The sequence below is a fragment of the Streptomyces sp. T028 genome (genome assembly GCF_048159505.1).
Taxonomy (GTDB): domain Bacteria; phylum Actinomycetota; class Actinomycetes; order Streptomycetales; family Streptomycetaceae; genus Streptomyces.
In genome coordinates, this window is record NZ_JBLRVZ010000006.1 from 285,233 (window position 1) to 342,903 (window position 57,671).

Consider the following 57,671-nt stretch of genomic DNA (forward strand, 5'->3'; position numbering starts at 1 on the left):
GCGCGCCGCGAGGACGTCGTCGTGCTCGATGTGCGCCGGAACGGCGAGCGGGCCGCCGCCCCCTGGATCGAGGGCAGCGTCCACATCCCGGTCCACCAGCTGCACCGGCGGCTGGAGGAGGTGCCGTCCGGCACGGTGTGGGTGCACTGCGCGGGCGGGATGCGCGCGGCGATCGCCGCGTCCCTGCTCGACGCGGCCGGCCGGGCGGTGGTGGCGGTCGACGACGGCTTCGGAGCGGCGGCCGAGGCGGGCCTGCCCCTCACGACCACCTCGGCCGGACCCGAGGCTCCCGCCGCCCCTGTCGGTTCCGCGGCTCCGGCCGCCACAGCAACCCCCGCCGCCCGTGCCTGACGGCACGCCGACCCCAGGGACACCGCGATGCCCGAATCCCGTATCACTCCCGCCCAGGCCCACCGGCTGCTCCGAGACGGTACGGTCGTGCTGGTCGACGTCCGTGCGGAGGACGAGTTCGCCGCCGGTCACGCGCCGGGGGCCGTCCACATACCGCTGTCCGCGCTGGCGGACGGCTCGGCGGGGCTCCCTGCCGGACCGGACCCGGTGCTGATCTGCCGGTCCGGCAACCGCTCCCGGCACGCCGCCGTGCTGCTCGCCGCGCGGGGTGTGCCCGTGCCGGACGTGGTCGGCGGCATGCGGGAGTGGGCCGCCCTGGGCCTGCCCGTCGAGGACACGGGCGGGGCCGCCGGGACCGTCCTGTGACCGCCTTCGTGCTGGCGCTGGTCGCCGGGGCCCTGGTCGGTCTGGCCCTGGGCGCGCTGGGGGCGGGCGGCAGCATCCTGACCGTGCCGGCACTGATCTACCTGCTGGGTTTCGACCCGGCCTCGGCGACCACCGCGAGCCTGGTCATCGTGATCGTCACCTCGGTCACCGCTCTTGTGGCCCACGCGCGCGTGGGGGCGGTGCGCTGGCGGGCGGGGCTGCTGTTCGCGGCGGCGGGTGTGCTGCCCGCCGCGACGGCCGGCGCCCTGTCCACGCGGATCCCGCAGACCGTGCTGACCCTGATGTTCGCGGCACTCGCCGCCGTGGCGGCCGTACGGATGCTGCGCCGCCGCGTCCCACGCGCGCGTGCGTCGGTCTCGGCGGCCCGCGCGGCCGGGGCCGGGGCCGGGCTCGGTGCGGTGACGGGGTTCCTCGGGGTCGGCGGCGGCTTCCTCGCCGTACCCGCGTTGGTGGGTGTGCTGGCCGTGCCCATGGGGGCCGCCGTGGGCACGAGTCTGCTGGTGATCGTCGCCAACGCACTGGTGGCCCTCGGGGCGCGCGCCTATACGGCGAGCGGCCTGGGCTGGGCCCTGATCACGCCGTTCCTGGCGACCGCGGTACTCGGGGCGTGGGACGGGCGGCGGCTCGCCGCACGCGTCTCCCCCGCCACCCTCCAGCGGATCTTCGGCGCGGTGCTGCTGACCGTCGCGGCGGGGATGGGCCTGACGGCTGTGCTGTGATCCCCGGGCGGGTTCAGGCCCGCCGCCCCCCTTCACCCCCCCTTCGCGCCCCTTCGCAACTCAGGCCAGCGACAGGAACAGCTTCTCCAGGCGGGCCCGCATCTGCGTGGAGTTCCGGACCTCCGGGTCCTCGCTGGTCATGCACTGCTCCAGACCGGTCGCGATGATCGCGAAACCGGCCCGGTCCAGGGCCCGGGAGACCGCCGCGAGCTGGGTGACCACGTCCTCGCAGTCCCGGCCCTCCTCGATCATCTGGATCACGCCCGCGAGCTGGCCCTGAGCGCGCCGCAGCCGGTTGAGCGCGGACTTCAGCTCCTCGGCCGACATGTCGAGTTGCACGATTCCTCCTCCTGTATACCCCTGCGGGTATTCTACCCGTGCGGGACAACACCCCACAGAAAGGTTCTGTTCCGTGAACGTGAACGGCCCCCGGACCGCCCCTGCCGCCCCCGCCACTCCCGCCGCTCCCGGCGCGCTCACCGTCGCCGAGGCGGCCGCCCGGCTCGACGGGTTCACCGTCGTGGACGTACGCACGCCCGGCGAGTACGCCTCGGGTCATCTGCCCGGCGCGCACAATGTGCCGCTGGACCGGCTCGACGAGGCGTCGGCCGCGCTGACGGAAGCCGCACGGCGGCGCCCCCTGTTGATCGTATGCGCCTCCGGGGTCCGGTCCGAGCGGGGCTGTGGCCGGCTCGCGGGCCTCGGGGTCCCGGCGGCCACGCTGGAGGGCGGCACCGGCGCATGGGCCGCGGCCGGGCATGCGCTGGAGCGGCCGGCCGGTGCCCGCACGCCCTGGCCGATGGACCGTCAGGTGCGGCTGGCCGCCGGGGCCCTGGTCGTCGCCGGGTTCCTGGTGGGTCTGGCATGGCCGCCGGCGCACTGGCTGTCCGGGCTGATCGGCGCCGGACTGGTGTTCTCCGGCGCGACCAACACCTGCGGCATGGCCGCCCTGCTCGCCCGGCTGCCGCACAACCGGCCGGGCCGCGACGCGGTGCCCTTCGAACAGACACTGACCCGGCTCACCACCTGACCGGGCCCGGCCCTCAGCCGGCCCGGTTCACCTCATGACCGGGCCCGGCCCCCAGCCAACCCGGATCACCACCCGCCCCGGCTCGGCCATCAGTCCGCCCGACTCACCACCTGCCCCACCCAGGCGGCCCCCGCCCCGGCCCACCGCCGGCCCATGCCTCGGCACTCGGCCAACCCGGCTCACCACCCGACCGAGCCCGGCCCCCAGCCAACCCGGATCACCACCCGCCCCGGCTCGGCCATCAGTCCGCCCGGCTCACCACCTGACCCACCCAGGCGGCCCACCCGCCCGGCTCACCGTCTGCCCAGGTCTCGGCGGTCCACCCGCCCGGCTCACCACCTGACCCGCCTCGGTGGTCAGTCGGTTCGGCCCGCCACCAGCCACTTCGACGGGAGTTCGATCAGGGTGCCGTCCGGGGTGGACTCGGTGGTGGTGAGCGGGAGTTCACCGCTTGCGAGGACGGTGAGCCCGGCCGCTTCCAGAAGGGCGGGGACGGCGGCGTCAGCGACCTCTCCGGGGGCGATGCCGTGGCGGAAGATCGGCGCGAGCTTCGGGGGCGGGCCGTCCGGGCTCTGGGCGAGGCCGCCGAGGACGGCCCCGGCGGCCTCGGCCAGTTCGACGAGGAAGACCCGGCCCCGCTCGCCGATCAGCGCGGCGATGGCGTCGGCGAGGGGCTGCCGGTCGGCGGGCTCGCACTGGTGGAGGACACCCCTCATGTAGACGTGGGTGTCGCCGAGTTCGGCGTGCAGGGCCTCGGCGGCGCCCTGCTCGGCGGCGTCCAGCAGCCGGTACGTCGCCCGGCCCACGGGGTCGGCGCGCCGGGCGTGGTCGAGGGCGGCGTTGGCCAGGTCGACGCCGACGACCCTCGGAAAACGGTCGGCGAGAAAGCGGGTCTGGGTGCCGTTGCCGCAGCCGAGGTCCACCAACGGCAGTGCGGTGTCGGCGACATGGGGCTCGAACAGGGCGAGGTGGAGGGCGGCGGTCACCTTCGGGTCCGCGTCCCAGAAAACCGCGCCGGGGTCGTCGGGGGCCTCGCGCCAGAAGCCCTCCCAGGCCTCCCGGTACCGTATCGTCACGCTCATCCCAACTCCCCAGGGTGCGACGCCGATCCGCCATGAGTGACGGGCGAGTACGGTCTATCGCTCCCGGGATGCGGCCACAAGCAGGACGCGCGGTTCCTTCACGCCTGGTGCGCGCCGCGTACGCCGTTGTGCGCCCCCTGTGTCGGAAGGGGCACGCGGAGACCAACGGCCCTGTGTTCTCCGCGCGTTGCTCAACGCCTCGGCAGGGTCAGTTCGAACCACACCGACTTGCCGGAGCCCGTGCGGCTGGTCCCCCACTCCCGGGCCAGGGTGCTCACCACACGCAGTCCCCGTCCGGTCTCGTCCTCGGGTCCGGCGCTCAGCAGGGTCGGCAGGTCGTGGTCGTCGTCGTCCACCTCGCACAGCAGCGTCTCGCCGCGCACCAGCCTGAGGGCGACGGGCCGCCGGTGGGAGTGCCGTACGGCGTTGGTGACCAGCTCGCTCACCATCAGCTCGGCGTGGTACGCCAGTTTCGCGAGCCCCCAGTCGTGGAGCTGCTCGCGGACGACCGCGCGGGCCCGGGGCACCTCGGCCGCGTCGAGGGGGAAGCGCCATTCGGCGACGTCGTCGGGTTCGACGCCGTTGAGGCGGGCCATCAGCAGGGCCACATCGTCCTTGCGGCCGCCGCGCGTGTTGAGGGCGCGGATGATGGTGTCGCAGGCGTCGTCCATGGAGGCGGCCGGGTGTGCGGCGGACTCGCACAGCGTCGCGAGGCCCACGCCGATGTCCTCGCCACGCACCTCCACCAGGCCGTCGGTGCACATCACGAGCCGGTCGCCGGGCTCCACGCGCACGCGTACCGACTCGAAGGGCACTCCGCCGACGCCGATCGGGGCGCCGGTGGGCAGGTCGAGGAGCTCGCTGCGGCCGTCCACGGCGCGCACCAGCACCGGCGGGATGTGGCCGGCGTTGGCGAGGTGGAGTTCGCCCTCGATGGGGTCGTAGACGGCGTAGAGGCAGGTCGCGAGGTAGGTGTCGCCCAGGCGTTGGGCCAGGTCGTCGAGGTTGCGCAGGAGTTGGGCGGGCGGCAGGTCCATGGCCGCCATGGTCTGTACGGCCGTACGCAACTGGCCCATCATGGCGGCCGAGTTGAGGCCGTGGCCCATGACGTCGCCGACGACGAGGGCGGTGCGGGCGCCGGGGAGTTTCACGGAGTCGAACCAGTCGCCGCCGACCCGGCCGAGCAGGGTGCCGGGCAGATAGCGGGTGGCGATGTCGCAGCCCGCCATGCGCGGCGGGATGTGCGGCAGCATGCTGTCCTGGAGGGTCTCGGCGACGGACTCCTGGTAGGTGTACATGCGGGCGTTGTCGAGGACGAGGCCCGCGCGGGCGGCGAGTTCGGCGCCGGTGACCCGGTCCATGTCGTTGAACTCCGCGCGCTCGGGGTGGCGCAGCAGGATCATGAAGCCGAGGACGACGGTGCGGGCCTTGAGCGGGACGACGAGCATGGAGCGGCCGGTGATGAGGGGCCGGATGTCGCGTTTGTCGAACTGCGAGGCGATGGCGTGGCCCAGCTGCTCGCTGATGCGCGGCACGAGGACGGGTTCGCCGGTGGTCATGCACTGGAAGAACGGGGTGTGGGCGGGGAAGGGCATGGCCTCGCCGACGGGGATGACGTCGTCCCAGCGGCCGGGTTCGTCGGTGTGCTCGACGGCGACCCGGTGCCACATGGTCCGGGTGTCCGGCACGCCTTCGGGGAACCCCTCTCCGGCGACGACCTGTTCACGCAGATAGGTGCCGGCGACGTCGGTGAAGCGGGGGACGACGGCCTTGCTGACCTCGATGATGGTGCGGGAGAGGTCCAGGGAGGTACCGATCCGCCCGCTGACCTCGTTGAGGAACTCCAGGCGCTCGCGCACGGCGGCGTACTCGAGATCCTCGCCCTCGTCCGACTCGTCGGCGAGGCCGTCGGGCAGGGGCAGTCCCTCGGCGGCGGCGCGGGCGGCGCGTTCGCGGCGGGCTCTGCGTTCGACGCGGCGGGCGACGCCCCAGTCGGGGGTGACCGGAACCCGGTCGTTCTGACTGAACTCCAGTACGGGGTAGCCGAGTTCGAGGACCTGGGCGACGATGCGGGCGCTCTCGCCGACGCTCATGCTGGGCAGGATGTCGGGGAGCCGGCGGGCGAGTTCCTCGGCGCCGGGGAAGTCGGTGTGCAGGGCGAAGCCGGGCGCGATGCGTTCGACGGCGAGCGGGGCGGCGGGATCCGCGGCCTGCTGTTCGTGGTGGAGCGCGGCGGCGTCGGCGGCGAGCACGAGCAGCCGTTCGTGGCCGGGGCCGACCAGTGGGTAGGCCCACCACAGGACGTCGGCGCGGTCCTGGTCCTCCTGGCCGGGCACGGTGAGTCGGGCACGTCCCGCAGCGGGGTAGCTCAGGCCCCGGTCGAGGGAGGACTGCAGGCCGGGTCCCAGGCCGTCGTAGGCGCCGTACTCGTCGTAGGCGTCCCCTGGTTCGGGGAGGGCGCCGGAGACGGGGAGCAGGTCGATGGCGGGCTCGCCGATCGCCTCCTCCTTGGCGGCGCCGAAGAGCCGGCGTGCGCCGGTGCTCCAGTGGGAGACGAGGCCGTCGCGGTCGACGACGACCACGGCCAGGGGGACTCGTCCGGGATCGGCGGTGCCGTCCGCCGCCGCGCTGTTCGCTCCGCGGCTGGGAGGTGTGTCCCTCTCGGTGCCACGGTCCATGGCCCAGGCCCTCTCTCCCCAGAGCTGTGCAAGATCTGTCCGCAGCAACAACCGTACGGCGCGCGCTGGTCGGGATGTGCGGCAATTCTGTAATTGGTTTCACCGGAGCGCGCCGGGGTACGCCGCCGGGCCCGCGGGCCGGTCAGTCCTCGTGGCCGAGCCGCAGGTCGTGCTCGGTGCGGCCGCCGCCGGCGATCCGCAGGACGGTGGCGACGGGCGGGTATCCGGTGGCGATGACGGTGTACTGGCCGGAGGACAGGTCGACGAAGCGGTACGTGCCGTCGGGGCCGGTGGTGAGGGTGTCGAGGACGTTGCCCGCGGCGTCGAGGAGGGTCACGCGCGCGTCCTCGACGGCCCGTCCGGCGGTGTCGCGGACGGTGCCGCGGACCACGGAGCCGCCGGCGAGTTCGACGTCCTGGCGGGTCTCGAGGGAGGCCCGGACGATGACGGGGAGGGCGGACGGCCGGAAGGCGGGGGCGCTCGCGGCGAGGGTGTAGGCGCCGGCGATCAGCTCGGTGACGGCGTAGTCGCCGTCGCGTCCGCCTCGGGTGCTCGCTACGACATCGCCGTGGGCGTCGGTGAGGGTGACGACGGCGTCGGGGACCGGGGTGCCGTCCGCGGTGACGACGGTGCCGGTGAGGCGTCCGGCGCCGCCGAGGAAGACGTCGAGTTCGACGGGCCGTTCGTCGACGGCGACGGTGACGGCCTGGGGGCGGTGGCCGTCGGCGGCGGCGATCAGGACGTAGGCGCCGGTGCCGGGGGTGGACAGGGCGTAGCGGCCGTCCTCGCCGCCGGCGCCCCGGCCGACCTGGGTGCCGGTCGAGTCGATGAGGGTGAGGGCGGCGCGGGGTACGGCGGTGCCGTCGTGGTGGCGGACGGTGCCGGAGACGGGGATGCCGGCGGTGTACGGCGTGCGGGCCTGCGGGATGCGGGCGGTCACGGTCACGGGCTCCGTTTCGGCGGTGGGATGGGGAGCCGTCCCGGTCGGCAGGAGGGTCTCCCTGAGGAAGCAGGCGGCGAGCAGGCCGAGCAGCAGGACCGGGACGAGGAGGAGGAAGATCCCCGGCAGGGTGTCGGCGTAGGCGCTGGTGTAGGTGTCGCGCAGGGCCGGGGGCAGGCTGTGCACGAGGTGCGGGGTGAGGGAGCGGGGGTCGGGCAGGCCGGGCGCCGGGTGCGTGGGCGGGCGGTCGGCGAGGGCGTCGGTGAGGGCGTCGGCGAGCCGGGCGGTGAGGAGGGCGCCGAAGAGTGCGGCGCCGACGGCACCGCCGAGCAGGCGGACGTACGTGTGGGCGCCGGTGGCGCGGTCGGCGGGGCGTACGGAGTTCCCCACGGCGAGGGAGTTCCGCACGGCGAGGGAGTTCCGCACGGCGAGGACGGGCAGCACCAGGCCGATGCCCGCGCCGAGGACGGCCGTCCACAGGCTGTACGTCAGCCGGGGTGTGCCGGTGTCGAGGTGGGAGAGCAGCCACGCGCCGAGGGCGGCGAGGGCGCATCCGAGGACCGGGGGGATCCTGTGGCGGCCGGTGTGGTGGACGAGCCGTCCGCACAGGACGGAGGCGCCGACGATGCCGCCGGTCAGCGGGAGCAGGAGGAGCCCGGCCTCGGTGGCGGAGGCACTCCCGGCCAGCTGGAGGTGGGCGGGCAGAGAACTCGCCGCGCCGGACAGGGCCGCGCCGGAGGCGAGGCCGACGAGTCCGGTGACGCTGAAGACGCGGTCGCGGAACAGGCGCGGCGGGATCAGGGGGTCGGTGGCGATGGCCTCGGCGAGGAGGAAGAGGACGACTGCGGCGGCCGCTCCGGAGGCGAGGCAGACGGCGACGCCGGAGTCCCAGGCGTACCGGGTGCCGCCCCAGCAGGCCAGCAGCACCAGGCAGGTGGAGGCCGCGGCGAGGAGCAGCGCGCCGAGTACGTCGAGGCGGGGCCGGGGCTGCGGCTCGGGAGGTTTCGGGGCGAGGGTGACGACGGTCAGGGCGAGCAGGCCGAGCGGGATCTCGACGTAGAAGCACCAGCGCCAGGAGAGGTGGTCGGTGAGCCGGCCGCCGAGCGGGGGTCCGGCGAGGGAGGCGAGGCCGAGGACGGCCCCGACGACGCCCGCGCCCCGGGCGCGCCGCCGGGGCGGGACGATGTCGGCGGCGATGATCTGGACACCGGCGAGGACTCCGCCGGCCCCGAGGCCCTGGAGGGTGCGGAAGGCGATCAGCTGGTCCATGCTCTGGGCTCGTCCGGCGAGCGCGGATCCGGCGACGAACACGGCGAGCGCGCACTGGAGGACGCCCTTGCGGCCGAAACGGTCGCCGAGTCCGCCGCACAGCGGGAGTCCGACGGCGGCGGCGAGGAGGGAGGCGGTGACCGGCCAGGTCATCCGGTCCAGGCCGTGCAGGTCACCGGCGATCGTCGGCAGGGCGGTGGCGACGGTCAGCTGGTCCAGGGCGGCGAGGAACAGCGCCGGAAGCAGGCCGAGGAGGATCAGGCGGGCCCGGCGGGGGCTCGGGGCGGTGCCGGCGGCGGGCGGCCGGGGCGGGAGGTCCGGCGGGTGGGGTGCCGTGACCGGCTCGTCCCGCACCAGTGTGGTCCCGCCCATGGGCCGCTCCCCTCGTCGCACCTGCCGCACGGTTCCCGCGTGAAGCGGCAACTCGGCGCAGGCGCGACGGGTTACGGCGCCGTCCCGGTCATGGGCGGAATCCACCCGAACCGGTGAGGGGCGTCGCGGGCGGTCGTCGCCCGGGGGTTGTTACTTCTCGACCTCGGCGGCGAGCTTGGCGAGGATCTCGTCGTAGATGCGGCCGAGGCCCTTGGGGGCGAACGTCTTCTCGAAGAAACCGCCGATGCCGCCGGCGCCCTTCCAGGTGGTGGTGACGACCACGAGGGCCTTGCCCTCGCCGGCCGGGGTGACGCGCCAGACGGTGACCATGGAGGAGTTGCGGTCCTTCTCGACCAGCTCGCCGTCGGTGGGCTCGGTGACCTCCAGGAGGCAGTCGCGGACGCGCTTGCTGGTGGCCTGGAGCCTCCAGTGGACGAGGGTGCCCTCGCCGTCGCCGCCCTCGCGCACCTCGTACTCGCTGAAGTGGGCGGGCAGCAGGTTCGCGCGCGCGCCGCTGTAGTCGGCGAGCGCGTCGAACACCTTGTCGGGGTCCGCCGCGACGACCCGCTCGGTGGTGGCCTCGACCTGCGCCATGAAGTTCCTCCAGGTCCGTGTTGCTCAAGGTTGCTCGGGGTTGCTCAGGGTTGCTGAGCGTTTCCGGGAAGGGCAAGCCAACCACCCCGCTCCTCGGGCGCCCAAATCGGGGTCGGGGAAACGATCACGGGGTGCGCGAAACGCCGAGGCAGACGCCCGTTCGCACGATCATGGGAACACATGTTCTATTGTGGGCCCAGGTGCATGGGCAGTGCTACAGAGGAGGCGTCATGCGCTGGGAGAACCTCGCCCTGGAGTCCCGCCACGACCGGCCGGCGGACATCGCGCTGTTCGGCGCGGACGCGGTCACGACCCGTACGTTCGACACGCCCGAGTTCGCCGGCATCACGTTCCACGAGGTCCGGGCCCGCACGGTCCTCAACCGGGTGCCGGGCGCCTCACGGATGCCGTTCGAGTGGACGGTGAACCCCTACCGTGGCTGTACGCACGCGTGCGTCTATTGCTTCGCCCGCAAGACGCACAGCTATCTGGACCTGGACACCGGGATCGGTTTCGACACCCAGATAGTCGTCAAGGTGAACGCGCCCGAGGTGCTGCGCCGCCAGCTGGCCTCGCCCCGCTGGCACGGGGAGCACGTTGCGATGGGCACGAACGTCGACTGCTACCAGCGCGCGGAGGGCCGCTACCGGCTGATGCCGGGCATCCTCGCCGCCCTGCGCGACCACGCGAACCCCTACTCGATCCTGACCAAGGGCACGCTGATCCTGCGCGACCTGGACCTGCTGAAGCAGTCCGCCGCGGTGACCGACGTCGGCCTGTCCGTCTCGGTCGGCTTCACCGACACCGAGCTGTGGCGCACCGTCGAGCCGGGCACACCGGCCCCGGAGCGGCGGCTGGACGTCGTACGGACCTTCACCGAACACGGTCTGGGCGTCGGGGTGCTGATGGCGCCGGTGATCCCGTTCCTCTCGGACGAGCCGGCTCAGCTGCGGGCCACCGTACGGGCGATCGCGGCGGCGGGCGCCACCTCCGTCACCCCGCTGGTGCTGCATCTGCGCCCCGGGGCGCGCGAGTGGTTCATGGCCTGGCTCGGACAGCACCACCCGCACCTGGTGCGCCGCTACGAGCGGCTGTACGCGGACGGCGCCTACGCCCCGAAGTGGTACCAGCGCCGGATCACCCGTCAGGTGCACGAACTGGCCCAGGAGTACGGCATCGGGCCCACGCCCGCGGGGATGCCGCGCCGCATCCGGCCGCCGGAGCGGGAGACGGAGCCCACGCCGGGGTACGCGCCCGGTGCCGCGCCGGAGCACGCCTCCTCGGGACCGACCCAGCTCACTCTGATCTGAGAGCCTGTGTCACCTCCCCGGCCGGGCGCATCCCGCACCCAATCGGGTCAACTCCGCTCACATTACGTATGTCCGGACGATCTTTCCGGGACGATGCCGCGAGGGCCGTGAGCCACGCGGCCCGGCCTTCCGAGGCCACCTCCGTCCTGGGAGGACTCCTTGAACACTCGCGCAGCCGTGCTGTGCGCCACCGCCGTCGTCCTGGCCGGGACCGTCACGGCCGTGCCGGCCGGCGCGGCCCCGGTGCCCGCGGCCGCCGCGCAGGCGGCGAAGCTCACCTGGAAGAAGTGCGCCACCACCGACCAGCCGACGCTGCAGTGCGCGTCCCTGAAGGTGCCGCTCGACCACGACGACCCCGGCGGGGAGAAGATCACCCTGGCGCTCTCCCGTGTCCCGCACACCGCGAAGACGTACCAGGGGCCGCTGCTGGTCAATCCCGGCGGGCCCGGCGGGCGCGGGCTCTCCCTCGCCGGTTTCGTCGCCTCGTCGCTGCCGAAGGCGGTCGCGGCCCAGTACGACGTCATCGGCTTCGACCCGCGCGGGGTCGGCAAGAGCACACCCGCCCTCGACTGCGCCCCCGGCCACTTCCGCCCCGTGCGCCCGGACTCCGTGCCGGCCGGCGAGGCGGTCGAGGAGGCCAACCTGAAGCGGGCACGGTCCTTCGCCGAGGCGTGCGGCAGGAAGTACGCGCGCGTGCTGCCGTACATCGACACGGTCAGCGCCGTACGCGACATGGACGCGATCCGCGCCGCCACCGGCGCGCCGAAGCTGAACTACTTCGGCTACTCGTACGGCACCTACCTCGGCGCGGTCTACGCCAAGCTGTACCCGCGGCGGGTGCGGCGCCTGGTCCTCGACTCGGTCGTCGACCCCACGGGCGTCTGGTACGACGACAACCTCACGCAGGATCTCGCGTTCAACGACCGGCACCGCGCGCTGATGGCGTGGATCGCCCGCTACGACGCCACGTACCGGCTCGGCGGGGATCCCGAAAAGGTCGAGGCGAAGTGGTACGCGATGCGGGCGGCGCTGGCCCGCAAGCCCGCCGGCGGCAAGGTGGGCGCCGCCGAGCTGGAGGACACGTTCCTGCCGGGCGGCTACTACGACGGCTACTGGCCCCATCTCGCCAAGGCGTTCGCGGCGTACGTCAACGACAAGAAGGCCGATCCGCTGGTGCAGGCCTACAAGAACTTCGCCGCCGTGGACGCCTCCGGGGACAACGGGTACAGCGTCTACGCCTCGGTGCAGTGCCGGGACGCGTTCTGGCCGCGCGACTGGGACACGTGGCGCGCGGACAACTGGAGGACGTACCGGAAGGCGCCGTTCATGGCCTGGAACAACGCCTGGTACAATGCACCGTGCGCGTTCTGGCCCACCAGGTCACGGGGACCGGTGAACATCACCAACGGCGACCTGCCGCCCGTCCTCCTGTTCCAGGCGACGAACGACGCCGCCACCCCGTACGAGGGCGGCGCCACCGTCCACACCCTGCTGCACGGCTCCAGCCTCGTCGTCGAGCAGGGCGGGGGGAACCACGGCATCACGCTGAGCGGGAACAACTGCCTGGACAAGCACCTGGCGGCCTATCTGACCGACGGTACGGTCCCGCGCGGCACCGGCGCGGTCGACGCGACGTGCAAGGCCCTGCCCGATCCCAAGCCCCTGACCGGCAAGGTCGCCTCGCCGGCGGCGCACGGCTCGGTCCTGCACGGGCTGCTGGGCTTCCGCGGCTGAACGGCCCGCCCCGCGAGAAGAGTTCCGCGAGGTTTCCGCGAGGGCTCCGCGAGGTCGCCGTTGACCGCACGGAGCCGTTGCGCCGGTCCTGGAGGGCCGCTGAGGGGCCGCTGAGGGGCCGTCACCTCACCTCGGACGGGTCGCTTCGGGTTCAGGCCGGGATACCGGCCTCATGGGCGGCGTACATGCCGAACCGCAGGTACAGGCCTATGTCGGCGGGCGTCTGCGGGGAGATCGTCCGGTAGCTGCACAGTTCCTGCAGCCGGCCGGTTTCCTCCGGGTCGCCCGCCCTCAACTCCCGCAGAATCCCGGCCAGCGGACGGGGGTCGATTCCCTCGAGGTCCATGAGCCGGGCGATGCGGGCGGCCGCCTCCGCGTCATCGCGGGTGTTGTCCGGCAGGCGCAGATAGAGGTTGGCCTCCTCGGGGCCGGGTGTGCCCTCGCGGAACGCCAGGCAGGTCATCGGCTCGTTGGTCACGGTGCCGCTGTCCCGCCCGTAGATGACGGAACGCGCGCGGGCCGCCCGGGCCGGCTCGTAGCGGTGCGCCAGGGCCGCCACGGTGTCCAGTTCCTCCATCTCCATGGGAAGGTGCCGGTAGTAGACCTTGACCCGGGAGGTGTTCCCGGCGTCCAGGTCGAGGGCCATGAGCTCCAGCTCGTGCCCCTGCTTCACGAGTTCCCTTCCGCGGTCCGCCACCGGTCGCCAGGCCTCCGCAAGGCCCAGCCGGTGCATGGCCTCCGCCATGACCTCGTACGCCCGGTCAAGCCCGTTGACCTGCGGGTTGAGGTAGACCTTGTAGTGGGGCCGGTGCCCCGGTCTCCAGGCCAGGGAATGCCAGAGGGTGGCCCGGTAGCGCTCGGGGTCCGACGTGAGGAACAGGTCCTCGATGCTCAGGTACCGCGCGACGTCCGTCCCGGGACTCCCGGCGAGCCGGCGCGTCAGCGCCCGCCCGGCCTCCTGGCAGCCGAGCGGGGTGCCGTCGGAGCCGAGCGATTCGAACAGTATGCGGACCTCGGGCCGGCCGGCCTTCCAACTGACGGACAGTTCGGCGGGGAAGCCGTCGGCCGAGACGAACGAGGGGGGTTCGCACCGCGTTCCCACGGGCCGCGCGCCCCATGGGTGGAGCACCTCTCGCAGATCCTCGAGGACGGTCTCCGTCTCCCAGGGATCCATCCCCAGACCACGGCAGACCGCTGCCCATTTCTCCTCGAGGAACTGCCCGAAGGTTTTTACCGGGTCTTGACGTAGGGCCAGGTCGGATATCTCGTCCATCTCGTCCGGGAGTTGCGCACTGGTCACTGTCTCTCACCCTCCGTAGCCGGAATGGTCCGGCCTTGTCCGCGGTCACGTCGGCAGCAGCCCTGTGGGCATGCCGAGCCGGATTTCGGCGGAAGGCGATCTTCCCCTCGAACGGGTATTCAAATCTCGAACTAATTGGCGATAAAAGGCTGTTGACGGTAAGTCAGTGCTACCGGGGAAGCCGCGCCAGTGCGCGTACAGCGGCCTCCGCGAGCGCCGGATGGGCGAGGGCGTCGTCCAGAACGGGCCGGGCGCGGTCATCGCCGAGCACGCCGAGGCCCTCCACACACGCGAGGGCCACGCGCCGGTAGGGGTCGTGCGGGGTCAGCCGGCGCCGGAGAGTGACGATCAGGGCGGGCACCGACTCCGGCGCGCGCAGTTCCACCAGGAGGCGGACGGGGTGCAGGGCGTAGGCGACGCGCAGTTCGTTGGTGGCGAGGGCGGCCGCCGCGCGGGCGGTGCGGGGATCGCCGAGACGAGCCAGGGCATAGGCGGCTGAGGCACAGCGTGGCGGGTCGCGGTGGTTGAGCAGCAGGACCAGTGCCTCGAAGGCGCGCCGGTCCCCGGCGAGCCCCAGCCGGAAGGCGGCGACCTCCCGGGCCCACAGCGGCCGCCCCGGTTCGGTGAGCACGGCCGCCAGTTCGCCCGGATCCGCCTCCGCCGCCAGCCGCTCGTAGAGTGCCGCGCCGCCCGACTCCCGCCGTAAGCGCTCCGTGAGCGCCCGCAACTCCTCGTCCATGGCCCGAGCCTAGGACAGCCGCCCCTGGCACGGCGTGCCCCGGCGTACGCCACCGCGCGGGGGCCGGAGAGAAACAGGTCACAGTGCCGGGGGCTGGCGCGCTCGTTACTCCCCGGTTAAGCTCATACGAGCGAGTCACCCACTCGCATCACTCCTCGCGGCGGCCTGGTGACGCAGCCTCCGCGAGAGAAGTCGGTTCGGTACCACGTACCGCTGCACGACCCGGCCACGGGACAGGGCCGGTCGGATCTCCCGTTCGTCCGAAGGGCGTTGTGCGCGCCCCCGGCGACCGGCACCGGGCGTGTGCGCTCGTAGCCCGGCACCACCCGCATCCCTTTTCCGCACCCGGTGCGCCCAGGCCTCGCAGAGGTTCTCCCGGCGCACCCGGGGGCGTTTCCCAGTCGTCACCCTCTTCTCCTGGAGTCCCACGATGGCCACTCCCCTCTCCGACACCTCTCTGTCCCCGCTCCGTACGATCGCCGTCGTCGGCCTCGGCACCATGGGCACCGGCATCGCCGAGGTCCTGGCCAAGGCCGGCCGCGAGGTGATCGGCATCGACATCAGCGAGGCACAGGCGGCCCGTGCGCTCACCGTCCTGGAGGCCTCCACCGCCCATGCCGTGCGGCGCGGGCGGCTCACCGAGCAGGAGCGCGCCGAAGCCCTGGCCCGGGTCCGCACCGCAACCGGCCTGCGCGCGGCGGCCGACGCCGACCTGGTGATCGAGGTCGCGCCGGAGTCGTACGAGGTCAAGCAGCAGATCTTCCGTGAGCTGGACGCGATCGTGCGCCCGGAGACGGTCCTCGCGACCGGCACCAACGCCCTGTCCGTGACCCGGCTCGCCGCCGAGTCGGCGCGCCCGGAGCGCGTCCTCGGCCTGCATTTCTTCAATCCGGCGCCCGCGATGAAGCTGGTCGAGGTGGTCTCCTCGGTGCTGACCGCGCCGGCCGCCGTCACCGCCGTCACCCACCTCGCCCTGGACCTCGGCAAGGAGCCGGTCGCGGTCGGTGACCGCCCCGGATTCGTCGCGGACGGGCTGCTGTTCGGCTACCTCAACCAGGCCGCCGCGATGTACGAGGCCCGCTACGCCTCCCGCGAGGACATCGACGCGGCGATGCGGCTCGGCTGCGGACTGCCGATGGGCCCGCTGGCGCTGCTCGACCTGATCGGCGTCGACACGGCCCGTACCGTCCTGGAGGCGATGTACGCCGAGTCGCGCGACCGGCTGCACGCGCCCGCCCCGATCCTCAAGCAGCTCAGCGAGGCCGGTCTGACGGGCCGTAAGGCGGGCCGTGGCTTCTACACCTACGAGGCACCCGGCGGCGCGACGGTCGTCGCGGACGCGCTGACGCCCGCAGCCGGTGGCTCCGGCACGCCCGGCCGCGAGGTCCGCAGCGTCGGTGTCGCCGGTTCCGGCACGATGGCGTCCGGTATCGCCGAGGTGTTCGCCAAGGCGGGCTACGACGTCGTCCTGGCCGCCCGCAGCGAGGAGAAGGCGCAGACGGCGAAGGCCCGCATCGGCAAGAACCTCGCACGCTCGGTCGACAAGGGCCGGATGACCGCCGAGGCCGCCGCGCAGACCCTGGAGCGGATCACCCCGGCCGGGTCCTACGACGCCTTCGCCGACGTCGACCTGGCCGTCGAGGCGGTCGCCGAGGACCTGGAGATCAAGCGTCAGCTGTTCGCGACGTTCGACAAGGTCTGCAAGCCGGGTGCCGTGCTGGCCACCACCACCTCGTCGCTGCCGGTCGTCGCCTGCGCCCGCGCCACCTCGCGTCCGCAGGACGTCATCGGGATGCACTTCTTCAACCCGGCGCCGGCCATGAAGCTGGTCGAGGTCGTCCGTACGGTGTTGACGGCCGAGGACGTCCACTCAACAGTTCACGAGGTGTGTGGACGGATCAAGAAGCATGCCGTCGACTGTGGAGACCGTGCGGGATTCATCGTGAACGCCCTGCTGTTCCCGTACCTCAACAACGCGATCAAGATGGTGCAGGAGCACTACGCGTCTCTTGACGACATTGACGCCGCGATGAAGCTGGGCGGCGGCTACCCGATGGGTCCCTTCGAGCTGCTGGACGTCGTCGGGCTGGACGTCTCCCTCGCGATCGAGAAGGTCCTGCACCGCGAGTTCCGCGACCCGGGCCTCGCCCCCGCCCCTCTGCTGGAACACCTGGTGGCCGCGGGCTGCCTCGGCCGCAAGACGGGCCGGGGTTTCCGCGAGTATGCCCGCCGCTGACGGCGTCGGCGACTGGTTCGACGGCTCCGCCGATGGTGGGGCCTGGGGCGGACTGCTCGACCCCGGCGGGCCCCTCGCGCCCGCCGGGCCCGGTTCTCCCCCGCCCGGCCGGGGCGGGGGAAACCCCGGGCCTGCGCACCGAGCTGCGCACATGCAGTACGTTCGGGGCATGTCCCAGCCCGCCAGGTCCCCACGTACACCAGCCACGCCCGACGCTCCGGAGAGTGCCGCGGGCAGCCGCGCGGCCGCCCAGCGGCTCAAGATGCGCCGCGAACTGGCGGCCGCGGCCATGGAGCTGTTCGCCACGAAGGGGTACGAGGCGACCACCGTCGACGAGATCGCTGCCGCGGCCGGTGTCGCCCGCCGCACGTTCTTCCGCCACTTCCGCTCCAAGGAAGAGGCGATCTTCCCCGACCACGACGACACCCTGATCCGCGCCGAGGCGGTCCTCAACGCGGCCCCGGCGCACGAGCACCCCCTCGACACCGTGTGCCGCGGCATCAAGGAGGTCATGAGGATGTACGCGGCGCGGCCGGAGATCTCGGTCGCCCGCTACAAGCTGACCCGCGAGGTGCCCACCCTGCGGGAGGCGGAGATCGCCTCGGTGGCCCGCTACGAGCGGCTGTTCACCCGCTACCTCCTCGGCCACTTCGACGAGCACGCGCACGACGACGACGCCAACGACGACCCGCTGCTCGCCGAGGTCGCCGCCTCCGCCGTGGTCACCGCCCACAACCATGTGCTGCGGCGCTGGCTGAGGGCCGGCGGGCAGGGCGACGTCGAGGCCCAGCTCGACCACGCCTTCGCGATCGTCCGCCGGACCTTCGGGACCGGCATCGGCGCGGGACGCAACGGCGGCGCGCCCGGCCGGCAGGCCCCCGCGGCGGTCTCCGCGCAGGGCGAGGTGCTGGTGACGGTCGCCCGCACCGACGCCCCGCTCCACGAGGTCATGCGCGCCATCGAACAGGCCCTCAAGGAGCGCTGACCACACCTTCGCCCTGTGATGACGGCCACCCGCCCCGGGTGGCCGTTTTGGCATGTCAGGGCATCTTTTCAGGCGTATTTCAGACCCCGTTCGATCGATCATCGCTCATTTGTTACGTAAAGATTTCATCTGAGGCGAAGTTCTGGCACTCAGTGCCTTGCGGGGTGACACGCGGTGTCATACGTTGAAAGGGTCCGGGCGGCCGGCGTGCAGAGACCTTTCGTACGCCGGCTGTCCCCGCAGACCGACGGTCCGCGCGCCCGGACGCCTGCGTCACAGGCAACCTCCCGCGCCACAAAGCGCTGCCGAACAGCACCCCCGCCGAACCGACGGCACTTCCCCGAACCCCTCAGCAGCACCGACGTAACCCTCAGCGCCCCTCCCTCAGGGCGCTCACCGCCGGAGGCAACACCGTGACCACTCAGGACATCCTGGACGCGATCCAGTCACCGGAAGCGACGCCGGCCGACTTCGCGGCCCTGCCGCTTCCCGAGTCGTACCGCGCGATCACCGTCCACAAGGACGAGACGGACATGTTCGCCGGGCTCGAGACCCGCGACAAGGACCCGCGCAAGTCGATCCACCTCGACGAGGTTCCCCTGCCCGAGCTCGGCCCGGGCGAGGCCCTGGTGGCCGTCATGGCCTCCTCGGTCAACTACAACTCGGTGTGGACCTCGATCTTCGAGCCGCTGCCGACCTTCGGCTTCCTGGAGCGCTACGGCAAGCTCTCCGAGCTCACCAAGCGCCACGACCTGCCGTACCACGTCATCGGCTCCGACCTCGCGGGCGTCGTCCTGCGCACCGGCCCCGGCGTCAACGCCTGGAAGCCGGGCGACGAGGTCGTCGCGCACTGCCTCAGCGTCGAGCTGGAGTCGTCCGACGGCCACAACGACACGATGCTCGACCCGGAGCAGCGCATCTGGGGCTTCGAGACCAACTTCGGCGGCCTCGCCGAGATCGCGCTGGTCAAGTCCAACCAGCTGATGCCCAAGCCGGGTCATCTGTCGTGGGAGGAGGCCGCCGCCCCGGGTCTGGTCAACTCCACCGCCTACCGGCAGCTGGTCTCGCGCAACGGCGCCGGCATGAAGCAGGGCGACAACGTCCTGATCTGGGGCGCGAGCGGCGGACTCGGCTCGTACGCCACGCAGTTCGCGCTCGCGGGCGGCGCCAACCCCATCTGTGTGGTGAGCAGCCCCCAGAAGGCGGACATCTGCCGCGCGATGGGCGCCGAGGCGATCATCGACCGCAACGCCGAGGGCTACAGGTTCTGGAAGGACGAGCACGAGCAGGACCCGCGCGAGTGGAAGCGCTTCGGCAAGCGCATCCGCGAGCTCACCGGCGGCGAGGACGTCGACATCGTCTTCGAGCACCCCGGCCGCGAGACCTTCGGTGCCTCCGTCTACGTCACCCGCAAGGGCGGCACGATCGTCACCTGCGCCTCGACCTCGGGGTACACCCACGAGTACGACAACCGCTACCTGTGGATGTCCCTGAAGCGGATCATCGGCTCGCACTTCGCCAACTACCGCGAGGCCTGGGAGGCCAACCGGCTGGTCGCGAAGGGGAAGATCCACCCGACGCTGTCGAAGGTCTACTCCCTCCAGGAGACCGGCCAGGCCGCCTACGACGTGCACCGCAACCTCCACCAGGGCAAGGTCGGCGTCCTGTGCCTGGCCCCGGAGGACGGCCTCGGCGTGCGCGACGAGGAGATGCGCGCGAAGCACCTCGACGCCATCAACCGCTTCCGCAACATCTGATCCGCACCATCTGAGACACCCGAGGTCATAGATGACTGAGCGTCAGCCCGCCGAAGGCACGCGGGAGAAGGACCGGCCGTGGCTCATGCGCACGTACGCCGGCCACTCCACCGCCGAGGCATCCAACGAGCTGTACCGGCGCAACCTCGCCAAGGGCCAGACGGGCCTGTCGGTGGCGTTCGACCTGCCGACGCAGACCGGCTACGACTCCGACCACGTCCTCGCCCGCGGCGAGGTCGGCCGGGTCGGCGTGCCGGTGGCCCATCTCGGTGACATGCGCCGGCTGTTCCAGGACATCCCCCTGGAGCAGATGAACACCTCGATGACCATCAACGCCACCGCCATGTGGCTGCTGGCGCTCTACCAGGTCGTCGCGGAGGAGCAGGGCGCGGACATCACGCAGCTCCAGGGCACGACCCAGAACGACATCGTCAAGGAGTACCTGTCCCGGGGCACGCACGTGTTCCCGCCGGGGCCGTCCCTCCGGCTGACGACGGACATGATCGCGTACACGGTCTCCCACATCCCGAAGTGGAACCCGATCAACATCTGCAGCTACCACCTGCAGGAGGCGGGCGCCACACCGGTCCAGGAGATCGCGTACGCGATGTCCACCGCGATCGCGGTTCTCGATGCCGTACGCGACTCGGGGCAGGTCCCCGCCGAGAAGTTCGGGGACGTCGTGGCCCGTATCTCCTTCTTCGTGAACGCGGGCGTCCGCTTCATCGAGGAGATGTGCAAGATGCGGGCGTTCGGGCGGATCTGGGACCAGGTCACGCGTGAGCGGTACGGCATCGAGAACCCCAAGCAGCGCCGCTTCCGCTACGGCGTCCAGGTCAACTCGCTCGGACTGACCGAGGCACAGCCGGAGAACAACGTCCAGCGGATCGTGCTGGAGATGCTGGCCGTGACGCTGTCGAAGGACGCACGCGCGCGTGCCGTGCAGCTGCCGGCGTGGAACGAGGCCCTGGGCCTGCCCCGCCCCTGGGACCAGCAGTGGTCGCTGCGCATCCAGCAGGTCCTCGCGCACGAGAGCGACCTGCTGGAGTACGAGGACATCTTCGAGGGCTCGCACGTCATCGAGGCCAAGGTGAGCAGGCTCGTCGAGGAGTCCCTCGCGGAGATCGGGCGGATCCAGGAGATGGGAGGTGCGATGGCCGCCGTGGAGTCCGGCTACCTCAAGTCGAAGCTGGTCTCCTCGCACGCCGAGCGGCGCGCCCGTATTGAGTCCGGTCAAGAGAGGATCGTGGGCGTCAACATCTTCGAGACGACCGAGCCGAATCCATTGACGGCGGATCTCGACACAGCCATCCAGACAGTTGATCCAGCTGTCGAGGCACGCGTCATCGCCTCGCTGCAGAACTGGCGCGACACCCGCTACCAGCCGCCGTTCAACCACCCGCGCCCGTGCAAGGCTCTGGAGCGGCTGAAGGAGGCCGCCAAGGGCACCGACAACCTCATGGAGGCCACCTTGGAGTGCGTCCGCGCCGGGGTCACGACCGGTGAGTGGGCCGGGGCCCTGCGCGAGGTGTTCGGCGAGTTCCGGGCGCCGACCGGGGTCTCCTCGGCGCCGGTGGCGGTCCCCGCCGAGGAGGGCTCGGCCATGTCGGAGGTCCGCCGCAGCGTGGAGACGACCGCCAAGGAGCTCGGCGCGGGCAAGCTGCGCTTCCTGGTCGGCAAGCCGGGCCTGGACGGGCACTCCAACGGCGCCGAGCAGATCGCCGTACGCGCGCGTGACGCCGGCTTCGAGGTGGTCTACCAGGGCATCCGGCTGACGCCCGAGCAGATCGTGGACGCGGCCCTCGCCGAGGACGTGCACGCGGTGGGCCTGTCGATCCTGTCGGGCTCGCACGCGCAGCTGGTGCCGGACGTGCTGGAACGGCTCCGTGTGGCCGGTGCCACAGATATACCGGTGATCGCCGGTGGCATCATCCCGAATGGGGACGCCGAGCAGCTCAGGGCCGCCGGAGTGGCCGCCGTCTTCACCCCGAAGGACTTCGACATCACCGGAATCATCGGCCGCATCGTCGACGAGATCCGCAAAGCGAACAAGCTCGACCCCCTGGAGGTCCCCGCATGACCGTCAACCGTCTGCGTCCGCGCCGCTCGTGTCTCGCGGTCCCGGGCAGCAACCCCCGCTTCCTGGAGAAGGCGCAGGGCCTGGCGGCGGACCAGGTCTTCCTCGACCTGGAGGACGCGTGCGCCCCGCTCGCCAAGCCCGAGGCGCGGCACACCATCGTCAAGTTCCTCAATGAAGGTGACTGGACGGGCAAGACGAGGGTCGTGCGCGTCAACGACTGGACGACCGAGTGGACGTACCGTGACGTCGTGACGGTCGTCGAGGGCGCCGGCCAGAACCTCGACTGCATCATGCTGCCGAAGGTGCAGACGGCCCAGCAGGTCGTCGCCCTGGACCTGCTGCTGACCCAGATCGAGAAGACCATGGGCTTCGAGGTCGGCCGGATCGGCATCGAGGCGCAGATCGAGAACGCCCAGGGCCTCAACAACGTCAACGAGATCGCGCAGGCCTCCCCGCGCATCGAGACGATCATCTTCGGCCCTGCCGACTTCATGGCGTCGATCAACATGAAGTCGCTGGTCGTGGGCGAGCAGCCGCCCGGCTACCCGGCGGACGCCTACCACTACATCCTGATGAAGATCCTGATGGCCGCCCGCGCCAACGACCTCCAGGCGATCGACGGCCCCTACCTGCAGATCCGCAACGTCGACGGCTACCGCGAGGTCGCCCGGCGCGCCGCCGCGCTCGGCTTCGACGGCAAGTGGGTGCTGCACCCGGGCCAGGTCGAGGCGTCCAACGAGATCTTCTCGCCGTCGCAGGAGGACTACGACCACGCCGAGCTGATCCTGGACGCGTACGACTACTACACGTCCGAGGCGGGCGGCAGGAAGGGCTCCGCGATGCTCGGCGACGAGATGATCGACGAGGCCAGCCGCAAGATGGCGCTGGTCATCTCCGGCAAGGGCCGGGCCGCCGGGATGCAGCGCACGTCGAAGTTCGAGATCCCGGAGGGCTGAGCGCGATGCAGTTCGGACGCACGTACGAGGAGTTCGAGGTCGGGGCGACGTACAAGCACTGGCCGGGCAAAACGGTCACCGAGTACGACGACCACCTGTTCTGTCTCCTCACAATGAACCACCACCCGCTCCACATGGACGTCAACTACGCCGAGAACACGACGGACTTCGGCAGGAACGTGGTGGTCGGGAACTACATCTACTCCCTCCTGCTCGGCATGTCCGTGCCGGACGTCTCCGGCAAGGCGATCGCCAACCTGGAGATCGAGTCGCTGAGGCACGTGGCGCCGACCTTCCACGGCGACACGATCTACGGCGAGACGACCGTGCTGGACAAGTGGCCGTCGAAGTCGAAGAACGACCGCGGGATCGTCCACGTGGAGACCAAGGGCTACAAGCAGGACGGCACGCTCGTGTGTGTGTTCCGCCGCAAGGTGATGGTGCCGACCGAGACGTACATCAAGGAGCGCGGCGGCGAGCAGCCCGGCCGTCCCGAACTCAAGCAGCAGGAGAAGTAGGCCATGGCCCGTCTCGCGCAGACCGCCGGACTCACCGACATCCAGCGGGAGATCCTCTCCACCGTCCGCGACTTCGTGGACAAGGAGATCATCCCGGTCGCGACCGAGCTGGAGCACCGCGACGAGTACCCGCAGCAGATCGTCGACGGCCTCAAGGAGCTGGGCCTGTTCGGCCTGATGATCCCCGAGGAGTACGGCGGCCTGGGCGAGTCCCTCCTGACGTACGCGCTGTGCGTGGAGGAGATCGCCCGCGGCTGGATGTCCGTCTCCGGGATCATCAACACGCACTTCATCGTGGCGTACATGCTCAAGCAGCACGGCACGCAGGAGCAGAAGGACCACTTCCTGCCGCGGATGGCGGCCGGCGACATCCGGGGCGCGTTCTCGATGTCGGAGCCGGGCCTCGGCTCGGACGTGTCGGCGATCACGTCGAAGGCGGTCAAGGACGGCGAGGAGTACGTCCTGAACGGTCAGAAGATGTGGCTGACGAACGGCGGCACGTCGTCGCTCGTGGCCGTTCTGGTCCGAAGTGACGAAGGACACCCCGAGGGCACCGCGCCGCACAAGTCGATGACGACCTTCCTGATCGAGAAGGAGCCCGGTTTCGGTGAGGTCCGTCCCGGTCTGACCATCCCGGGCAAGATCGAGAAGATGGGCTACAAGGGCGTCGACACCACCGAGCTGATCATGGACGGCCTGCGGCTTCCCGCCGATCGCGTGCTCGGAGGGGTCACCGGCCGAGGTTTTTACCAAATGATGGACGGCGTCGAGGTGGGCCGCGTGAACGTGGCGGCGCGTGGCTGCGGTGTCGCCCAGCGCGCCTTCGAGCTGGGCGTCCAGTACGCCCAGCAGCGTCACACGTTCGGCAAGCCGATCGCCCAGCACCAGGCGATCCAGTTCAAGCTCGCCGAGATGGCTACCAAGGTCGAGGCGGCGCATGCCATGATGGTGAACGCGGCACGCAAAAAGGACTCCGGCGAACGAAACGACCTTGAGGCAGGGATGGCGAAGTACCTCGCCTCCGAGTACTGCAAGGAGGTCGTGGAGGACGCCTTCCGGATCCACGGCGGCTACGGCTTCTCCAAGGAGTACGAGATCGAGCGCCTCTACCGCGAGGCCCCGATGCTGCTGATCGGTGAAGGTACCGCCGAAATCCAGAAAATGATCATCGGGCGCCGACTGCTCGAAGAGTATCGGTTCCAGGGCTAGATGTCCGGGTTGGGGGTGTTTTCTTCGAGAAGAAGATCACACCCTGTCAACTTCCCCCGGCCGCCGACTCGGCTTCCTGGCTTACCCAGTTGCGCTCCCGAACCGCTACGATCGCCGGAAAGCCGCCGTCCCCCGTCGAAGCGCGGCATCGTCCGCTACGAAGGTCATCCATGCCCCACAGCCAAACCTCTGCACACCGCGACCGCCTGGTAGGCGCACGCCTCGCGCGCGGAGCATCGCCGTGGCTTCTGCCGACCGTCGCCACCGCAGCCGTCAGTCTGGTCCGCGCCCGCCGCTCGGGCGTCGCCAAGGCCGTCGCCGTACCCGCCACCGCTCTCGCGGCGGGCATGCTGTGGTTCTTCCGCGACCCCGAGCGCGAGATCGCCTCGGGCCGGGTCATCTCCCCCGCCGACGGAGTGGTGCAGAGCATCATGCCGTGGAAGGACGGACGCACCCGGGTCGCGATCTTCATGAGCCCGCTCAACGTCCACGTCAACCGCGCGCCCCTCTCCGGCACGGTCACGTCCGTCGAGCACATCCCCGGCGGGTTCGTTCCGGCGTTCAACAAGGAGAGCGAGAACAACGAGCGCGTCGTCTGGCACTTCGACACCGAGCTCGGTGACATCGAGATGATCCAGATCGCCGGCGCCGTCGCCCGCCGTATCGTCCCCTACCTCCCCGAGGGCACGAAGGTCGAGCAGGGCGACCGGATCGGCCTCATCCGCTTCGGCTCGCGTGTCGACATCTACCTGCCCGAGGGCGTGGAGGTCGCGGTCGAGGTCGGCCAGAAGACCGTGGCGGGGGTGACTCGCATTGACCGTGATTGACCCTGAGACCCAGGCGGGCTGGGTACCCGAGGCCGACGACGCGGACGACGAGGAGGAGATGCCCCTGTCGCTGCGCCTGTCGATAGCGGACACCCTCACCCTCGGCAACGCCACGTGCGGCTTCATGGCGGTGTACTTCACCACCACCGGCATCCTGATCCCGCATCTCACCGGCAGCCAGGAGTCCGGCATGGCCCGCCACAGCGCGGCCACGGCGGTCATCCTGATGCTCTGCGCGGCGGTCTTCGACCTCTTCGACGGCCTGGTCGCGAGGAAGCTGCGCAGCTCCCCCATGGGCGCCGAGCTCGACAACCTCTCCGACCTGATCAGCTTCGGCCTGGCCCCGGCGTACTTCGTCCTGGTCTACGGCATGGTCGCCGACGACGCCCACCAGCGGGTGGCGGCCCTCGGCGCGATCGTCGTCCTGCTGGCCGTCGTCCTGCGCCTCGCGAGATTCTCCTGCGTGACCCCGACGAACGGCATGTTCCAGGGCATGCCGTCGCCGTTCGGCGCGCTGACGGTCATCTCGATCGTGCTCCTGGAGCTGCCCTTCGTGGCGACGCTCCTCGCCATCCTGGGCACCGCCTGGCTGATGGTGAGCCGGGTCGAGTACCCGAAGCCGCGGGGCCGCCTCGCCGGCGTGGTGCTCTCCTGCATCGTGCTGTCCATGGGCCTCCTGGCCGCCTGGGCGTTCGACGCCCCGAGCGGTCAGCTGCTCCTGCAGACGGGCTGCGCGCTGGAGCTGGTCATGGGTGCGGTGATTCCGCTGGTCGCCACGGCGCGGCGGGTGAACACGTTTCGTGGGAATCGGCGGGAGGCTCGGGCGGCGCAGTTGCCTTAGCGGCATGCCGAACCAAGTGAGGGGCCCTGGACCTTGTTGGTCCGGGGCCCCTCGTTTTGGTATTCGGCTGCTGCGCCGTTGTGGCTGGTCGCGCCCGCGCGGCGGAGCCGCAAATCGATACAGCCCCGCGCCCCTTCAGGGCGCTCTTGGTGCCGTCAGGTCAGGAAGTCCCGGGCGATTCGCTCCGCCACACGTTCCAGGATCGGGCCCGCGTCCGTGATGCAGGTGGCTACGTCCGGCTCGATCTCCGTCAGGGGGTATGCGCGGCGGATGCCTGCCCGGCCGAGGGCCTCCGGGGGGAGGGCGAGGCGGCCGCAGACCGCTACGACCTCCTTGTCGGCCGCGCGGGCGGCGGCCGCGACTCCGGCGGGGGCCTTGCCGTGCAGGGTCTGCTCGTCCAGCGAGCCCTCCCCGGTGATCACCAGCTCCGCCCGCTGCAGCGCCGGTGCGAAGCCCAGCACGTCGAGCATCACCTCGATGCCCGCCCGGAACCGGGCGCCCAGCAGCAGGGCGCCGTACCCGATGCCGCCCGCGGCTCCGGCGCCCGGCGCGGCCGCGTACTCCGCGGCCTCCGGGCCGACGGCCGCCTCCAGCACCTTCGCGTAGTGCGCGAGCGCCGCGTCCAGCGCCTCCACGTCGTCCGGAGAGGCGCCCTTCTGCGGCCCGTACACCGCCGGGGCGCCCTTCGGGCCGGTCAGCGGGTTGTCGACATCGCTGGCGAGGACCAGCTCCACGTCGGACAGCCGGGGGTCGAGGCCGGAGAGGTCGGCGCGGGCCAGGTCCGCGAGTCCGCCGCCGCCCGGCGCGACCGGTTCGCCGTCCTCGTCCAGGAACCGGGCCCCGAGCGCGGACAACATACCCGCGCCGCCATCGGTGGTCGCGCTGCCGCCGACCCCGAACACGATCGTCCGCACCCCCGCGTCCAGCGCGGCCCGCAGCAGTTCCCCGGAGCCGTACGTCGACGCCGTCAGCGGTGCGAAGACGCCGGCCGGGAGCCGCTGCAGGCCACTCGCCTCCGCCATCTCCACCACGGCGGTGTCGCCGCGCAGCGCGAACGCGGCGGTGACCTCGTGGCCGAGGGGACCGGCGACCCGTACCTCCCGGCGTTCGAACCCGGCCGCGACCGCCGCGTCGACCGTGCCGTCGCCGCCGTCGGCGACCGGCAGGGCCTCCACCTCGACGTCCGGCACGACCCGGCGCAGCCCGGCCGTCACCCGCTCCGCGACCTGTACGGCCGTCAGCGACCCCTTGAACTTGTCCGCGGCCACGAGCACCTGTCGGGTGCCCTTCGTTGCAGCGTCCGCCACCGTTTCCATCCCCTTGCTCTCCGGGCCCCGCGCACGTCAGGGCCAGTCGCGCCGGTGCGACCTTAACCGGAGGACGCCCCCGCCGTCATGCGATGCCCGCACCCTGGAACAGCCTGAGGGCCGCCTGTGGGGACTGACGAAAACCGCGCGAGGGCGCCCGGAATCGGGTAAACCGGAGCCATGACCCCCGTGGGGACTCCCGAGCGCATCGAGCCCGCCCTCGCCGACCGCGTGCTCGGCGGCTGGCTGGGCCGTATCGCCGGCAACATGCTCGGCAAACCCGTCGAACAGGGCGAGGTGTGGACCCGCGACCGCATCGACGGCTATCTGCGGCGCGCGGACGCGCTCCCCCTCACCGACTATCTGCCCGAGCCTCCCACCGAGGAGGACCGCCGGCGGCTGCGGCCCGAGTGGCGGCAGTGTGTACGGGGCCGCGTCCACGGCAGCTGCCGCGACGACGACGTCGACTACGCGATCCTCGGCCTCGACCTGCTGGAGACCCACGGCTTCGGCTTCACCACCGAGCAGGTCGGCGACCTGTGGCTGCTGCGGCTGCCGTATCTGCAGACGTTCACGGCGGAGCGCGCCGCGTACCGCAACCTCGCGGGCGGCATCAGACCGCCGCTGACGGCGACGTACGACAATCCGTACCAGGAGTGGATCGGCGCCCTCATCCGTGCCGACGTCTTCGGGTGGACCTGCCCCGGTGCCCCGCGCCGCGCAGCCGCCCTCGCCCGCCGGGACGCGGTGCTCTCGCACACCGGGAACGGCGTCTACGGCGCCATGTGGTCGGCGGCGCTGATCGCGGCGGCGTTCACCGCGCCGACGGTGCGCGGCGCGATCGAGGAGGCGCTGGCCGTCGTACCCGCGAGCAGCCGTCTCGCACGGACCGTACGCCGGGTCACCGCCCTCCACGAGACGGGCCTGGCCTGGGAGGACACCCTCGCCACGATGAGCGACGAGACGTCCGGCCTCGGCTGGATCCACACCGTCCCGAACGCCGCCGTCCTCACCGCCGGCCTCCTCTACGGCGACGGCGACTTCACCCGCACCATCGCCCTCACCGTCCGCGGCGGACTGGACACCGACTCCAACGGCGCCACGGCCGGCTCGGTGGCCGGCGTCCTGACCGGCGCGCGGGCGATCCCCGCCCACTGGACGGAGCCCCTGGAGGACACCGTGCACAGCGCGGTGTTCGGCTTCGACGGGGCCAGGATCAGCGAGCTGGCGGAGCGGACGGTGCGGTTGGTGGAGACGGGACGGCCTGTGCCGTCGCCGGGAGAGCATCCCCTACAAATCGGGTGAAGTCGGCCATGGCGTCGCTGTGCGCTGGATACCCTGCCGTGGTGACTACTTCCAGCGCCTCCGACTTCGCCGCGTACATCGCCTCCCTGCCCCGTGTCCTGGCCGGCGCCGCCGCCCTCTTCCGGGACGCGCGGGGGCGGGTCCTGCTCGTCGAGCCCAACTACCGCGACGGCTGGGCGCTGCCGGGCGGCACCATCGAGTCCGACCAGAACGAGACCCCCCGCGAGGGCGCGCGCCGCGAGACGCTGGAGGAGATCGGCCTCGACCGCCCGCTCGGCCGGCTGCTCGCGGTGGACTGGGTGGCCGGTCCGGGCCGGCCGCCGCTGGTGGCGTACCTCTACGACGGCGGGGTCCTCGACAAGGACGACCTCAAGGCGATCCGGCTGCAGGAGGAGGAGCTGCTCTCCTGGCGGCTGGTGCCGCGCGAGGAGCTCACCGGCCATCTGCTGGGCGCGCTCGGCCACCGTGTGCTGGCCGCACTGGACGCACTGGCCGACGACTCGGGACCGGTCGAACTCGAGAACGGCCGACGGGCCGACTGACCTCCGCCGGCCGGGCGGATCTGGCATCCGGACAGCGGGCGGTCCGGCGCGGCTGATGTCGTTCGACGGGCGCGGGTGGATTGTGGCTTGTCGCGCAGTTCCCCGCGCCCCTGGGTCGGCTGAGGTCACCTCACTCGATTGCGCAGATCGGCTGGCCTCCGCCGTCGGGGCGGTCGGCCTCCAGTCGACCGTCAGGGTTGCCCACGCCGGAGAGAACCATGACCTCGACGACGAGCTCGGCGGGGAGGGAAACGGTGACCTTGGCCATTCCGGGACGGTAACAGCATGCTCAGCGCCGGCACATCCGCGCGGTGAGCAACATTCGAGCAACAACGGGCGTCGACAGAGCGCGAGCCATGCGCCATGATCGCCCGACGGCGGCCATACGCGTCATGGTCGCGGGCGCAGCCCTGTGAGGTGAGCGGGTCCGTCGACCCCGAAGGAGCGGTCGACCGGACACGGCCTAGTCTGTTGCCTCCTAAACAGCTTTTCGAAGCCCGGCACGTGGAAAAGGTGACGCGCGATGTCGCTGAGCCCCGGCGATCCCGAGTCCATAGGCGGCTACACACTGGTCGGCCGGCTCGGCAGCGGCGGTATGGGCGTCGTCTATCTGGGCCTTTCCGACTCGGGGCGGCAGGTCGCGGTCAAGGTCGTGCACCCGCCGTACGCGCAGGACCAGGAGTTCCGGACGCGTTTCCGGCAGGAGGTCGCGGCGGCCCGCCGGGTGAGCGGGGCGTTCACTGCCCCGGTGGTGGACGCGGACCCGGACGGCCCACAGCCGTGGATGGCGACGCTGTACGTCCCGGGCCGCACGCTGTCCGACGTCGTGGCCAAGGAGGGCCCCCTGCGCGGACGCGCGTTGCGTGTGCTCGCGCTGGGTCTGGTCGAGGCGCTGCGGGACATCCACCGGGCCGGTGTGGTGCACCGTGATCTGAAGCCGAGCAATGTCCTGATGGCCGAGGACGGCCCCCGCGTCATCGACTTCGGCATCTCGCACGCCGTGGACAACGAGGCCCTCACCATGACGGGCCGGCTGATCGGCACCCCGCCCTTCATGTCCCCGGAGCAGTTCACCGCGCCGCGCGAGGTCACCGGGGCCTCGGACGTCTTCTCGCTGGGGTCGCTGCTGGTCTACGCGGCCACCGGCAACCGTCCGTTCGACGGAAGCAGCCCGTATTTGACGGGCTACCAGGTGATGTACGAGGCGCCGGCCCTGGACGGGGTCGCCGAACCGCTCCGGAGCATCGCCCAGCGCTGCCTGGACAAGGACCCGGCCGCCCGGCCCGAGCTCGCTGAACTGCGCGACCTGCTCCGGACGCTGCCGGACTCCGATGTGCCGGTCGCGCCCGGCGAACCGGCCTCACCGGCCGGCCCGGGGGTGCCCGCCTCCGCGGAAGGCGGAGCAGACGGTGGAACGGACGGCGAGACCCGAAGCGGTCACGGACGCAGAAGGCGGCGCGTCCTCGTCGGTCTCGCCACGGCCCTGGCTGTCAGCGGACTGAGCTTCGTGGCGGTGAGAACCGGGTCGAGCCCCCTGAGCGAGGCTTCCCCGTCCCCCACCGCGCCCGCGCCCGATACCGGCGGATCCACCGCGCCGTCGCCGTCCACGTCCACCGCGCCGTCCCCGTCGGCGTCCGCGTCCGCCGCCACCGCGGTGACCCCACCGCCGAAGCACGTGCCCTGGGACTACCAGATCGGCGGCGCGTACACCCCGGCGGCCGGAGTGAAGGTGGTGAGCCGCAGTCACGAGAGCGCCCCCGCGCCCGGTGTCTACAACATCTGCAACATCAACGCCTTCCAGGCGCAGGAGGGCGCGGAGGGCGAATGGGACCCCGATCTGCTGCTGCGCGACGCCGCCGGAAACGTCGTCTACGACACGGACTGGGGCGAGGCGGTCCTGGACATCCGCACCGCCGCCAAGCGGGAGCGCATCGCCGCCGAGCTGAACACCTGGATCGACGGGTGCGCGGCCAAGGGCTACCGCGCCGTCGAGCCCGACAACTACGACACCTTCACCCGCTTCCCGGACTACCTCGAGGCCGACCAGGCCGAGGCGCTCATGAAACTGCTGGCGGCGCACGCCCACGCCGAGGGCCTGGCCATCGCGCAGAAGAACACCGTCGAACTCGTGGCCGACCGCGCGGCCGTGGGCCTGGACTTCGCCGTGGTGGAGGAGTGCGCCGAGTACGACGAGTGCGGCGCGTTCGCCGAGGCGTTCGACAACAACGTGCTCGTGGTCGAGTACGCGGCGAAGGGGCTGTCGCAGGCGTGTTCCGGCTGGGGCGACACCCTCAGCGTCGTGCGCCGCGACGCTGAGGTCGTGCCCGAGGGCTCGGACGGCTACGTCCACGAGACCTGCTGACGCCCGGCCGGTGCGCCGGATAACCGTTCGCCCCGAGCGAGCGGGCACCCTACTCTCGGGCCCATGAACAGGCCACTCGTCGCCCTCCTCAGCGGTGCGGGCATCTCCACCGATTCCGGAATACCCGACTACCGCGGTCCGAACGGGCTGTGGCGGCGGGACCCCGAGGCCGAGAAGCTCGTCACGTACGAGTACTACATGCGGGACCCGGAGATCCGGCGGCGGTCGTGGCAGCTGCGGCGCGAGAACCGGACGCTGCGGGCCGAGCCGAACGCCGCGCACCTCGCCGTCGCCGAGCTGGGGAGGTCCGGGATCCCCCTGCGGGTGATCACGCAGAACGTGGACGGGCTCCACCAGCGCGCGGGCCTGCCCGACCGCAAGATGCTGGAGCTGCACGGCACCGCGCACGCTGTCGTCTGTACGACGTGTCACGCCCGCGGGCCGATGGCGGACGCCCTCGCCCGCGTGGACGCCGGGGAGCCGGACCCGCCCTGCCTGGAGTGCGGCGGGATCCTCAAGACGGCCACCGTGATGTTCGGCGAGCGGCTCGACCCGGTCGTGCTCGGCGACGCGCTCGCGATCACCAAGGCCTGCACCGTGTTCATCGCCGTCGGCAGCAGCCTCCAGGTCCAGCCCGCCGCCGGCCTCGCCGGCGTCGCCGCCGACCACGGCGCTCGCCTGATCATCGTCAACGCCGAGCCGACCCCGTACGACGAGATCGCCGACGAGGTCGTCCGCGAGCCCATTGGCACCGCCCTGCCCCGGCTCCTGCGGGAGCTGCACGCGCCGTCGGTCTGAGCTCGACCAGGAGTGAGCGGTCAGAACAACGCCGTGCCGCTCTCGAAGTCCAGCAGGCGCTGCTTGCGCTCCAGGCCGCCGCCGTAGCCGGTGAGGCTGCCGTTCGCGCCGACGACGCGGTGACAGGGGACGATGATCCCGATGGGGTTCTTGCCGTTGGCGAGGCCCACGGCCCGGGAGGCGCCGGGGTTGCCGAGGGCCTCGGCGAGGTCGCCGTAGGAGCGCGTCTCGCCGTACGGGATCATGCGCAGCTGGTCCCAGACCCGCTGCTGGAACGGGGTGCCGCCGTTCAGCCGGAGCGGGACGGTGAACTCCTTCAACCCGCCCTCGAAATAGGCCTCCAGCTGTTCCTCGGCCTGCCCGAAGAGGGTGTCGTCGCGTGGGCCGAAGCTCTCCTCGGGTGGTCGGTGGCGCTGCCCGGTCATGTAGAGGCCGCACAGCACGCCGTCGTCGTCGGCGACGAGGGTGAGCGGACCGTACGGGCTGTCGATGACGGTGTGTTTCTTCATGGATCGTCCTCACGTCCCTACACGGGCAGGAAGTTGATGGGGTGGCTGTCGGTCGCCCACAGGTACTGGACCGCGTAGGCCCGCCAGGGGCGCCAGGCCGCCGCGCGGACCGTGAGGGCAGCCGGGGTGGACGGCAGGCCCAACTCCCCCGCGGCACGCCGGATTCCGAGGTCGGTGGGGAGGAAGGCGTCGGGGTCGCCGAGGGCGCGCATGGCGATGACGTCGACGGTCCAGGGGCCGAAGCCGGGGAGGGCGAGGAGCTGGGCGCGGGTCGCGGCCCAGTCGCTCTCCGGGCCCAGGTGGAGGGTTCCGTCGGCCAGGTGGCGGACGAGGGTGGTGAAGGTGGTGCGGCGGGTGCGGGGCATCGCCAGGGACGCGGGGTCGACGGCGGCCAGCGCCTCGGCGGACGGGAAGAGGTGGGTGAGGCCGCCTTCCGGGTCGTCGACCGGCTCACCGTACGCGGTGACCAGGCGGGCAGCGTGGGTGCGGGCGGCCGCCGTGGACACCTGCTGGCCCAGCACGGCGCGTACGGCGAGCTCGGCCTCGTCGACCGTGCGCGGCACCCGGCGGCCGGGCGCCTTGTCGACCAGCGGTGCGAGCAGCGGGTCCGTGCGCAGCTGGTCGTCCACGGCGACCGGGTCGGCGTCGAGGTCGAGCATGCGCCGGCAGCGGCTGATGGCGACGGTGAGATCGCGCAGGTCGGTGAGGGTGAGCCGGCAGCCGATGTGGTCGGGGCGCGGGGTGAGCGCGACGACTGCGTGCCCGTACGGCAGCCGCAGCGTGCGCCGGAAGGCTCCGCCCCGCCACTCCTCCACGCCGGGGACGCCGGTCGCCGCGAGGTGTCCGAAGAGGTTGTCGGGGTTGAGGGGCGCCCGGAACGGCAGCCGGAGCTGGAGAGTGCCGCCGGTGGCCGGTGCCGCGGAACCGGTGGCCGGGTGGCCGATGGCAGGGTGGCCGGGGGCCGGGGGCTGGTCCTTCTTCGGGGTGCGGGCGCGCAGTTCGCTCGGGGAGAGCGCGAACACGTCGCGCACGGTGTCGTTGAAGGTGCGGACGGAGGAGAAACCAGCGGCGAACGCCACGTCCGCCATGGGCAGTCCGGTCGTCTCGACCAGCAGGCGGGCTGTCTGCGCGCGCTGGGCGCGGGCCAACGCGAGGGGTCCCGCGCCGAGTTCGGCGAGGAGTTGGCGTTCCACCTGGCGGGTGCTGTAGCCGAGGCGGGCGGCGAGACCGGGCACGCCGTCCCGGTCGACGACGCCGTCGGCGATCAGCCGCATGGCGCGGGCGACCAGGTCGGCCCGCTGGTTCCACTCCGGGGAGCCCGGGCTGGTGTCCGGCCGGCAGCGCTTGCAGGCCCGGAAACCGGCCTGCTGGCAGGCGGCGGCGCTCGCATGGAAGACCATGTTCTGCGGCTTGGGCGGCACGGCGGGGCAGCTCGGCCGGCAGTAGATCCGGGTGGTGAGGACCGCGGTGAAGAACCATCCGTCGAACCGTGCGTCCTTCGACTGCACGGCGCGCACACAGCGCTCGCGGTCGGTGTGCATCGCGTTCTGCATGCGTCCAGCATCGGCCACCGCCCGGCTCCCACGCTGGCGAGAATCCGACATGGACGTCGCCTGTCCTGCGCCGCCGCGGCGTCCGCGGCGTGATCCGCCGGACTGGCCCTAGGCTGCCCGCATGGATCAGGCAGCCGGCTCACGGCCTCGACTGTGGCCGTTGTACGCGGCCGGGTTCACCACCGCGTTCGGGGCGCACGGCATCGCCGCGAACCTGGGCGGCGGCTCCGAGGACGCGGTGACCTCGCTGCTCGTCCTCGGCGGGCTGCTGGCGCTGTACGACGGTGCCGAGGTCGTGCTGAAGCCGGTGTTCGGCACGCTCGCCGACCGGGTGGGGGCGCGGCCGGTGCTGCTGGGCGGACTGGTCGCCTTCGCGCTCGCCTCCGCGTCGTACGTCGTCGTGGACTTCCCCGGCCGGCTGTGGGTGGCGCGGCTGGGGCAGGGGGCGGCGGCCTCCGCGTTCTCCCCGGCGGCCTCGGCGTTGGTGTCGCGGCTGAGTCCGGCGGCGGGGCAGGGGCGGGCGTTCGGGAGCTACGGCTTCCACAAGTCGATCGGCTACACGCTGGGTCCGCTGCTGGGCGGGGTGCTGGTGTGGGCGGGCGGGCTGCGGCTGCTGTTCGGGGTGCTCGCGGTGCTGGGGGCCGGGGTGGCCGTGTGGGCGTGGGCCTCGGTGCCCGTCGTACCGCCGCTGCCGAGGGCCCGGCAGACGGTGGTCGATCTGGCGCGGCGGCTGGCCGATCCGGCGTTCCTGGTGCCGACGGCGGGGCTCGCCGGGGCGACCGCCGCGCTGTCGGTCGGGGTGGGTTTCCTGCCGGTGTCGGGGTCGGCGGCCGGGCTCGGGACGGTGGCGACGGGGGCGGCGGTGTCGGTGCTGGCGGCCTGTGCGGCGGTGGTGCAGCCACGGGCGGGGCGGGCGCTGGACGCCGGGCGGATCGGCGCCCGGAGCGGGCTGGCCTGGGGTACGTCCGTCACGGCGGCCGGGCTGGCGTGCGCGATGCTGCCGGGGCTCGCCGGTGTGCTGTCGGCCGCGGTGCTCATCGGGGTCGGCACGGGTCTGATCACCCCGCTCGGGTTCGCCGCGCTCGCCTCCTCGACGCCGAAGGAGCGGCTGGGACAGACCATGGGCGCGGCCGAGCTGGGCCGGGAACTGGGCGACGCGGGCGGACCGCTGCTGGTGGCGGGGGTCGCGGCGGCGACGACCCTGACGCACGGGTACGCTGCGCTGGCTTTGTTGCTGGCATGCGGGCCGCTGGCCGCGGTGGGGTGGCGGGCGGTGTCCGGGGCACGCTGAGGGCTCCGCTGGGAGGGCAGTGCGTCAGCTGCGGGTCCGTCGTGGCTGGTCGCGCCCACGCGGCGGAGCCGCATATCTATACAGCCCCGCGCCCCTATCGGGCGCTGGCCCTCAGCCGCGCCCGTTTTCCCGGGCCGTTTTCTCCGGGAGCATGGCCAGGGACCGGATCACGAAGACGTCGATCACCATCACGGTCACCGACCACGGTGGTGCGTATGGCAGGAACAGCCACTGGGCGAGCAGGCTGAGCGCGGCCAGGAGGATGCCGGGGAAGCGGGCCCGGGCCAGGCCCTTGAGGAGGGCCGCGCCGGTCGCGGCGGCGAGGATGCCGAGGGCGAGGTGGATCGTGCCCCAGCCGGTGAGGCTGAGCTCGTAGACGTAGGAGCCGACGTCGGCGTAGACGTCGTCCCCGGAGAGCGCGGCGATGCCCTGGAGGACGGTGAGGAGGCCGCCGCAGAGCAGCAGGACGCCGGCGAACGTGACTCCGCCGGAGGCGAAGCTGTCGCGCGCGGCCGGTGCGGAGGCGCGCGGGCCGCCGGGAGGTACGGACCACGCGGTGCCGATCTCGCCCTGGGTGTGGCCGGTGGGGCCGTGGGGAGAGGGGTGGGAGGTCATGGGAGGCGTCCCTTCGTCAGCACATCCCGGGCATACGGCGGCGGCGAGTACGGCGGGGCCGTTCGGGTGAGCGGCCCCACCGGGCCCGCCTGGGCAGGCGCCTCACATGTTGATCATGTGGCCGGCCAGTCCGTGCACGGCCTCCTTGACGGCCTCGCCCAGGGTGGGGTGGGCGTGGACGTTGCGGGCGACCTCGTGGACGGTGAGGTCCCACTGCTGGGCCAGGGTCAGCTCGGGCAGCAGTTCGGTGACGTCGGGGCCGATGAGATGGCCGCCGATCAGCTCGCCGTGGGTGGCGTCGGAGATGAGTTTGACGAAGCCGGTGGTGTCGCCGAGGCCGTGGGACTTGCCGTTGGCGGTGAAGGGGAACTTGGCGACCTTGACGTCGTAGCCGAGGTCGCGGGCCTGGGCCTCGGTGTAGCCGAAGCTGGCGATCTGCGGCTGGCAGTAGGTGGCGCGCGGGATCATCGCGTAGTCGAGTTCCATGGTCTCGGCGCCGGCGATGGTCTCGGCGGCGATCACGCCCATGGCCTCGGCGGCGTGCGCGAGCATCAGCTTGGCGGTGACGTCGCCGATGGCGTACAGGTGCGGGACGGAGGTGCGGCAGCGGCCGTCGACGTCGATGGCGCCGCGGTCGTTGCCGGTGACGCCGGTGTTCTCCAGGCCGTAACCCGTCACGTTCGGGGCGAAGCCGATGGCCTGCAGGACCTTGTCGGCCTCCAGGACCCGCTGGGCGCCGTCCTTGCCGGTGACGGTGAGGGGACGTGGGGGCCGGCCCCGGCGATGACGACCGACGGGGGGAGGTTGTCGGCGAGGATCTGCTCCTCGTAGGTGACCACGCGGGAGGTGCGGCGAGTGCCGGGGAGCAGTTTGAGGGTGGCGCCGGTGGCGATGCCGCAGTCGGTGAAGCCGATCGTGCGGGTCTCGCCACCGTAGCCGGTGATCTGGTTCTTCTTCATCAGGTATTGACATCCTCCTTCGGCGGAAGCCAAAGGATTCCAGCCCTCACGGGCTGAGGTTCACGGGCGCTCGAACCCTTTCGGGCTGTCACCCCTCCGACGTGTCCCGCCGCGACACAGGTGTTGCTCAAGTCGGCGCGCGCTTGGTTATCGCTGAGCGCCGAGCCCGATCGTACTGTCCGGCTCTGCGTACGTCGAATCGCGCTTGCAGCGACTCGACGTTCCCTACCCCGCTATGCAGGAAGGCGCATCCCCCCGGCCGTGAATACCGGGCCTCCGCGGTTCATCGGTGGGCGAGTTCGGCGTTGCGCAGGAGGGCCTTGGTGGGGATGCAGCCCACGTTGAGACAGACGCCGCCCCAGTACTTCTCCTCGACGACGGCGACGCGCCTGCCCAGCTGGGCGGCGCGGACCGCGGCCACATAGCCGCCGGGGCCGGCGCCGAGGACCACGACGTCGAAACGTTCGTCCTGCTCGGTCATGGAAGGTTCCTGTTCCGTAAGTAGGTACCGTTTCGTGTTCCGTGGGGAAACGGTACCTACGGGACGGTCCCTCGCTACTCCGTGGCCGTCGGCCGGCGCGAGGCCCGTGTCGCCCCGGCCACGTCGGTCAGAGGGCGCAGCCGGTAGGTGTGGGAGTAGTCGCGGTCGGCGAACAGCTTGTACTCGTCGTGGGTGTGGGCGCCCCAGCTGTTGTCGCCGCCGACGCCCATCTGGCGGTGGTTCACCCGGAGGACGACCTCCGCCCGCGGGGTGAGCTGGTAGTCGTGGCGGGCGCCGACGGAGAGGTCCTCGGGGGTGTGGTGCGAGGCGTTGAACTCCAGCAGGGGCTCGCCGCTGACGAGCAGTCCGGTGCCGTCGCGGCCGGTGAGGGCGACCCAGCGGACATCGGTCCTGTTGCCGTTCTCCTGCGGGCGCAGATAGGAGGTCCCCTGGCCGCTGACGGTGCCGGAGTACAGGCCCACGTCGGTGGCGTGGTTGCGGTCCCAGTGGTTCTCCTCGGGGCCGCGGCCGTAGTAGTGCAGGTGTTCCAGCCGGGCCGGCAGGAGCAGCAGCGTGCCGACCTCGGGGATGTACGGCAGGGAGGACGCGCCCGGGTGGAGGGTGTTGTCGACCTTGATCTCGCCGTTGCCGAAGACGGTGTAGGTGGTGGTGTACGTCGACTCGGTGGTCGTGGGCAGGGTGCCGGAGACCGTGATCTCGACGGCCCGGTCGCGCAGGGTGCGTACGGCGGTCCTGGTGACCTTGCGGCGGGCGCCGGCGTCGCGCCAGGTCTGGTTGCGGGTGTGCTGGCCGTTGCCGCGGTCGTTGTCGGTGGGGGCGCGCCAGAAGTTGGGGGCGGGCCCGGAGGTGATCAGGGGGAGGCCGCGGGACCGGTAGGAGGTGATGACGCCGGTTCTCCTGTCGACGGTGACGGAGAAGTCCTCGCCGGTGACGGTGACGGCGTCGGCGCCGTCCTCGTGGGTGAGCGCGGGAACGCCGGCGAGGGAGACGGGGGTGACGGCGGGGCTGCCGGCGTCGACCGGGATCTGGTGGCGGGCGATCTCGAAGCCGGCCTTCGCCCACGGGGTGGTCTCGCGGGTGGTGAAGGACAGGTTCAGGAAGTACTCGGCCCCGGGAGCGGGGTCGCCCGGCGGGGCGAAGGGCACGGTGATGTCCTTGGCGGACAGCGGGGGCAGCTTCAGCTGGTTGCGGCTCAGTTTCCCGCGCCGCACGGTCTTTCCGTCGGCGAGCAGTTCCCAGCGTGCGTCGAAGTCGCGGAGGTCGGTGAAGAGGTACTCGTTGGTGAGGGTGACGGGGGCGCCGGGGGTGAGCGTCTCGCCGGTCGCGGGTCGGGCGTCGACGGCCTGGTAGACGCGTTTGACCTCGGCGGACTTTCCGGTGAGGCCGCGGTCGGCGGTGATGATGCCGTCCCCGCAGAAGGCGCCGTCGTTGGGGTTGTCGCCCCAGTCGCCGCCGTAGGCCAGGAAGGTCTTGTCACGGGGCTCGCGGGGCCGCTTCTCGGTGACGTCGACGGTGGCGGCGTCGAAGAAGAACCGTACGCCGTCGTCTCCGGGGCCCCGGTCGCCGGAGGCCAGTTCGGCGGCGGTCAGCGCGCGGGCGTGGACGCGGGCGGCGCGGATCGTGCCGCTGAACTCCCGGGTCGGGTTGTCGACGTCGGTGGCCAGGGACAGGGGCGCGGTGTTGACGGCCGGCCGCACGGTGGTGGTGCGGGTGGCCCGGACCGAGCCGTCCACGTACAGGGTGAGCGTGCCGGCGTCGGCGTCGTAGACGCCCGCGACGTGGTGTTCGCGGCCGGTCCAGTCGTCGGGGACCGGCCAGCTCGCGCTGATCCACTGGCCGCTGCCGTGGATGAAGAACTCCAGGGTGCGGCCCGACTGCTTCAGGGAGTACTGGGTGTCGCCCTTGACGAGGATCGGCTGGTGGTAGCCCGTCACGTGCGGGGTGATCCAGGCCTGAAGGGTGAGAGAGCCGGTGAGGTCCAGGCGCGGGTCGCGGGCGAAGACCGTGCCACCGGAGATGCCCTTGTCGCGGCTGAAGCCGCCACTGGGGTTGATGATCTCGCCGGTCAGCGCGGCGGGCCCGGACTCGGTGAACAGGGTGCGGACCGGGGTGGGCCAGGCCAGGGCCTGGTCGACGAAGTCCCAGATCCAGCCGCCCTGGAGGACGTCGTGGCGGCGGATCAGGTCCCAGTACTTCTTGAAGTTCCCGCTGGAGTTCCCCATCGCGTGGGAGTACTCGATCATCACGTACGGGCGGGTGTCGGCGGTGTCCTTGGCGCGGGCCTCGACCCGGGCGGGGGTGTCGTACATCTCGGAGCGGATGTCGCTGATGCCGGGGCGGTCGTCGCCCTCGTACTGGATGACGCGGGTGGTGTCGTAGGAGCGGATCCAGTCGTACATGGCGGTGAAGGTGGAGCCGCCGCCGGCCTCGTTGCCGAGGGACCAGATGACGACCGAGGCGTGGTTCTTGTCCCGGTGGACCATGTTCTGGGCGCGGGCCACGCAGGCCGTGGTCCATTCGGCGTGGTCGCCGGGGTACTGGCCGCGGATGCCGTGGGTCTCGAGGTTGGTCTCGTCGACGAGGTAGAGGCCGTACTCGTCGGCGAGCTCCAGCCACTGCGGGTTGTTGGGGTAGTGGGAGGTGCGCACGGAGTTGATGTTGAGGCGTTTGATGAGGCGGATGTCCTCGACCAGGTCGGCGCGGGTGAGGGCGGAGCCGCGCACCGGGTGCATCTCGTGGCGGTTGGTGCCGCGGAGGGAGACCGGTTGGCCGTTGATGCGCATCAGCCCGTCCTTCAGGGCGAACTCGCGCAGGCCGACGCGGTGGGAGAGGGTCTCGGTCACCTTGCCGGCCGGGTCGCGCAGCCGGAGCACGGCGGTGTAGAGGTACGGGTGCTCGGCCGACCACAGGCGCGGCGCGGGCACCGCCTTCTCGGCCTGTACGGTCGCTTCCTCGCCGGAGCCGAGGTCGACGGCCTGCCGCAGGGGCCGGGACCACACCGGGTGGCCGTCGGCGTCGTACAGCTGGGTCTCGACGGCGTACCGGCCGGCGCCCCTGCCGTCGTAGTCGCGCACGCTCGCGGTGACCGACAGCGCGGCGGACGTGTGGTCGTCGCCGAGAGGGGTGTCCAGGCGGAAGTCGCGCAGATGCACGGCCGGGGTGGAGTAGAGGTGGACCGAGCGGAAGATGCCGCTCAGCCGGATCATGTCCTGGTCCTCCAGCCAGTCGCCGTCGGAGTAGCGGTAGACCTCCACGGCGATCTGGTTGGTGCCGGGTCTGAGGTGCGGGGTGATGTCGTACTCGGCGGGGGTGTAGGAGTCCTCGTGGTAGCCGACGAGTTCGCCGTTGATCCAGACGTAGTGGGCGGACTTGACGCCCTCGAAGTGGAGGAAGGTGCGCCGGCCGGCCCAGCCGCGCGGGACGGTGAAGGTGCGGCGGTACTGGCCGACGGGGTTGTAGCGGGTGGGAGCGGTGGGCGGCTGCGCGTCCTCGCCGAGGCCGTTGGGGCCCCACCAGGGGTAGGTGATGTTGACGTAGATGGGGCGGTCGTAGCCGTGCAACTGCCAGGCGGAGGGGACGGGGAGGGTGTCCCAGCCGCTGTCGTCGAGGTCGGTGCGATAGAAGTCGGGGTCGCGGTCGTCGGGCCGGTCGGCGTGGGCGAACTTCCAGGTGCCGTCGAGGCTCAGCCGGTACGGGGAGCGCGTGCGGTCGACGGCGAGGGCCTGGGCGAGGTCGGCGTACGGCATGAGGGTGGTGTGCGGGGCCTCGGTGCCGAGCCGGAAGACGTCGATACGGCCGTTCCACTCGGGGGCGTCCGCGATGGCGGCCGCGGCGGCGGCCCGGTGGGCGCCGGCCGGGGCGGACAGGGCGAGGGCGCCGAGGACGGCGGCCGATCCCTCGAGCAGACGGCGACGGCTGACGGCCACCCGTTCGGGGCGGTCCGGCCGGTCCATGGGCGACGCGTGCGGGTGCGACATGACCACGACCTTCCTCTGGGGGACCCGTGCGGCTGCACGGACGGAGGGTGCGTCAGATCTTGTCGGATAGTGTTGATAAACCGAACAGGGGCGCGCCGTTCTGGCCGGATTTCAACTCAGTTCGGCGAAACGCCACTTGGTTCACTCCTGTGCCTGACCGTCCGTCCGGTCAGTACACGTCCCGCACGTACCGCTTGTCCGAGGCGAGCTGTTTGACGTACGCCGCGGCCTCCGCCCCGCCCAGTCCGCCGTGCACGACGGCGATGTCGCGCAGGGCCCGGTCGACGTCCTTGGCCATGCGGGAGGCGTCTCCGCAGACGTAGAAGTGGGCGCCGTCCTGGAGCCAGGACCACAGGTGGGAGCCGTGCTCACGCATCCGGTCCTGGACGTACACCTTGGCGCGCTGGTCGCGGGAGAAGGCGGTGTCGAGGCGGGCGAGGCCGCCCTCGGCGAGCAGCGCGGTGAGCTCCTCCTCGTAGTAGAAGTCGGTGGACCGGCGCTGTTCGCCGAAGAACAGCCAGTTGGGTGCCCGGTGGCCACGGGCCCGCCGCTCCTGGAGGAAGCCGACGAAGGGCGCCACACCCGTACCCGGGCCGACCATCACCATCGGGATGTTCGGGTCGGCGGGCGGGCGGAAGTGCGGGGAGCGCTGCACATGCACCGGGACCTCGGTGTCCGGGGCGGCGTCGGCGAGGAACGGCGAGCAGACGCCCTGGCGGGGGCGGCCGGCCAGGTTCTCGTACCGCACGACGGAGACGGTGAGCGAGACCAGGTGCGGGTCGGTCAGCGGACTGCTGGATATGGAGTACAGGCGCGGCTGGAGCCGCCCGAGCACCTCGGCCCACTCCTGGGCGCCGGCCCGGATCCCGAACTCGGCGGCCACGTCGACGGCCTGCCGGCCCCAGGACCACTTCGCCAGCTCGTCCTTGTTGTCCGGCCGCAGCAGCTTGCGCAGCTCACGCGGGTCCCGGGTGCGGTCGGCGGTGAAGCGCAGCAGGGCCGGGGTGATCCGGGTGATGTCGAGGTGCCGCAGCAGGGCCTCCCCCAGGCCGGTCTCACCGACGCCGCCCACCTCGACGGCCGTCTCCGCGTCCAGACCGGTGACGGCCAGCCACTCCTCGACCAGCGCCGGGGAGTTCAGGGGCCGTACTCCGAGGGCGTCACCCGCCTCGTACACCAGCGGGGTCTCGCAGTCGCGGGTGTCGAAGGTGAAGCGGCGGACCTCCTTGCCGGAACCGGGCAGGCTCAGCAGCCGGTTGCCGGTGAGGCGGGCGGTGACGGGGGCGGGGCGCCTGGAGCGGGGCGGGGCGGGGGCCGACGCGGGTGCGGGGACCGGGGCCGGTGCGGCAGGGGTGAGCACGGCGGGAGCGGTGCCCCTGGCAGGCGGGAGCCCCGGGTCCGTGGCCCCGTGCTCGGTCGACTCCTTCAGTGCCGTGAGCACCTGGTCCAGCCAGGCCTCGGCCTGCGGCTCGTAGTCGGGTTCGCAGTCGGTGCGCGGGGCGAGCCGTACGGCGCCGAGTTCGTCCATACGGTCGTCCAGGCGCCGTCCGTGCCCGCAGAAGTCGTCGTAGGAGGAGTCGCCGAAGGCCAGCACGGCGTACCGGCGGCCGGTCAGCCCGCCGGTGTCGAGCGCGGTGAGGCCGTCCCAGAAGCCGGCGCCGTTGTCGGGGGCGTCGCCGTCGCCGAAGGTGCTGGTGATCAGCAGCAGGTCGGCGCCCGCGGGCAGGGCGCCGGGATCGGCCTCGTCCATGGCGACGAGGGAGGCGGTGTGGCCCCCGGCGGCGAGCCGGTCCGCGGTGGCGGCGGCGAAGTCCTCGGCGTTGCCGGTCTGCGAGGCCCACAAAATCACCACCCGGCGCCCGGCGGGCTCCTCGCGCACCGGCGCGGGCGCGGTACGGGAGTACATGCCGGCCAGGGTGCCGTTGACCCACAGCGCGTGGTCCGGGCTGAAGGGCGCGTCCGGCGGCAGGACGGGCACGCCGGGGGCACCGGCCGGGATGCCGGCGAGGAAACCGACCAGGTACTGGCGTTCACGTTCGGTGAGGACCGGCGGCGGGGCCGGCTCGAGGCCGAAGACGGAGGCGGTGGAGGGCAGTACCGCGGTGGGGGCGAGCACCTGCGGGACCGGGTCCTCGGTGACGGGCGCCTGCACGCTCACCGGGGTCGACACCTTCGTCAGCGACACCGCGCACACCTTCAGCTCCGGCTGGAAGGAGAGCGGGTCGACGGCGTCGCTGGTCACGGCGTTGACGCTGAGGTACTCGCCGAACAGGTCGTTCCAGTGGAACGGCGCGAAGCAGGAGCCGGGCAGCACCCGGTCGGTGACGACGGCGGGCAGCACGGCCCGGCCGCGCCGCGAGGCGACCTCGACGGAGTCGCCGTCGGCGAGGCCGAGCGCGGCGGCGTCCTCGGGGTGCACCTCGACGAACGGGCCCGGGTTGAGCCTGTTGAGCTTGGCGACCCTGGCGGTCTTGGTGAGGGTGTGCCACTGGTGCTGGAGGCGGCCGGTGTTCAGGGCGAACGGATAGTCGTCGTCCGGCATCTCGGCGGGGTCGAGATGCGGGCGGGCGTGGAAGACCGCGCGGCCGGAGGGGGTGGCGAAGGTGAGGGTGCCGTCCGGGTTCACGTACCGGACGGGGTTGCGGTCGGGTCCCTCGGCGGTGGCGGCGGGCCACTGGACGGGGGTCTCGCGGAGCCTGTCGTAGGTGACGCCGCGCAGGTCGTAGCCGGTCTGCGGGTTGTGGAAGCGCTTGATCTCCTCGAAGATCTCCTCCGCGCCGCCGTAGGAGAAGCCGTCCTCGTAGCCCATGGCGCGGGCGACGTCGGCGATCAGGCGCCAGTCGGGGGTGGCCTCGCCGGGCGGGTCGGCGGCGGGGCGGGCGAGGGTGAGGTTGCGCTCGCTGTTGATGAGGACGCCCTCGGTCTCGGTCCACAGGGCGGCGGGCAGCACCACGTCGGCGTAGGCGTTGGTCTCGGTGTCGGCGAAGACGTCCTGGGCGACGACGAACTCGGCGGCCTCCAGGCCCTCGATGACGGTCCTGCGGTTGGCGACGGAGGCGACCGGGTTGGTGCAGATGATCCAGCAGGCCTTGATCTCGCCGTCGGCCATCCTCTGGAACATCTCGACGGTGCCCTTGCCGACGCCGTCGGCGCGGATCGAGCCGGGCTCAAGGCCCCACACCTCCTCGGTGAGGGCGCGGTCGGCGTCGACGAGGACGGACCGCTGGCCGGGCAGCCCCGGCCCCATGTAGCCCATCTCGCGGCCGCCCATGGCGTTGGGCTGGCCGGTGAGGGAGAAGGGGCCGCTGCCGGGGCGGCAGATCTTTCCCGTGGCGAGATGCAGGTTGACCAGGGCGTTGGTGTTCCAGGTGCCGTGCGTGGACTGGTTGAGGCCCATGGTCCAGCAGCTGGTCCACTCCCCCGCCTCGCCGATCAGCCTGGCCGCCGCGCGCAGGTCGGCCTCGGGGACGCCGGTGAGCTCCGCGACGGTCGCGGGCGGGTAGTCGGCGAGGAACTCCTCCATCGCCTCCCAGCCCTCGGTGTACGCGGCGACGAACGCGGGGTCGGTGTGGCCGTTCTCGTGGATCAGGTGCAGCAGGCCGTTGAGGAGGGCGAGGTCCGTACCCGGCCTGACCTGGAGGAACAGGTCCGCCTTCGCGGCGGTGGCGGTGCGGCGCGGGTCGACGACGATCAGCTTCGCGCCCGCCTTGACCCGGTCCATCATGCGCAGGAAGAGGATGGGGTGGCAGTCGGCCATGTTGGAGCCGATGACGAGGAACACGTCCGCCTTGTCGAGGTCCTCGTACGAGCCGGGCGGGCCGTCGGCGCCCAGCGACAGCTTGTATCCGGTGCCGGCGCTCGCCATGCACAGCCGGGAGTTCGACTCGATGTTGTTGGTGCGCAGATAGCCCTTGGTGAGCTTGTTCGCGAGGTACTGGGCCTCCAGGCTCAGCTGGCCGGAGACGTAGAGGGCGACCGCGTCGGGGCCGTGCTCGTCGACGATCGCCCGCAGCCGGCGCGCGGTGTCGGCGACCGCCGCGTCCACGGGGGCGGGCTCGGGCTCCTCGCCGCGGTCGGAGCGGACCAGGGCGGTGGTGAGGCGGCCGGGGGCGGCGAGCAGGTCGGCGGTGGTGGCGCCCTTGGTGCAGAGCCGGCCGAAATTGGCCGGGTGCTCCTTGTCACCGGACGCCTTCAGGACCGTACGGCGTCCGTCGGGGCCGCGGCCGATGTCGAGGACCATGCCGCAGCCGACACCGCAGTACGAGCAGACCGTGCGCACCTTCGTCGCGCTGTCGGTCCGCGGGTCCGGCACGGCCACGGGCGCCCCTTTCGTTCTGCCGCGTTCTGGTGAACGGCCCTGGTGAGGGCCTTGTCGAAGGTACGAAGTGTGCATTACGCAGGTGTCTCCCCGATGGGGCGCCGGGAGTTAAGGGTGCCGCACAGCGGGGGCCGCGCGGGTGTGAGCCGGCGCCTCGGGGGTGTGAGATTCGTCGGCCGCGCCGGTTGAGCGGGCGCGCACGCTGTGAGATTCCTTTGCCTTGCCTTTTGCCTTGCCTTATGGCATGGACGTGTCAAATCTGTCAGGCTTCCCCCACCCGTCGCACACCGCTGCTCTCCCTCCGGCACACCCCTGCCGGGGTCCCGGTCGCCCAAAAGGAGCCACGTGTGAGACCCACCCCCCGCAAGGCCCTCGCCGCGAGCGCGCTCGCCCTCGCCGCGACGGCCGCCCTCTGCCTGCCCGCCACCCCGGCGACCGCCGCCCCCGAGGCGGCCGAGGCCTGCACACCCGCCCAGGTCGTCGCCAACGGCGGCTTCGAGAGCGGTGCCACGTCCTGGACCCAGTCGTCCACGAGCGTCGTCACCAACAGCACCGGCCAGAGCGCGCACGGCGGCAGCTACTACGCCTGGCTCGACGGCACCGGCTCCACGCACACCGACACGCTCTCGCAGAGCGTCACCGTCCCGTCCGGCTGCGCGAAGGCCACCCTCACCTTCTGGCTGCACATCGACACCACCGAGACGACGTCGTCCATCGCGTACGACAAGCTCACCGCCAAGATCGGCTCGACGACCCTCGCGACCTACTCGAACCTCGACGAGAACACCGGGTACGTCCAGAAGTCGTTCGACGTGTCGGCGTTCGCCGGGCAGACCGTCACCCTCGCCTTCACCGGCACCGAGGACTCCAGCCTCCAGTCCAGCTTCGTCCTCGACGACATCGCCCTGGACACCTCCGACGCGACCACCCCGCCCGCCGACTCGACACGGACGCCCGCCGCACCGGCGTACACCGTCAGCCTCAGCAGCAACACGGCCGGCACGGTGTGGACCGGTCACGAGACCGCGACCTTCACCAACGCCTCCGCCACCGCGCTGAGCGAGGTCTACCTGCGGCTGTGGGACAACTACCACGGCACCTGCTCCGCGCCGCCGATCACCGTCACCAACGTCACCGGCGGGACGGCCGGCGCCCTCGCGGTCGCCTGCACCGCCCTGCCGATCACCCTGGCCACGCCGCTCGCCCAGGGGCAGAGCGCGACCATCGGCTTCGACCTGGGCATCTCGGTGCCCAGCGGCGCGGACCGGTTCGGCTACGACGGGTCGTTCAGCTTCATCGGCAACGCGCTGCCCGTGCTGGCGGTGAAGGACGGCGCGGGCTGGCACCTGGACCCGTACACGAACAACGGCGAGTCCTTCTACTCCCTGGCCGCCGACTTCAAGGTGACCCTCGACCACCCGACGACCCTGCTCGTGCCCGCCACCGGCACCTCCGTCGACACGGCCGGCTCCAGCGGACGTACCGTCACCACGGCCACCGCCACCCAGGTCCGTGACTTCGCCTGGGCGGCCGGGCCCTTCAGCAAGATCTCCGGCACCTCCACCGCGGGGACGCCGATCAACGTGTACTCGGTCTCCGGCATCAGCTCCAGCGGCGCCCAGTCGATGCTCAGCACCGCGAAGACCGCGGTCGACGCCCACGCCGCCCGCTTCGGGGCGTACCCGTACGGCGAGCTGGACGCCGTCATCGACAACAACTTCTGGTTCGGCGGGATGGAGTACCCCGGATTCGTCCTCGACCTGGTCAGCACCACCGCGCTCACCCATGAGATCGGCCACCAGTGGTGGTACGGCATCGTCGGCGACGACGAGTACAACAGCCCCTGGCTGGACGAGTCGTTCACCGACTACGCCACCGACCTGGCGCTGGGCAGCACCGGCACGAACTGCTGGAACAGCGTCTCCTGGGCGTCGTCCGCCGAGAAGATCACCAACTCGATGGCCTACTGGGACACCCACTCCTCCCGGTACGGCACGGTCGTCTACGGCTACGGCAAGTGCGCGCTGCACGACCTGCGGCGGCTCATCGGGGACACCGCGATGGCCAACCTGCTGAAGAGCTACGCCACTTCGCACTGGTACGGCGTGTCGACCACGGCCGAGTTCAAGGCGGCGGCGCAGGCCGCGACGACCACGGACCTGACGTCGTTCTGGACCACGCACCGCATCGAGGGCTGAGCGGGCGGACGGTCCGTCACGGGTGGCGCCGGTGCGGCGTCACCCGTTCGCCTCTAAGAACCTGTGTCATATCCCCGGTCGGATCAGCGCGCGGCGTCATGGGGGCCCCTCCCGCTCGAGCGGAGCCGAGCGTGGGGGAGGAGCCACGTGGGCGTTTCGGCAACGCGGCTGGGGGTCCCCCCTCTGGGGGTGGGGGTGCCCCCTCTGGGGGAGCGTGCCAGGCGTCGCGCGCCCGGCCGGGGATATGACACAGGCTCTGAGGGCGTCAGCCCGGTGAATCGGACGGGTCAAGCGGGTGAAGCGGCTGCGGCCCGAGGCGGTGTCCGCCGTGCGGGGCAATGCATGAAGACCGCGGCCCCATTCGGGTGGAGTCGGCGCACATGACCCCTGGAGGCGAGTGATGAAGGAATGACGAACAAGACAGCCGGGCGGGCCGGCGGGACCGTCCACAAGGTGCCGGTCCTCATCGTCGGCGGTTCCCTGGTGGGCCTGTCGACGTCCCTGTTCCTGGGCCGGCTCGGGGTGGAGCACACCCTGGTGGAGCGTCACGCCGGCACCTCCGTCCATCCGCGCGGCCGCGGCAACAACGTCCGCACGATGGAGCTGTTCCGGGTGGCCGGAGCCGAGCCGGGGATCCACCAGGCCGCGGCCACCCTGGCCGAGAACCACGGCATCCTGCAGACGCCCACCCTGGTCGGCGACGCGGGCGAGTGGCTGTTCAAGGACATCGACCCGGGCGGCGGACTGGCCCGGTTCAGCCCGACCGCCTGGTGCCTGTGCAGCCAGAACGACCTGGAGCCGGTCCTGCTAGACCAGGCCGCGGCGCTCGGCGGCGATCTGCGCTTCCACACCGAGCTGATGTCGTTCGAGGCCGACGCCGACGGTGTCACCGCGCTGGTCAAGAGCCGGGACACGGGCGAGCACCTGACGATCCGGGCGGACTACCTGGTCGCCGCCGACGGCCCGCGCAGCCCCGTGCGGGAGGCGCTCGGCATCGGGCAGAGCGGCCCCGGCGACCTGTTCCACAACATCAGCATGACGTTCCGCTCGCGGCGGCTCGCCGACGTGGTGGGCGAGCGCCGCTTCATCGTCTGCTACCTGACCGAGCCGGACGCCGACGGCGCGCTGCTGCCCGTGGACAACCGCGAGAACTGGGTCTTCCACGCCCCCTGGCACCCCGAACACGGCGAGACGATGGAGGAGTTCACCGACGAACGCTGCATCGAGCACATCCGCCGCGCGGTCGGGGTCGCCGACCTGGACGTGGAGATCACCGGCAAGGCGCCCTGGCACGCCGCCCAGCGGGTGACCCGCGCCTACCGGTCGGGGCGGGTCTTCCTGGCCGGCGACTCGGCGCACGAGATGTCGCCGACCGGCGCGTTCGGCTCCAACACCGGTATCCAGGACGCCCACAACCTCGCCTGGAAGCTGGCCGCGGTGCTCGGCGGCTGGGCGGGCGACGGGCTCCTCGACAGCTACGACGCCGAGCGCCGGCCGGTGGCGGAGGCCACCAGCGCCCGCGCGGCCGCCCGGTCGGCCGAGCACAGCCACCCCGGCTTCGCCCCACCGCCCGGCGCCGGAGGCGGCGGCGGACCGCAGCGCGGCATCCTCAACGTGGCGCTGGGCTACCGCTATCCGCAGGGCGCCGTCGTCGGCGCCGACCCCGCGGCCCCCGTCGTCCCCGACGGGCTCTCGCTGACCGGGGAGCCCGGCAGCAGGGCACCCCATCTGTGGGTACGGCGCGCGGGCGAGCGGATCTCCACGCTCGACCTGTACGAGCGCACCCTGGTGCTGCTCAGCGACGCCGACGACGAGGGCGCGGGAGGGGAGCCGGGCGCCTGGCACGGGGCCGCCGCCCGGCTCGCCGACCGGGAGTCGATCCCGCTCACCCCGTACCGGGTGGGCGCGTCGCCCGACGCCGATCTCACCCCCATGGATGGGCCCGCCGGCACGGACTGGCGTGCCGCCCACGGCGTCGGTCCCGGGGGCGCCGTCCTCGTACGGCCGGACGGGTTCGTCGCCTGGCGCTCCCCCGGCCCGGTCCCGGACCCCCAGTCGACGCTGCGTCAGGTGCTCGGCACCGTACTGTCCTTGCCCTGACCCCCACCTCGCGTGGACCCCGGCCGGCAGCATCCGTGCTGCCGGCCGACTCTTTTGGCGGGGTCCGTTCACCCGCGTGACCGCCCCGAGTGGTGGCGGGCGCCGAAGTGACTGACGGTGGATCACGTCGGAGCCGGGTCATCTCAGCTGACGAAGCACCAGCTGCCCGGCCGTGACGGAAGGAACCCCGCACATGCGTTCTGCTCGCATCATCCTGGCCACCGCGGCGACCTCGGCCGTCCTCGCCCTCGCCGCCGCGCCCGGCGCCTACGCGGCCGACGGCGACTGGGAGAAGGGCGACTCGTCCTACAGCAAGAAGGACGACTCGTCGTACAGCAAGGAGGACTCCTACGACAAGGAGGACTCCGGCAAGAAGGACGACTCGTACAGCAAGGAGGACGAGAAGAAGGACGACTCGTACAGCAAGGAGGAGGAGAAGAAGGACGACTCCTACGGCAAGGAGCACGACAAGGACAAGGGCTACGGCAAGCCCCACGGCGGCATCCACACCGGCGGCGGCGCCCTGACCCTCGTGACCGACGGCTACGACAAGGGCGACAAGGAGTGGAGCAAGGAGGACAGCGGCAAGGACGACTCCTGGAACAAGAAGGAGGACTCCGGCTACGGCAAGGACGACTCCTGGAGCAAGGACGACCACGGGTACGGCAAGGACAAGCCCCACGGCGGTGTGCACACCGGCGGTGGTGCCCTGGCCGCTCCGTCCGTGACCGCGGGCGGTCTGGCAGTCCTCGCGGTCGCCGGAGCCGGTCTGTACGGCGTGCGCCGCAAGAAGTCGGCGCACGGCCTGGCCTGACCATGCAGGACGCGATAGAGGCGCGGCCGCCACCGGTGCATCGTGTGGCGGCCGCCCGGCCGGTTCTTCGCCCCGCCCGACCGTCCCGCAGATCCGCCCTGTCCGAGGTGTTCACCGATGACAGTCCCCCCTCCCTCCCCCGCCACCGACGACGAGCCGGGCGGCAAGCAGTCCCGCTCGACCCTGACCCTGCTGTGCGCCCTGGCGCTGCTGATCCTGGCGGTGAGCCTGATCGGCGGCAACGACGCGTCGTCGTCGGGCTCCTCCTCGATCCCGCCGCAGGCCCGGCAGGCGCCCCAGGTTCCCGGCACCGCGCTCTCCGCGGCCCCGCCACTGCGTTCCTCCGCCCCGGCCGCGGGCGCCGCGCAGCCGGTGGGCAAGCATCTGTCCCGCTCGCGGCCGGTCCGGCTGCGCATCCCCCGGATCTCGGTGGACGCCCCCTTCACGGACCTCTCCCTGAACACCAAGGGGCAGCTCGAGGCCCCGCCCCCGAACGACACCAACCTCGTCGGCTGGCACGCCGCCGGCCCCTCCCCCGGCGAGACGGGCACCGCGATCATCGCCGGGCACGTCGACACCAAGACCTCCGCCGCCGTCTTCGCCGAGCTGCGCTACCTGAAGAAGGGCGACGTCTTCGACGTCCTGCGGACCGACCGGAGCGTCGCGCACTTCGTGGTCGACGGCACCTCGACGTTCGCCAAGGACGACTTCCCCAGCGAGCGGGTGTACGCCGACACGTCCCGGGCCGAGGCCCGGCTCATCACCTGTGCCGGTGACTACGACCACTCGGCCAAGGACTACAAGGACAACCTGGTCGTCTTCGCCCACCTCCGCTGAGCCGTCACCCCCAGGGGTGATCACCCGCGCAGTCCATCCGAATCGCGCGCCCGGGGGGAGCGGCCCAGGATCGAGTCACGGTGACCTCGCCGCGACGCGACCTCACCTCGCAAGCCCGCGAGCGGCGTTCACCGCTCCCCTCCCCGCGAAGGAGTTGTGCCCCGCATGACCACGACGTCCACTCCCGCCTCCGCACCGCTGACCCGCCGCGTGTCGCAGCGTGTCTCCCAGTCCGTGTTCGACGGTTCCCGGCTCCGGGTCGTCCTGCTGGTGGACGTCCACGACGGCGCCCAGCACCAGTTCCTGGAGGCGTACGAGCAGCTCTGCAACCAGGTCGCCTCCGTCCCCGGGCATGTCAGCGACCAGCTGTGCCAGTCGATCGAGAACCCCTCCCAGTGGCTCATCACCAGCGAGTGGGAGAGCGCCCCGCCCTTCCTCACCTGGGTGAACAGCGAGGAGCACGTGGAGATGGTCAAGCCGCTGCACAGCTGTGTCCGCGACACCCGCAGCCTGCGCTTCCACGTCGTACGGGAGACCGGTGGCCCGGCGTCGGCCGCCGCGCGCAGCCTGCAGACCGCGCCCCGCATGGGCGACGGTGTGATCCGGCACGCGCTCACCTTCACCGTGAAGCCCGGCAGCGAGGAGGCCGTGGCGAGGATCCTCGCCGACTACGCCTCGCCCGAACCGAAGGTCGACGAGACGACCCGGCTGTGCCGCACCTCGCTGTTCATGCACGGCAACCGCGTGGTGCGCGCGGTCGAGGTGCGCGGCGACCTGATGGCGGCGCTGCGCCATGTCGCCCGGCAGCCCGAGGTGCGGGCCGTCGAGGAGGCCATCAACCCCCATCTGGAGCAGGACCGGGACCTCGACGACCCCGACTCCGCACGGGTCTTCTTCACCCGGGCGGCGCTGCCCGCCGTCCACCATGTGGCGGCCGACCAGGAGGACCCGAAGGCCGAGCGGCACGCCCTGTACTACCCGGCGAAGTCCGGCTGCGGCCTGGAGCTGGCCCGGCTGCTGGCCGAGCAGGACGAGGCGGCCGCGGACGACCCGAAGTGCCCGGTGCTGAGCAGCACGATCTTCCAGCGCGACGACGTCGTGGTGCGGCTGGTGGACGTACGGCAGGGAGTCCGCGCCGACGATCCCGCGGTGTCGCCGAAGGAGGCCGGGCTGAAGCGGCTGCTGGACGGCCGCGCTCCCAAGGGTGCCGCCGGGCCCACCCGGATGTCACTCGTCACCGACCGCCGCTCGCCCGGCGCCTGATCCGTCCCGCACCCGCCCCTCGGCAGTGCACAGCACCGCACAGCACACGATCGGAGCAACGTCGTGATCAATTCCCGTCCCAGAGTCGTGGATCTCAGCGAGGTCGAGCCCAACACCCGGCGCGGCGGCGATCTGCGCGCCATGCTCACCCCGGCCACGGTCGGCTCCACGAGCGGTTTCATGGGCGTGGCGCTCATCCAGCCCGGCGACCGCATCGGCGAGCACTACCACCCGTACTCCGAGGAGTTCGTGTACGTCCTGTGCGGGCGGCTGGAGGTCGACCTGGACGGCGAGCCCACGCCGCTCCAGCCGGAGCAGGGCCTGCTGATCCCCATGAACATGCGGCACCGCTTCCGCAACGTCGGCAAGGTGGAGGCGCGGATCGTGTTCCACCTGGGGCCGCTGGCCCCGAGCCCGCCGCTCGGTCACGTCGACACCGAGGAGACCGCCGAGGTCGTCTCATGAGCAGGCGGGTGGCGGTCACCGGCATAGGCGTCGTCGCACCTGGCGGCATCGGTGTGCCGGCGTTCTGGGACCTGCTCTCGCACGGGCGGACCGCGACGCGCGGCATCACCTTCTTCGATCCGGCCGACCTGAGGTCGCGGATCGCCGCCGAGTGCGACTTCGACCCGGCGGCCTCGGGGCTGGCCGCCGAGGAGATCGTCCGCAGCGACCGGTACATACAGTTCGCGCTGGTCGCCGGGGAGGAGGCGGTGCGGGACGCGGGCCTCGACCTCGCGCGGGAGAACCCGTGGCGGGTCGGGGTGTCGCTGGGCACCGCGGTCGGCGGCACCACCCGGCTGGAGCACGACTACGTGCTGGTCAGCCATCGCGGTCAGCGCTGGGACGTCGACGACGGGCGGGCGGGGCCGGAGCTGCACCGCGCGTTCACTCCCGCCACGCTCGCGGCCACCGTGGCCGAGCGGTTCGAGGCGCGCGGCCCGGTGCAGACCGTCTCCACCGGCTGCACCTCGGGCCTGGACGCCGTCGGATACGCCTTCCACACGATCGAGGAGGGCCGGGCCGACGTCTGCATCGCGGGCGCGTCGGACTCGCCGATCTCCCCGATCACCATGGCCTGCTTCGACGCGATCAAGGCGACGTCCCCGAACAACGACGACCCCGCCCACGCGTCCCGCCCCTTCGACGCCGACCGCAACGGCTTCGTGATGGGCGAGGGCGGCGCCGTCCTCGTCCTGGAGGAACTGGAACACGCCAAGGCCCGTGGTGCGCGCGTGTACTGCGAGCTGGGCGGCTACGCCACCTTCGGCAACGCCTACCACATGACGGGCCTGACCAAGGAGGGCCTGGAGATGGCCCGGGCGATCGACTTCGCCCTCGACCACGCCCGTCTCGACCCGACGGCCATCGACTACGTCAACGCGCACGGGTCGGGCACCCTGCAGAACGACCGTCATGAGACGGCCGCCGTGAAGCGGGCCCTGGGGCAGCACGCGTACGCCACCCCCATGAGCTCCATCAAGTCCATGGTGGGTCACTCGCTCGGGGCGATCGGCGCGATCGAGGTCGTCGCCTGTGTCCTGGCCATGGCCCACCAGGTGGTACCGCCCACCGCGAACTACGAGACCCCCGACCCCGAGTGCGACCTGGACTATGTGCCGCGGGTCGCGCGCGAACGGACGCTGAACAGCGTGCTCTCCGTGGGCAGCGGGTTCGGCGGGTTCCAGTCCGCGGTGGTCCTGACCCGGCCGAGGGAGAGGACATGATGAGCGCACCGCGTCCCCCACGCGCGGCCGTCACCGGAATCGGTGTCGTCGCGCCGAACGGAACCAGCACCCAGGCCTTCTGGAAGGCCACGCAGGAGGGCATCAGCGTCCTGGACCGGGTGACCCGCGAGGGCTGTGGGCATCTGCCGCTGCGGGTGGCCGGCGAGGTCCGGGACTTCGACGCGGCGGCCGCCGTCGAGGAGCGCTTCCTCGTCCAGACGGACCGGTTCACTCACTTCGCGATGGCCGCCGCCGATCTCGCGCTGGACGACGCCCGGCTCGGCCAGGCCGACACCGCCGAGGCCCCGTATTCGGTGGGCGTGGTCACCGCGGCCGGCAGCGGCGGGGGCGAGTTCGGGCAGCGGGAGCTGCAGCAGCTGTGGGGCAAGGGCAGCCGGTTCGTCGGGCCGTACCAGTCGATCGCCTGGTTCTACGCGGCGAGCACCGGCCAGATCTCGATCCGCCGCGGTTTCAAGGGCCCCTGCTCGGTGCTCGCCGCGGACGAGGCGGGCGGCCTGGACGCCCTCGCGCACGCGGCGCGGGCGGTGCGGCGCGGCACCGACGTCCTGGTGACCGGCTCGACCGAGGCCCCCCTCGCCCCGTACTCGATGGTCTGCCAGCTCGGCTACGACGCGCTGAGCACCGTCGAGGAGCCGGAGCGCGCCTACCGTCCGTTCACCGCCTCGGCGTGCGGGTTCGTGCCCGCCGAGGGCGGCGCCATGTTCGTCGTGGAGTCGGCGGACTCGGCCCGGGAGCGGGGGGTGCGGGTGCGGGCCACGCTGGACGGGCACGCGGCGACGTTCACCGGCGCCGCCCGGTGGGATCGGTCCCGGGAGGGGCTCGCCCAGGCCGTCCGGGGCGCGCTGGAGGAGGCGGGCTGTGCCCCGGAGGAGATCGACGTGGTCTTCGCCGACGCCCTCGGGGTGCCGGAGGCGGACCGGGCGGAGGCCCTCGCGATCGCCGACGCGCTCGGCGCGCACGCCAGGAAGGTGCCGGTCACGGCGCCGAAGACCGGTATCGGCCGCGCCTACGGCGGGGCGCCGGTGCTGGACACGGCGGCCGCGGTGCTGGCGATGGAGCACGGTCTGATCCCGCCCACCCCCCATGTCTTCGACATCTGCCATGACCTCGACCTGGTGACCGAGCGTGCCCGTCCCGCGGAGATGCGGACGGCGCTGGTCCTCAGCCGGGGCCTCATGGGGTCGAACTCGGCGCTGGTGCTGCGGCACGGCGCCGCCCACGCCTCGTAGCGGGGCGCACAGCACGAAGGAGAGGTTTCGCATGAGTGAACGCATCACCCTGGACGAACTCGCCGGTCTGATGAAGAAGGCCGCCGGGATCACCGTGACGCCGGAGCAGCTGAGGGAGCACGCGGACGGCGAGTTCGGCGAGCTCGGCATCGACTCGCTCGGCATGCTCGGCATCGTGGGCGAGCTGGAGAACCGGTTCGGTACTCCGCTGGACCTGGACATGGAGCGCTGCCGGACGCCCCGGGAGTTCCTCGACCGGATCAACAGCGCGCTGCCGGCGGGGGCGTGACGCCATGACCGGACACACGCAGAACGAGATCACCGTGGCGGCCCCGCTCGACCTGGTCTGGGACATGACCAACGACCTGGAGAACTGGCCGCGGCTGTTCAGCGAGTACGCGTCCGTGGAGATCCTCTCCCGCGAGGGCCGCAAGACCACGTTCCGGCTCACGATGCACCCGGACGACAACGGCAAGGTCTGGAGCTGGGTCTCCGAGCGCGAGCCGAACCGGGAGACGCTGACCGTGCGCGCCCGCCGGGTGGAGACGGGTCCGTTCGCCCACATGGACATCCACTGGCGGTACGAGGAGGTGCCGGCCGGGGTGCGGATGATCTGGACGCAGGACTTCGCGATGAAGCCGGACGCGCCGGTCGACGACGAGTGGATGACCGACAACATCAACCGGAACTCCAAGGTCCAGCTGGCCCTGATCCGGGACCGCATCGAGAAGGCCGCCGCGGAGCGCGGATCCACTCCGGGCCTGACCGACTGAGCCGGACGGAGGACACTCCCCCATGCACCAAGCCCTGATCGTCGCCCGTATGGCCCCGGGTTCCGCCCCCGACATCGCCAAGGTGTTCGAGGAGTCGGACCGGGGAGAGCTGCCGCACCTCGTCGGGGTCGTCCGGCGCAGCCTCTTCCAGTTCGGCGACGTGTACCTGCATCTGATCGAGTCCGAGCGCGACCCGGGCCCGGCCATCGCCAAGGTGACGAACCATCCCGAGTTCCGGGACGTCAGCGAGCGGCTGACGGCGTACGTCAGCGCGTACGACCCCGAGACCTGGCGTTCCCCGAAGGACGCCATGGCGCAGCGCTTCTATCTCTGGGAGCGCGAACCGTCCGGCTGAGTCCGCGCCGGTGTCACCGGTCGCCGGGTCCGCGACGCTGCGGACTCGGCGACCGGTGGTTCGGGGACCGGTGGTTCGGGGACGTCAGTCCGGGACGTGGCAGTCGAAGGCGTGCAGGTAGGGGTTGACGGGCCGGATGTCGTCGATGACGAGGCCCGCCTCGGTGAGCCGGCTCACCATGGACTCGGTGGTGTGCTTCGCCCCGCCGACGTTGAGGAGCAGCAGCAGGTCCATGGCGGTGCTGAACCGCATGGAGGGGGTGTCGTCGACGAGGTTCTCGATGACGACGACCCGGGTGCCGGGGCCGCCCGCGTCGATGACGTTGGCGAGGGTCCGGGCGGTGGACTCGTCGTCCCACTCCAGGATGTTCTTGATGACGTAGACGTCGGCCTGGACGGGCAC

General features: G+C 71.9%; 45 protein-coding genes and 2 pseudogenes (2 of these 47 running past the window's edge). 31 read left to right on the forward strand and 16 right to left on the reverse strand.

Annotated features, from left to right (window positions below; all coding sequences use genetic code 11):
- The 3 genes in view from ACLZN2_RS06985 to ACLZN2_RS06995 are tightly spaced (at most 27 nt apart) and all read left to right on the forward strand, a layout consistent with a single transcriptional unit that may run on beyond the window.
- Positions 1-351: the 3' end of a rhodanese-like domain-containing protein gene (locus ACLZN2_RS06985; RefSeq protein ID WP_416977482.1), read on the forward strand. 1,095 nt of this gene lie to the left of the window's left edge; 351 of the gene's 1,446 nt are visible here — the last part of the coding sequence; its start codon lies off the left edge, out of view; it ends in the stop codon at positions 349-351.
- 27 nt (positions 352-378) lie between these two features.
- Entirely contained in the window at positions 379-717 is a 339-nt protein-coding gene (locus tag ACLZN2_RS06990) for a rhodanese-like domain-containing protein (protein WP_416977483.1), read from the forward strand.
- Positions 714-1,457 carry a sulfite exporter TauE/SafE family protein gene (locus ACLZN2_RS06995; RefSeq protein ID WP_416977484.1) on the forward strand — a complete coding sequence of 248 codons (744 nt, stop codon included), beginning with the start codon at positions 714-716 and terminating at the stop codon, positions 1,455-1,457. Before ACLZN2_RS06990 ends, ACLZN2_RS06995 begins: the two co-directional genes overlap by 4 nt.
- A 60-nt stretch (positions 1,458-1,517) precedes the next feature.
- On the opposite strand, the gene ACLZN2_RS07000 is transcribed toward ACLZN2_RS06995, so the two are convergent.
- Complete coding sequence (locus ACLZN2_RS07000; protein ID WP_416977485.1) at positions 1,518-1,796, reverse strand: metal-sensitive transcriptional regulator; 279 nt, start codon at positions 1,794-1,796, stop codon at positions 1,518-1,520.
- A gap of 73 nt (positions 1,797-1,869) precedes the next feature.
- Between ACLZN2_RS07000 and ACLZN2_RS07005 the strand changes: the two genes are divergently transcribed.
- A complete protein-coding gene (locus ACLZN2_RS07005; RefSeq protein WP_416977486.1) occupies positions 1,870-2,487 on the forward strand; it encodes a rhodanese-like domain-containing protein in 618 nt (205 codons plus the stop codon).
- Positions 2,488-2,843: 356 nt separating this feature from the next.
- On the opposite strand, the gene ACLZN2_RS07010 is transcribed toward ACLZN2_RS07005, so the two are convergent.
- The 4 genes from ACLZN2_RS07010 to ACLZN2_RS07025 form a co-directional block, all read right to left on the reverse strand.
- Positions 2,844-3,569, reverse strand: coding sequence for a class I SAM-dependent methyltransferase (locus ACLZN2_RS07010; RefSeq protein ID WP_416977487.1), 726 nt, complete (start codon positions 3,567-3,569; stop codon positions 2,844-2,846).
- Between the two features lie 191 nt (positions 3,570-3,760).
- Positions 3,761-6,247 (reverse strand): SpoIIE family protein phosphatase, encoded by a 2,487-nt coding sequence (locus ACLZN2_RS07015; RefSeq protein WP_416977488.1) that lies wholly within the window; start codon positions 6,245-6,247, stop codon positions 3,761-3,763.
- 142 nt (positions 6,248-6,389) lie between these two features.
- Positions 6,390-8,828, reverse strand: coding sequence for an MFS transporter (locus ACLZN2_RS07020; RefSeq protein WP_416977489.1), 2,439 nt, complete (start codon positions 8,826-8,828; stop codon positions 6,390-6,392).
- Between the two features lie 150 nt (positions 8,829-8,978).
- Complete coding sequence (locus ACLZN2_RS07025) at positions 8,979-9,422, reverse strand: SRPBCC family protein (protein WP_416977490.1); 444 nt, start codon at positions 9,420-9,422, stop codon at positions 8,979-8,981.
- Between the two features lie 230 nt (positions 9,423-9,652).
- Between ACLZN2_RS07025 and ACLZN2_RS07030 the strand changes: the two genes are divergently transcribed.
- Positions 9,653-10,732 (forward strand): Rv2578c family radical SAM protein, encoded by a 1,080-nt coding sequence (locus ACLZN2_RS07030; RefSeq protein ID WP_416977491.1) that lies wholly within the window; start codon positions 9,653-9,655, stop codon positions 10,730-10,732.
- A 159-nt stretch (positions 10,733-10,891) separates the two neighbouring features.
- Positions 10,892-12,466, forward strand: coding sequence for an alpha/beta hydrolase (locus tag ACLZN2_RS07035; protein ID WP_416977492.1), 1,575 nt, complete (start codon positions 10,892-10,894; stop codon positions 12,464-12,466).
- A gap of 151 nt (positions 12,467-12,617) precedes the next feature.
- Here the strand turns inward: ACLZN2_RS07035 and ACLZN2_RS07040 are convergent, their stop codons facing one another.
- Complete coding sequence (locus ACLZN2_RS07040) at positions 12,618-13,766, reverse strand: tryptophan dimethylallyltransferase family protein (protein ID WP_416977493.1); 1,149 nt, start codon at positions 13,764-13,766, stop codon at positions 12,618-12,620.
- A 169-nt stretch (positions 13,767-13,935) separates the two neighbouring features.
- The gene (locus ACLZN2_RS07045; protein ID WP_416977494.1) at positions 13,936-14,505 is read right to left on the reverse strand and encodes an adenylosuccinate lyase; all 570 of its coding nucleotides are present in this window, start codon (positions 14,503-14,505) and stop codon (positions 13,936-13,938) included.
- 430 nt (positions 14,506-14,935) lie between these two features.
- Between ACLZN2_RS07045 and ACLZN2_RS07050 the strand changes: the two genes are divergently transcribed.
- The 9 genes from ACLZN2_RS07050 (at position 14,936) to pssA (ending at position 25,914) form a co-directional block, all read left to right on the forward strand.
- A complete protein-coding gene (locus tag ACLZN2_RS07050; RefSeq protein WP_416977495.1) occupies positions 14,936-16,741 on the forward strand; it encodes a 3-hydroxyacyl-CoA dehydrogenase family protein in 1,806 nt (601 codons plus the stop codon).
- A 169-nt stretch (positions 16,742-16,910) separates the two neighbouring features.
- Positions 16,911-17,726: a TetR family transcriptional regulator gene (locus ACLZN2_RS07055; protein ID WP_416977496.1), complete on the forward strand. Its 816-nt coding sequence runs from the start codon at positions 16,911-16,913 to the stop codon at positions 17,724-17,726.
- Between the two features lie 413 nt (positions 17,727-18,139).
- Complete coding sequence (gene ccrA / locus ACLZN2_RS07060; protein ID WP_416977497.1) at positions 18,140-19,483, forward strand: crotonyl-CoA carboxylase/reductase; 1,344 nt, start codon at positions 18,140-18,142, stop codon at positions 19,481-19,483.
- A gap of 31 nt (positions 19,484-19,514) precedes the next feature.
- The gene (locus ACLZN2_RS07065) at positions 19,515-21,563 is read left to right on the forward strand and encodes a protein meaA (RefSeq protein ID WP_416977498.1); all 2,049 of its coding nucleotides are present in this window, start codon (positions 19,515-19,517) and stop codon (positions 21,561-21,563) included.
- Entirely contained in the window at positions 21,560-22,519 is a 960-nt protein-coding gene (locus tag ACLZN2_RS07070) for an HpcH/HpaI aldolase/citrate lyase family protein (RefSeq protein ID WP_416977499.1), read from the forward strand. Before ACLZN2_RS07065 ends, ACLZN2_RS07070 begins: the two co-directional genes overlap by 4 nt.
- Before the next feature lie 5 nt (positions 22,520-22,524).
- Positions 22,525-23,037 (forward strand): MaoC family dehydratase, encoded by a 513-nt coding sequence (locus ACLZN2_RS07075; protein WP_416977500.1) that lies wholly within the window; start codon positions 22,525-22,527, stop codon positions 23,035-23,037.
- A gap of 3 nt (positions 23,038-23,040) precedes the next feature.
- The gene (locus ACLZN2_RS07080; protein WP_416977501.1) at positions 23,041-24,246 is read left to right on the forward strand and encodes an acyl-CoA dehydrogenase family protein; all 1,206 of its coding nucleotides are present in this window, start codon (positions 23,041-23,043) and stop codon (positions 24,244-24,246) included.
- 170 nt (positions 24,247-24,416) lie between these two features.
- The gene (locus ACLZN2_RS07085) at positions 24,417-25,073 is read left to right on the forward strand and encodes a phosphatidylserine decarboxylase (protein WP_416977502.1); all 657 of its coding nucleotides are present in this window, start codon (positions 24,417-24,419) and stop codon (positions 25,071-25,073) included.
- Positions 25,060-25,914, forward strand: coding sequence for a CDP-diacylglycerol--serine O-phosphatidyltransferase (gene pssA / locus ACLZN2_RS07090; RefSeq protein WP_416977503.1), 855 nt, complete (start codon positions 25,060-25,062; stop codon positions 25,912-25,914). Before ACLZN2_RS07085 ends, pssA begins: the two co-directional genes overlap by 14 nt.
- A gap of 155 nt (positions 25,915-26,069) precedes the next feature.
- Here pssA and ACLZN2_RS07095 read toward each other — a convergent pair whose 3' ends face one another.
- Positions 26,070-27,221, reverse strand: a complete 1,152-nt coding sequence (locus ACLZN2_RS07095) for a glycerate kinase (protein WP_416977504.1) — start codon at positions 27,219-27,221, stop codon at positions 26,070-26,072.
- 180 nt (positions 27,222-27,401) lie between these two features.
- Here ACLZN2_RS07095 and ACLZN2_RS07100 point away from each other — a divergent pair, with 180 nt between their 5' ends.
- Both ACLZN2_RS07100 and ACLZN2_RS07105 read left to right on the forward strand, forming a co-directional pair.
- Positions 27,402-28,526 carry an ADP-ribosylglycohydrolase family protein gene (locus ACLZN2_RS07100; protein WP_416977505.1) on the forward strand — a complete coding sequence of 375 codons (1,125 nt, stop codon included), beginning with the start codon at positions 27,402-27,404 and terminating at the stop codon, positions 28,524-28,526.
- 41 nt (positions 28,527-28,567) lie between these two features.
- On the forward strand, positions 28,568-29,068 hold the full coding sequence (locus tag ACLZN2_RS07105; RefSeq protein ID WP_416977506.1) for an NUDIX domain-containing protein: 501 nt from the start codon (positions 28,568-28,570) through the stop codon (positions 29,066-29,068).
- Positions 29,069-29,246: 178 nt separating this feature from the next.
- Here ACLZN2_RS07105 and ACLZN2_RS07110 read toward each other — a convergent pair.
- Positions 29,247-29,336 (reverse strand): annotated as a pseudogene (locus ACLZN2_RS07110) (DUF2191 domain-containing protein); the annotation flags it as partial.
- Positions 29,337-29,591: 255 nt separating this feature from the next.
- On the opposite strand from ACLZN2_RS07110, the gene ACLZN2_RS07115 reads away from it, so the two are divergent.
- Positions 29,592-31,430 (forward strand): endo alpha-1,4 polygalactosaminidase, encoded by a 1,839-nt coding sequence (locus tag ACLZN2_RS07115; protein ID WP_416977507.1) that lies wholly within the window; start codon positions 29,592-29,594, stop codon positions 31,428-31,430.
- A 63-nt stretch (positions 31,431-31,493) separates the two neighbouring features.
- Positions 31,494-32,228, forward strand: coding sequence for an SIR2 family NAD-dependent protein deacylase (locus tag ACLZN2_RS07120; RefSeq protein ID WP_416977508.1), 735 nt, complete (start codon positions 31,494-31,496; stop codon positions 32,226-32,228).
- A gap of 20 nt (positions 32,229-32,248) precedes the next feature.
- On the opposite strand, the gene ACLZN2_RS07125 is transcribed toward ACLZN2_RS07120, so the two are convergent.
- A complete protein-coding gene (locus ACLZN2_RS07125) occupies positions 32,249-32,737 on the reverse strand; it encodes a methylated-DNA--[protein]-cysteine S-methyltransferase (protein ID WP_416977509.1) in 489 nt (162 codons plus the stop codon).
- A gap of 17 nt (positions 32,738-32,754) precedes the next feature.
- Positions 32,755-34,290 carry an AlkA N-terminal domain-containing protein gene (locus ACLZN2_RS07130; protein WP_416977510.1) on the reverse strand — a complete coding sequence of 512 codons (1,536 nt, stop codon included), beginning with the start codon at positions 34,288-34,290 and terminating at the stop codon, positions 32,755-32,757.
- Positions 34,291-34,411: 121 nt separating this feature from the next.
- Between ACLZN2_RS07130 and ACLZN2_RS07135 the strand changes: the two genes are divergently transcribed.
- Complete coding sequence (locus ACLZN2_RS07135) at positions 34,412-35,581, forward strand: MFS transporter (protein ID WP_416977511.1); 1,170 nt, start codon at positions 34,412-34,414, stop codon at positions 35,579-35,581.
- Between the two features lie 111 nt (positions 35,582-35,692).
- On the opposite strand, the gene ACLZN2_RS07140 is transcribed toward ACLZN2_RS07135, so the two are convergent.
- From ACLZN2_RS07140 to ACLZN2_RS07155, 4 genes and pseudogenes are all read right to left on the reverse strand, one after another.
- Positions 35,693-36,196 carry a hypothetical protein gene (locus tag ACLZN2_RS07140; RefSeq protein WP_416977512.1) on the reverse strand — a complete coding sequence of 168 codons (504 nt, stop codon included), beginning with the start codon at positions 36,194-36,196 and terminating at the stop codon, positions 35,693-35,695.
- A gap of 102 nt (positions 36,197-36,298) precedes the next feature.
- Positions 36,299-37,636, reverse strand: a pseudogene (locus ACLZN2_RS07145) (FAD-dependent oxidoreductase).
- 74 nt (positions 37,637-37,710) lie between these two features.
- Positions 37,711-41,634 (reverse strand): glycoside hydrolase family 2 TIM barrel-domain containing protein, encoded by a 3,924-nt coding sequence (locus ACLZN2_RS07150; protein WP_416977513.1) that lies wholly within the window; start codon positions 41,632-41,634, stop codon positions 37,711-37,713.
- 169 nt (positions 41,635-41,803) lie between these two features.
- On the reverse strand, positions 41,804-45,874 hold the full coding sequence (locus ACLZN2_RS07155; protein WP_416977567.1) for a molybdopterin-dependent oxidoreductase: 4,071 nt from the start codon (positions 45,872-45,874) through the stop codon (positions 41,804-41,806).
- A gap of 425 nt (positions 45,875-46,299) precedes the next feature.
- Between ACLZN2_RS07155 and ACLZN2_RS07160 the strand changes: the two genes are divergently transcribed.
- The 11 genes from ACLZN2_RS07160 (at position 46,300) to ACLZN2_RS07210 (ending at position 57,269) form a co-directional block, all read left to right on the forward strand.
- Positions 46,300-48,150: a M1 family aminopeptidase gene (locus ACLZN2_RS07160; RefSeq protein ID WP_416977514.1), complete on the forward strand. Its 1,851-nt coding sequence runs from the start codon at positions 46,300-46,302 to the stop codon at positions 48,148-48,150.
- Positions 48,151-48,558: 408 nt separating this feature from the next.
- Positions 48,559-50,250, forward strand: a complete 1,692-nt coding sequence (locus ACLZN2_RS07165; RefSeq protein WP_416977515.1) for an FAD-dependent oxidoreductase — start codon at positions 48,559-48,561, stop codon at positions 50,248-50,250.
- Positions 50,251-50,443: 193 nt separating this feature from the next.
- On the forward strand, positions 50,444-51,064 hold the full coding sequence (locus ACLZN2_RS07170) for a hypothetical protein (protein WP_416977516.1): 621 nt from the start codon (positions 50,444-50,446) through the stop codon (positions 51,062-51,064).
- 117 nt (positions 51,065-51,181) lie between these two features.
- Positions 51,182-51,901 carry a class F sortase gene (locus tag ACLZN2_RS07175; RefSeq protein ID WP_416977517.1) on the forward strand — a complete coding sequence of 240 codons (720 nt, stop codon included), beginning with the start codon at positions 51,182-51,184 and terminating at the stop codon, positions 51,899-51,901.
- Between the two features lie 165 nt (positions 51,902-52,066).
- On the forward strand, positions 52,067-53,164 hold the full coding sequence (locus tag ACLZN2_RS07180) for a SchA/CurD-like domain-containing protein (protein WP_416977518.1): 1,098 nt from the start codon (positions 52,067-52,069) through the stop codon (positions 53,162-53,164).
- A 63-nt stretch (positions 53,165-53,227) separates the two neighbouring features.
- Positions 53,228-53,629 carry a cupin domain-containing protein gene (locus ACLZN2_RS07185; protein WP_416977519.1) on the forward strand — a complete coding sequence of 134 codons (402 nt, stop codon included), beginning with the start codon at positions 53,228-53,230 and terminating at the stop codon, positions 53,627-53,629.
- Positions 53,626-54,891 carry a beta-ketoacyl-[acyl-carrier-protein] synthase family protein gene (locus tag ACLZN2_RS07190; RefSeq protein ID WP_416977520.1) on the forward strand — a complete coding sequence of 422 codons (1,266 nt, stop codon included), beginning with the start codon at positions 53,626-53,628 and terminating at the stop codon, positions 54,889-54,891. The genes ACLZN2_RS07185 and ACLZN2_RS07190 overlap by 4 nt, the downstream gene beginning before the upstream one ends.
- Positions 54,891-56,141, forward strand: coding sequence for a ketosynthase chain-length factor (locus ACLZN2_RS07195; RefSeq protein ID WP_416977568.1), 1,251 nt, complete (start codon positions 54,891-54,893; stop codon positions 56,139-56,141). Before ACLZN2_RS07190 ends, ACLZN2_RS07195 begins: the two co-directional genes overlap by 1 nt.
- A gap of 31 nt (positions 56,142-56,172) precedes the next feature.
- Positions 56,173-56,430 carry an acyl carrier protein gene (locus tag ACLZN2_RS07200; RefSeq protein ID WP_416977521.1) on the forward strand — a complete coding sequence of 86 codons (258 nt, stop codon included), beginning with the start codon at positions 56,173-56,175 and terminating at the stop codon, positions 56,428-56,430.
- Between the two features lie 4 nt (positions 56,431-56,434).
- Positions 56,435-56,914: an SRPBCC family protein gene (locus ACLZN2_RS07205; protein ID WP_416977522.1), complete on the forward strand. Its 480-nt coding sequence runs from the start codon at positions 56,435-56,437 to the stop codon at positions 56,912-56,914.
- Between the two features lie 22 nt (positions 56,915-56,936).
- Positions 56,937-57,269 carry a TcmI family type II polyketide cyclase gene (locus ACLZN2_RS07210; RefSeq protein ID WP_416977523.1) on the forward strand — a complete coding sequence of 111 codons (333 nt, stop codon included), beginning with the start codon at positions 56,937-56,939 and terminating at the stop codon, positions 57,267-57,269.
- An 84-nt stretch (positions 57,270-57,353) separates the two neighbouring features.
- Here the strand turns inward: ACLZN2_RS07210 and ACLZN2_RS07215 are convergent, their stop codons facing one another.
- A protein-coding gene (locus ACLZN2_RS07215) for a methyltransferase (protein WP_416977524.1) crosses the window boundary here: on the reverse strand, positions 57,354-57,671 show its 3' portion. It continues 711 nt past the right edge of the window; 318 of the gene's 1,029 nt are visible here — the last part of the coding sequence; its start codon lies beyond the right edge, outside the window; its stop codon occupies positions 57,354-57,356.

What these genes read in the sequence shown, in the direction of transcription:
- ACLZN2_RS06990 (WP_416977483.1), top strand. Translation starts at nt 379, where the DNA reads ATGCCCGAATCCCGTATCACTCCCGCCCAGGCCCACCGGCTGCTCCGA.
- ACLZN2_RS07010 (WP_416977487.1), bottom strand. Translation starts at nt 3,569, where the DNA reads ATGAGCGTGACGATACGGTACCGGGAGGCCTGGGAGGGCTTCTGGCGC.
- ACLZN2_RS07015 (WP_416977488.1), bottom strand. Translation starts at nt 6,247, where the DNA reads ATGGACCGTGGCACCGAGAGGGACACACCTCCCAGCCGCGGAGCGAAC.
- ACLZN2_RS07020 (WP_416977489.1), bottom strand. Translation starts at nt 8,828, where the DNA reads ATGGGCGGGACCACACTGGTGCGGGACGAGCCGGTCACGGCACCCCAC.
- ACLZN2_RS07025 (WP_416977490.1), bottom strand. Translation starts at nt 9,422, where the DNA reads ATGGCGCAGGTCGAGGCCACCACCGAGCGGGTCGTCGCGGCGGACCCC.
- ACLZN2_RS07030 (WP_416977491.1), top strand. Translation starts at nt 9,653, where the DNA reads ATGCGCTGGGAGAACCTCGCCCTGGAGTCCCGCCACGACCGGCCGGCG.
- ACLZN2_RS07045 (WP_416977494.1), bottom strand. Translation starts at nt 14,505, where the DNA reads ATGGACGAGGAGTTGCGGGCGCTCACGGAGCGCTTACGGCGGGAGTCG.
- ACLZN2_RS07050 (WP_416977495.1), top strand. Translation starts at nt 14,936, where the DNA reads ATGGCCACTCCCCTCTCCGACACCTCTCTGTCCCCGCTCCGTACGATC.
- ACLZN2_RS07055 (WP_416977496.1), top strand. Translation starts at nt 16,911, where the DNA reads ATGTCCCAGCCCGCCAGGTCCCCACGTACACCAGCCACGCCCGACGCT.
- ACLZN2_RS07065 (WP_416977498.1), top strand. Translation starts at nt 19,515, where the DNA reads ATGACTGAGCGTCAGCCCGCCGAAGGCACGCGGGAGAAGGACCGGCCG.
- ACLZN2_RS07070 (WP_416977499.1), top strand. Translation starts at nt 21,560, where the DNA reads ATGACCGTCAACCGTCTGCGTCCGCGCCGCTCGTGTCTCGCGGTCCCG.
- ACLZN2_RS07075 (WP_416977500.1), top strand. Translation starts at nt 22,525, where the DNA reads ATGCAGTTCGGACGCACGTACGAGGAGTTCGAGGTCGGGGCGACGTAC.
- ACLZN2_RS07080 (WP_416977501.1), top strand. Translation starts at nt 23,041, where the DNA reads ATGGCCCGTCTCGCGCAGACCGCCGGACTCACCGACATCCAGCGGGAG.
- ACLZN2_RS07085 (WP_416977502.1), top strand. Translation starts at nt 24,417, where the DNA reads ATGCCCCACAGCCAAACCTCTGCACACCGCGACCGCCTGGTAGGCGCA.
- ACLZN2_RS07100 (WP_416977505.1), top strand. Translation starts at nt 27,402, where the DNA reads ATGACCCCCGTGGGGACTCCCGAGCGCATCGAGCCCGCCCTCGCCGAC.
- ACLZN2_RS07115 (WP_416977507.1), top strand. Translation starts at nt 29,592, where the DNA reads ATGTCGCTGAGCCCCGGCGATCCCGAGTCCATAGGCGGCTACACACTG.
- ACLZN2_RS07120 (WP_416977508.1), top strand. Translation starts at nt 31,494, where the DNA reads ATGAACAGGCCACTCGTCGCCCTCCTCAGCGGTGCGGGCATCTCCACC.
- ACLZN2_RS07125 (WP_416977509.1), bottom strand. Translation starts at nt 32,737, where the DNA reads ATGAAGAAACACACCGTCATCGACAGCCCGTACGGTCCGCTCACCCTC.
- ACLZN2_RS07130 (WP_416977510.1), bottom strand. Translation starts at nt 34,290, where the DNA reads ATGCAGAACGCGATGCACACCGACCGCGAGCGCTGTGTGCGCGCCGTG.
- ACLZN2_RS07135 (WP_416977511.1), top strand. Translation starts at nt 34,412, where the DNA reads ATGGATCAGGCAGCCGGCTCACGGCCTCGACTGTGGCCGTTGTACGCG.
- ACLZN2_RS07140 (WP_416977512.1), bottom strand. Translation starts at nt 36,196, where the DNA reads ATGACCTCCCACCCCTCTCCCCACGGCCCCACCGGCCACACCCAGGGC.
- ACLZN2_RS07150 (WP_416977513.1), bottom strand. Translation starts at nt 41,634, where the DNA reads ATGTCGCACCCGCACGCGTCGCCCATGGACCGGCCGGACCGCCCCGAA.
- ACLZN2_RS07155 (WP_416977567.1), bottom strand. Translation starts at nt 45,874, where the DNA reads ATGGTCCTCGACATCGGCCGCGGCCCCGACGGACGCCGTACGGTCCTG.
- ACLZN2_RS07165 (WP_416977515.1), top strand. Translation starts at nt 48,559, where the DNA reads ATGACGAACAAGACAGCCGGGCGGGCCGGCGGGACCGTCCACAAGGTG.
- ACLZN2_RS07170 (WP_416977516.1), top strand. Translation starts at nt 50,444, where the DNA reads ATGCGTTCTGCTCGCATCATCCTGGCCACCGCGGCGACCTCGGCCGTC.
- ACLZN2_RS07175 (WP_416977517.1), top strand. Translation starts at nt 51,182, where the DNA reads ATGACAGTCCCCCCTCCCTCCCCCGCCACCGACGACGAGCCGGGCGGC.
- ACLZN2_RS07180 (WP_416977518.1), top strand. Translation starts at nt 52,067, where the DNA reads ATGACCACGACGTCCACTCCCGCCTCCGCACCGCTGACCCGCCGCGTG.
- ACLZN2_RS07190 (WP_416977520.1), top strand. Translation starts at nt 53,626, where the DNA reads ATGAGCAGGCGGGTGGCGGTCACCGGCATAGGCGTCGTCGCACCTGGC.
- ACLZN2_RS07195 (WP_416977568.1), top strand. Translation starts at nt 54,891, where the DNA reads ATGAGCGCACCGCGTCCCCCACGCGCGGCCGTCACCGGAATCGGTGTC.
- ACLZN2_RS07200 (WP_416977521.1), top strand. Translation starts at nt 56,173, where the DNA reads ATGAGTGAACGCATCACCCTGGACGAACTCGCCGGTCTGATGAAGAAG.
- ACLZN2_RS07205 (WP_416977522.1), top strand. Translation starts at nt 56,435, where the DNA reads ATGACCGGACACACGCAGAACGAGATCACCGTGGCGGCCCCGCTCGAC.
- ACLZN2_RS07210 (WP_416977523.1), top strand. Translation starts at nt 56,937, where the DNA reads ATGCACCAAGCCCTGATCGTCGCCCGTATGGCCCCGGGTTCCGCCCCC.